This is a genomic window from Halorubrum sp. CGM5_25_10-8B (assembly GCF_005435095.1).
In the GTDB taxonomy this organism is placed as follows: Archaea; Halobacteriota; Halobacteria; order Halobacteriales; family Haloferacaceae; genus Halorubrum; species Halorubrum ezzemoulense.
This window is the reverse complement of record NZ_SGTY01000019.1, coordinates 1-49964: the sequence shown is the minus strand read 5'-3', so window position 1 is coordinate 49964 and position 49964 is coordinate 1. Positions and strand designations below refer to the sequence as shown.

Below are 49964 nucleotides of genomic sequence, written 5' to 3'. Positions count from 1 at the left end.
TTTTGGGAAATAGAACGACGAACATCCTCGTTTGCGAATAGTTTTAGCAATGTCGCACTCGAGACAGCTCAAAATTGGCTCGAAGCCGTTGCTGTCTACCACAATTCACGCCAAACTTAACGCGACCAATAGCCGGAACCACTATTTACATTGCTAATCAATATCTGGTATGGAGTACAACGATATCGGACGTGGACCCGAGGTCGCCGACGCCGTCAGGGAATTTATTGAGGAAACGGTGCTTCCTGTCGAGCGCGAGTGGCTTGGTAGGGGACCGGTCCCACCAGCTGAAATCGAAGCGTTGCGTGACGCCGCACGCGACAGTGAGATTTACGCTCCGCAAGTCGACGAAGCGTACGGCGGACTTGGTCTCGGATTCCGTGAGATGCTCCCTGTGTTCGAGGAGGCGGGGCGAAGCCTACTCGGCCCAACCGCGCTTCGGTGTGCGGCACCGGATGAAGGGAACATGCATACCCTCGAGATCGCGGCCACTGACGACCAGAAGGAGCGCTGGCTCCGTCCGCTTGCGGCTGGCGAGATTGACTCCGGGTTCGCGATGACCGAGCCGATGCAGGGCGGGGGATCGGATCCGAAGATGCTGGGAACAACTGCGGAGAAGGACGGCGATGAGTGGGTCATCAACGGGCACAAGTGGTGGACAACTGGTGGTCTTGAGGCCAACCTGTTGTTGACCTTCGCCCGTACTGACCAGGAGGCACATCCATACGCCGGCTGTTCGGTTATCTTGGTGCCCGCTGACACTGACGGCGTTGAAATCGTTCGGAATATCCCGCACCTTGGCGAAGACTTAGTCGGAACAACACACGCCGAAATCCGGTTTGACAACGTTCGAGTGCCGGTCGAGAATACGCTCGGCGAAGAGAATGAGGGATTCAAGCTCGTACAACAGCGGCTTGGTCCGGCTCGACTTACTCACTGTATGCGATACGGCGGGATGGCCGACCGTGCGCTCGACATTGCGACCGCCTATCTCTCTGAACGGGAAGGGTTCGGTGAACCGCTCTCGGAGAAACAGGGGCCACGGTTCCGAATCGCTGATCGCCGCACCGAGCTTCACGCCGCCCGGACGATGGTGCGCCACGCCGCCAGACGGATCGCTGATGGTCACGAAGCGCGCATCGAGGTGGCGATGGCTAAGACCTTCGCAGCGAACGTGGCCCAGGAGGCGATTGACGACGCCCTCCAATTCTGTGGCGGTAACGGGATCGCCTACGACCTGCCGATTGCCCGGTTCCACGAGAACGTCCGGCAGTTCCGGATCGTTGATGGGGCCGATGAGGTCCACCGGCGGTCAATCGCGCGTGATGCCTTTGAGGATCCACCCACTGAGGAGTTAGCGCCTGTCACCCGGTTCGGTGAATTCGACTGACTTGACAACGAGCGTTGGTCGTCATTCCTCCCCGTTGTCTTCTTGGAACACCTCGAACAACTCCGGGTCGGTCCCGAACTTGAGGACGTTCGTCACGACGGAATTACGAAGATTATTTATGAGTTCTCCGTACTCCTTGTAGAAATCGTGGATCCACTTTGACTCCTGTTCGCGATCTTCGAACATCATGATCGTCTTCCACTGGTAATCGCCATCCGAGAGGAAGTACATGAAGGTATGGCGGCTTGATCGGACGTGTTCGAGTGCTTCTCGCCAATTCTCTTCGAACCCTTCTGGGTTAAATTGGAACTCGAACAACGAAAAGAAGAGATTCTCCTCGTTTGGAACAAGTGCTTCGCGGAACACGCCGTCTTTCCGCATTCGCCGGATTGACTCGCTAACGGTCACATGGGAGACGTCAATGCCGTGCTTTTCTTCGAGGAGGTCTCGGAGGCTACGGGAGGTGAGTTGTGGGTCGCGCGCAAGCTCCCGTAGAATAAGCGTGTCCCGCTCGGAGAGATTCCAGTCGGGATCCGTCTGCTTCTCGGGCATTCTTCCGTATATGTGGAATCGTCATGCTAATCAGTATTTGGACTGCGCGCGGCTAGGTTCCGTCCCAGGACCGGTGCGTTCTCTAGGGATTGCTCCGTGCTGACGCCCTCTAGGAGTCCTTAGGAATCGAGCTCGGCCTTTGCGTCATCAATCTCAATCGAACGCCTGTCACACACAGCCGGGGAATACGGTATCACCGTTGAGATGCGGTCAGAAGCCGATACAATCCGGACCTGCCCGGCGTGTGGTGAACAGGACGACACCGACCGGGATAGTGACGTATTCCGGTGTCCGTGTAGTCACGAAGCCCACGCAGACCTGTGCGCGTCTCGCACGTTCCTCGAACAACAGGCTGACGAAATTGAAGCTGGGTCGATAGTTCGGCCCGTGCGTCTCAGGTGGGACGACCACAACTGGTCGGAGGTATCACACTCTCCCGAGAGGGCAAGTCGCAACGAGGAGCGCACAAACCGGAGCCCAGACGACGGGAAACTTGCCTCCGTGGGTTCGGCATAGCCAACATCCCCACCGGAGGAATCCCACGGCTTCAGCCGTGGGAGGAAGTCAATCGGCAAGGAAACGGCCCAGCAGCTATAGATTGACTGATAGATTTATATGGAATAATAATTTTTTAAATGTAGAACACAGATATCAAGGTATGTACGATCTTACGGGCTTTCAGCGTGACTTGTTGTACATAACCGCCGGGCTTGATGACCCACATGGGCTGGCAATTCAAGATGAGCTCGGGGACTACTACGAAGAAGAGATCCACCACGGCCGGCTCTACCCCAATCTTGACACCCTTGTTGAGAAAGGGCTTGTTGAGAAAAGCCAGCGGGACAAGCGCACCAATGAGTATTCACTCACCCGCCGCGGCGAAAGAGAAATCCAGGCGAGAGCCGACTGGGAGGCTGAGTACATCACTCACGACAGCTGAAACCTGCTACACTAGACTCACAGCGGTAGCAGCGCGGAAGCCCACCCGTTTACGGGTGGGAGGAAGCGCGTCAGCACTGTGGCTCAATCCACTGAAACCATATCTTCTTGATCGAGCAGGACGGGGCAATATTTCATAATACGAAACCGATTAGCGAATCACCCAGAATATGACGCATTTAGCCCGATGACCTCGGCGGCGTTCTGCACGAGTTCTGGGATCTCGGTCTTGAAACGGTCTCCCCGCATCCGTGTAGCAGGCCCTGAAATACTGATGCCGCCAAGCAATTCCCCGTCCTTATTCGTAACAGGGGTCGCGACGCACCGGATAGCCTCGGCGCGTTCCTCATTGTCGAAGGCAACGCCACGCTCTCGTATCCCTTCAAGTTCGTCTTTGAGTGTCGCCTGGTCTGTCACGGTGTTACTGGTTTCGGCAGGCAGTCCATGCTGGTCAATGATTTCGTCGACACGGGCAGATGGCATTTCCGAGAGGATGGACTTCCCAATAGCGCACGTATGGAGATATTGCTCGGTACCCGTTGATGTGTCTAGATTCACGGCGTCCTCACCCGCACTGACCTGAATATACACGCCTTTGCCGTTTTCTTCGATCATCAGGTTCGCTAGCTCGCCGGTCTTCTCGGCGAGCGAATTAACTTGGGGTTTCCCAACGCTGTAGATATCTCGTTGGCGGCGGGTGAATGCGCCAAGCTCGAACAATCGGATGCCAAGGTGGTACTGGTCACCGCGCTTGATGACTAACCCCTCTTCCCGAAGTGTAGTGAGGTGGTGGTGTACCGTACTCTTATTATAGGAGAGTTCTCCGGCGATTTCGGTGACACCGCCTCCACCTTGCTCTTGTAGGACTGTCAGGATGCGACTTGTCTTTTTAATCGCTTGCACCCCGTTCGTCACCGAATCTGTCATACGTGGCCATAACTGTAGAGCCGCTTAAGTTTGTTCCACATTACCAAACAAGGCCCTTTCCATTGACTGAGCGAATTCGAAGCAGACAATTAGACAATAGTTAAACATCGATTAAATATTAGCAGCAAATCAACTAATATGGAAAGAAAATGAATGATTGTATAGTATTAATCCATTTTCATTCTGTTTCTTAGTAAGAAATCCAGAAATAATTTCTATACTACCAAATATTTATGTTCTCTGAGTGGCCTTGTGACAATGGTACTCTCACACAAGGTGATATAAATGACACAACGAAGCATGAAAAATGACCTCTAACTCACACGACGTGGTCGTGCTCCGCCGCGGTACAGAGGGACTTTCCCCTGAAGAGTATGGCCAAGAGATCCGCAAACGCCTGCCCGACTACACAGTCACAGTGGCGTCGACGCCGAAAGAAGAGCGAGAAGTAATCAAAACTGCTCGCATTGCTACAGGGATAACAATTAGCGAACAGCTGTTGGAACACGCTGAGCAACTTGAGCTGTTTGTCGTCGCGTCGTCCGGGTACAATCACTTACCGATGGACCGACTCGCGGAGAGCGACATCCGCGTTGTCAACGCCTCAGGTATCCACGCGCCAGGCATCGCCGAGCAGGTTTTTGGGTACATGCTGGCCTTTGCCCGGAAGTTACCAGAGGGTTGGAAACGCCAGCAAAGATCTGAGTGGCGCCATTACCAAGCTGAGGAGCTCAACGGGAGCACTGTGACCGTGGTCGGTCTCGGATCGGTCGGACACCATGTTCTCGAACGAACAGCTGGTTTCGGTGTCGAGACCATTGGAATCCGGTACACCCCCGAAAAGGGTGGGCCTGCCGACGAGATCGTTGGTTTCGACGAGAACCAGATCCATGACGCACTGGCTCGGACCGACTACTTGGTCCTCTCGTCGCCATTGACTGATACAACCCGGAACTTCCTCGACGAGGCCGCGCTTGCGACGCTTCCACCCAGTGCGCGAGTGATTAACGTTGCCCGGGGTGGGTTGGTCGATACTGACGCACTGACCCACGCCTTACAGACCGGCAGTATTGCCGGTGCGGCTATTGACACGACTGACCCCGAGCCACTCCCCTCAGAGCATCCGCTCTGGGACATGGGGAACGTCCAGATAACGCCGCACATGGCCGGACACACCCCGAAGCACTGGCCCCGGCTTGCGGAGGTGTTGGCTGACAGTGTGAAGTTGCTTGATGCGGGGCGCGAGTGGAACAGTATGACAAATTTAGTGGAGACGCCGTAGACCCACAATGACACACGATAAGACGAACACGACCGACGAACCAACCCAGCGCGAGCTCGAATCAATCACCGACGAAGAACTGAGTGGTCCCCGTATAGACCGCCGGACTTCACTGAAGCTCCTCTCAGCGGCCGGGATGGCTGCGGTAGCAGGCTGTGCAAGTTCGGAGGTTGATCAGTCCCCCTCGGACAACGAAAGTGGAGATGGTGGCGACGATGATTCCATGGGGGACGATTCGTCGTCGACAGAGGCCGAAGTCAGCATGGGTGGTACACTCCAGGCTGGCTGGATGCTGCCGAACATGGACGAGTTGGATCCGCCGTACATCAACCACACCGACAACATGGCGGCGATGGTGAATATCTTCGACGCCCTCGTGAAAATCGGTCCGGAGGGGGGCATCGTCGGGAACCTTGCTACCGACTGGACGGTGGACGGGACGAACATGACGTTCCAACTCCGCGATGATGTTACATTCCATAACGGTGAGTCGTTCACCGCCGAGGACGTTCGCTACACTATCTCGCGGACGATTAACGAGGAACTTCCCGCAGCTAGCGCCATCTCGAAGCTTCAAGCACCAGACGACGGGGGCGTCGTCGTCAATGGCGACTACGAGGTTGAACTCAACTGGACTGAGCGGTACGCGCCGGCGATGGCGTACCTAACCCGTCGGGGACGCGCGGCAACTGTAGTTAACAAGACCGCGATTGAGGAGATGGGCGGAGACTACGGTCTTGAACCGGTCGGTACTGGGCCATTCAAGGTAACCGGCCACGTGATCCAAGAGTCGGTCACGCTCGAGGCATTCGATGAGTACCATGAGACCGACGCCAACGGGAACTCGTTACCGTACCTCGATGGTGTCGAGATTAGTCTTGTCCCCGAACCCTCGACAGCGACGAGTGCGATCCGGTCTGGAGACCTCGACTTCCTCCAGACGGTCCCACCCCAGAGCTACGAGCAGGTGGCTAGCAATGATGGCATTTCCGCGAACTCACAGCCACTTAACGCGTGGCGTGGGTTGGAGATGAACCAGACGAAAGAGCCCTTCTCATCGAAGAAGTTCCGCCAGGGAATTGCCAAACTCATCGACTCTGAGCGGTTCGTCAACGAAGCGCTGTTCGGACTCGGCCAACCGGCAGTGGGGCCGCTATCGCCAGATTACTGGCCTGAACGTGACGACAAGCCACAATTCCAAGCTTACGCGCCAGAAGAAGGGAAAGAACTCATTCGCGAATCTGGGTACGAAGGCGCTGAATTCAACGTGATGGGACGTCCGGGCGAACTCCGCTGGGCGAGAGTGCTATCGACGATGCTCAACGAGTCTGGTGTCGTTAACGCGAAAGTTAACCAGGTCACTGGTTCGCAATCGAGCGAACTCATCCTAAACCTAGAGTACGACACGTGGGTCGGTGGGGGCGGTGCCCAGATCGACCCCGACGGCTGTCTCTACAACTACTTCACTCCCGACGGTATCTGGAACTGGACAGGGTACGGTGATGAGGAGACGACAAATCTCCTCAACCAACAGCGCCAAGAGATGGACAAAGACGCGCGTGGAGAGCTAATCAAGGAGGTTGAAGACAAGATAATGAAAGATACGCCTCACGCCTTCCTCTTCCACGCGGCAGGTACTATTGCGATGCAGTCATCGGTGAAGGGCTTCGTGCAGGTCCCCGGTCTACGTGCTTTCCATTCGACGTGGCTCGACAGATAACATGCTACAGTACATCCTGAAACGAACCGCTCACGCCTTGTTCGTCATGTGGTCCGTAGTGACGGCCGTGTTCCTGGGGCTCCGGTTTCTCCCGGGGAGCCCAGCCCGCAATGCGCTGGGTATCCGCGCCTCTGACGCGTCCGTTACCAACCTCACGACGGAGTTAGGACTAAATCAGCCGCTTCACGTACAGTACGTGAATTGGTTATTAGACCTTCTGACCCTCGACTTGGGTCAGAGTATTACCACCGACCAACAGGTGTCAGTACTCATCGCCCGCGCAGCACCAAAGACGATCTCTATCGGCCTCCTCGCTATCGCTATCGGGCTGACGATCGCCATCCCTGCCGGGATAATCAGCGCGACACGCCAGCGGGAACCGATTGATTACGCCGCTACCATCACCTCGTTCCTCGGCATTACGATGCCGGCGTTCTTCGTCGGCATCCTCCTCGTGTTGGTCTTCGGCGTCTGGCTTGACTTACTGCCAGCATTCGGCTACGTCCAACCTTCTGAGAGCATTACGGGCTGGTTGAGTCATCTGATACTCCCGGCGGTAGCCGTGGGACTGCCGTACTCGGCTATTGTGATGCGTATCACACGCTCATCGCTGTTAGAGACGCTCAATGAACCATATATGCAGACTGCCCGAGCGAAGGGCGTCTCTTCGAACGTACGGCTGGTCAAACACGCGTTACAGAATGCGATGATTCCGGTCGTGACCGTTGCCGGGATTCAAGTGGCAATCATCCTCATCGGGAGCGTCACCGTCGAGATCGTCTTTGGGATCAACGGACTCGGCCGATTGCTGGTCGATTTCATGCTTTCCCAAGACTACCCGGTCGTACAGGCCACCATCGTGCTCGTCGCCGGTGTGATGGTGTTCATGAACCTTCTCGTCGACATTCTGTACGTCTTCATTGACCCGAGAATCCGTCTCGAAGGTGGAGCATGAGTGACGACGCTATCGTCTCAGAGTACGTCGACGAATCGGACTTACCGTACGAGATCGAGTCAGATTCGGTTGAGACACCCCGAACAACATGGGAGCGGATCTGGCACGGGTTGCGTTCAGACAAGCTCGCGTTGCTTGGCGCGCTCATCGTGCTTGGATTTGTTCTGGTGGCGGTGTTCGCACCGCTGGTTGCGCCGCTTGATCCCGACCAGACGTACGAATTCATGAAACCGCCACTGTCGAGTTCCGTCGGGAATTTCGATTCGGATCCGGCAACTGAAAGGGCGTTTCACCTGCTCGGGACGGACGCCTACGGCCACGACATCCTCTCACAGATCGTCTACGGCTCACGTGTCTCCCTTACCGTCGCGTTCGGGACCATCGCCATCGCCTTTACAGCAGGGACCACTATCGGCCTGCTAGCTGGATACTACAGGGGAATCGTCGACACACTGCTGATGCGGTACATCGACTTCCAGTGGGCGTTCCCTGAACTCATCCTCGCAGTTGGGCTCATCGCGTTCACCGGTGGGACCGGGCTCTGGAACGTCGTTATCGCGATAGGCATCGCGTTCATCGACGACTTTGCTCGGCTGGTTCGCGGCGAAGTGCTCTCTCTCAGGCAGGAAGAGTACGTAACGGCTGCCAAGTCCGTCGGTGAGACTGACCGCCGAATCATGTCCCGGGAGATTCTTCCCAACGCGGTTGCGCCGATAATCGTTCAGGCCACATTCATGATCCCACTCGCCATCCTCGCGGAAGCATCGTTGTCATTCCTCGGCCTCGGACTCAACCCCACAACACCGACGTGGGGCATCCTCATCTCCGCCGGGCGGAACTACCTCCAGCAGGCGTGGTGGATCAGCGTCATGCCAGGACTGGCCATCATGATCACCGTCCTCGGATTCAACATGTTCGGGGACGGCCTCCGCGACGTGTTTGACATCAGTGACACGGAGGTGGACCGCCGATGAGTCTCCTCGAAGTTCAAGGACTCAAGACGGCGTTTCATACCGCCGAGGGAACCGTCCAAGCGGTTGATGATGTCGACATACGAATCGACCCCGGCGAAATCGTCGGGCTCGTCGGAGAGAGTGGGAGCGGAAAGAGCGTTCTCGCACGGAGTATTATGGGGCTCGTCGAGAGCCCCGGTGAGGTAAGCGCTGAAGAGATTCGACTGAACGGTCAGTCGCTTCAAAAGATGTCCGACGAGGACCTCCGCGCTGTCCGTGGAAACTCGATCTCGATGATCTTCCAGGATCCGGTTAATAGCCTCAATCCCACTCTACAGGTCGGTGAACAGATTGCTGAAAACATCCGACTCCATCAAGACGTAAATGAATCCGTTACCCTCTCTGCAGAGGTCAAACGGAAGATACTGGGCGCGGCAAAAAACGCCGAATCGTGGCAGCGCGCCATCGAGATGCTTGAGTCAGTCGGCATCCCGGAGGCCGAGAGCCGAGCACAGTCCTATCCTCACGAGTTCTCGGGAGGAATGGCACAACGCGCAATGGTCGCGATGGCGCTTTCATGCCAGCCTGACCTCCTCATCGCCGACGAGCCAACGACTGGGCTTGACGTGACGATACAGGCACAGATACTCGACGAACTCGAGGCATTGTTGACCGAATTCGACACGTCGATTCTCCTCATCACTCACGACCTCGCTGTTGTTGCGGAGACGACGACGCGGGCAAACGTGATGTACGCTGGTGAAATTATTGAACGGGCGCCAACTGAAGAGTTGTTCGACAATCCGGCCCACCCGTATACTGAGGCACTCATCGCGAGCACGCCTCGACTCGAGAACCCTGATGACCGGATTGAGCCCATTCCCGGGAGTGTCCCAGACCTCATCGACATTCCGTACGCGTGTCACTTCTCACCGCGGTGCCCTGAAGCGACTGAGGAGTGTTTCGAGCTGGAGCCAGAACCGGTTGATATCGGCACTAATCATGAAGCCAGTTGTCTCAAGCGCGAGCCGGTGGGAGATCTATGACTGCGGCACCACCCAGCGAACCGTTATTAGAGGTGACTGGACTGAAGAAACACTACAGTCAATCAGACAGTTTCCTCGACCGTATTCTCGGTCGAAGTGGTTCGGTTCATGCTGTCGATGGCGTCGATCTTTCGATCGACTCTGGTGAAACACTCGCAGTCGTCGGCGAGTCAGGGTGTGGGAAAACAACCCTCGGCCATACGGTGCTCCGACTGGAGGAGCCGACTGCAGGGTCGATAACGTACGAGGGAACTGAACTCACCGATGCGTCGGACACCGAGATGCGGAGCTTCCGACGGGAGATGCAGATGATCTTCCAAGACCCGCAGGGGTCGCTTAACCCCCGGAAAACGGTCGGAGAAGTGCTACAGGCACCCCTCCGCGTCCACGATATTGGTGAACCGGAGGACCGACGCGAGAAAGTAAAGCAAATGCTCGATCGGGTCGGTCTTAAACCGAACCATGTGAACCGCCACCCACGGCAGTTCAGCGGTGGTCAACAGCAGCGCCTTGGGATCGCACGAGCGCTCATGGTTGAGCCAAAACTAATCGTTGCTGACGAGCCGACGAGCGCTCTGGACGTAAGCGTCCAAGCTCAGATTCTGAACTTACTCGCTGAGTTACAGGATGAAATGGATCTCGCACTCATGTTCATCACGCACGACCTGTCCGTCGTTCGGCATACTGCCGACCGGGTCGCCGTGATGTACTTGGGTGAAATCGTTGAATCAGGTCCGACGGAGCAAATATTCGACAACCCACGTCATCCTTATACACGGTCGCTGCTCTCCGCAGTGCCACGGATTGACCCAGAGGTGCGCACTGAACGGCAGCTACTCGACGGAGCCGTTCCCTCACCAATTGATCCGCCGAGCGGTTGTCGATTCCACACCCGCTGTCCCGCCATCATCCCACCTGAAGACTGGCAGGGTTCACAGTCGCTGTTCCGGACGGCGTTTGACTTCCGCAAGCGGATTTTGAGCGGTGATATCGATATCTCCGCGATTGAGACACGGCTTGACGCCAAGGGTGAAAAGGCAACGGCGGCGTCTGTTGCTGAACACCTTCTCAATCGAACATTCGGAGACCAGCTCGATGAGCTCTCTGCGGATCGACAGTCCGCGTTGCGTGACGCCGCCACGGAGTTAGCCCAAGGAAACGAGACAGCTACACGTCAGCAGGTAGAGGCGGCTCTGCCGTCACCCTGTGTGAGTAGTTCTCCTTCAGCGTATTCAGCAGGTCCAGACCACGAGGCCTCCTGTTTGCGAGAAGATGAGGCGTACAATAGCCAACCATGAGCGGTAGTTACCTAACAGAGACACGACAATGACATTCCAAATTGACGACCTGCGACAGCTCATCGATGCCCGCGGGCCATCGGGTGATGAACACTCTGTTGCGGCGGTGTTCAGGACGCTCATCGAGTCGCATGTCGATGACGTGTCGACCGATGACTTCGGTAATCTTGTCGCGACCAGCGAGGGGGCCAGAGACGCTCCCGAGATTCTGCTCGCGGCACACACCGACGAATTGGCGTTCCTGATTGACGAGATCACCGACGACGGGTTCCTTCGGTTCAGTTGGCTCGGCGCCCATTATCCCGGAAACTTCGCCGGACAGCGCGTCGAAGTTGGTCCAGAGCGGGTTCCGGGGGTCATTGGCCCGAAATCGCGTCACCGGATGGATGACGAGGAAGCCAGGTCACTTCCTGAGGACTGGTATATCGACCTTGGTGCTGACTCCGAGGAGGCAGTCGAGCAGCTCGACGTTCGAGTTGGCGACTACGCGACGTGGGACCGTGGGCTCGTTAGTCTAGCGGGCGGACGGTTCTCAGGCCGTGCCATTGATGATCGGCTCGGACTGGCCATCCTTGCTGCCGTCGCTAGGACCACTGATACTGACGCGACAGTTCACTACGCCGCTGTCGCTCAGGAGGAGCCAGGACTTCGGGGAGCGGAGACAACTGGGTACCAAGTAGACCCCGACATCGCACTCGCAGTCGACGTTTTCCCAGGTAACCACCCTGGTGATGATGACCGGTTCGAAGTACCGCTTGGCGGTGGGCCAGCGGTCGAGTTGGCTGAAGGCGTCGGACAGATGCTCAACGGAGTTCTCGTCAACCGTCAGGTCCGGGAGTGGATCCGCCGTGCTGGGAGTGAAGCAGATGTTGAGCCCACGAACTGCGTGTTTCGAAACGGATTCACCGACGCACGTGCGCTCCAGACTATCCGTGGAGGTCGACACGCAGGGACCGTCTCGGTGCCGTGCCGCTACACGCACTCGCCTGTCGAAACGTTCCAAAAATCGGATGCTGTCGAGACGGTCTCTCTGCTCTCGGCTGCGCTCACGACACCGTTTCCTTCGCGAGAGGAATCGCGCTGAAACCGACACAACACGACACAACGAGACCACGACACAATCATGACAGACGACAACACGACTCACGATACGATCACGGTTGCGATGCTCGGTGCTGGTGCATGGGCAGATCACGCGCACATCCCCGGGTGGCAGCGAGACCCACGAAGCGAGATCACGGTGATGTGTGACGTCGAACTCGACAAGGCGGAAGCGTACGCAGAGAAGTTCGACATTCCTCAGGCGACCGATGACTGGGAAGAGGCAGTAACCCATCCCGAGGTCGATGTCGTTGACGTGGCCACGCCCTCGTCGACGCACTTCGAACTCGCGATGGCCGCGCTTGAAGCTGACAAGCACGTCTTATGCGAGAAACCGGTTGCTCACGACTGGGAAGATACTCAGCGGGCGGCCGAACTTGCGGAGCAGAAAGATCTGAAAACGAAAGTTGGCTTCACATTCCGGTACAGTCCGGGAATTCAGTATGCGAAATACCTCATGGATGAGGAAGGGTTCGTTGGTGAGCCGTTCATTTTCAACGGCTACGAACAGAATTCACAGTTCCTCGACCCTGACGAACCGCTCCGACAGGAGGATCCTGATGCTGACCAGTCGGAGATACAAGTCGCTTCTATTGAGGGGTACGGTGCGCCGATAATCGATATTGGCCATTGGTGGGCTGGCGCTCACTATGACCGTGTCGTCGGGCGAATGATGAATTTCGTCCCCGAGAGGCGGGTCCGAGAGGCAGATACGGACGAGCGGATTCCGATGAACATCGACGACGGTGATACGTTCATCGGCGAGTACGAGAACGGAACACTCGGCACAATCCAGACGAGTTTCGTTACCGTCGGCAACTACCCTGGTGTCGAGGCTCGCATCTACGGCAGTGAAGGTGCCATCATTTGTCGACTTGTAGAAGAAGACGGGAAAGCTGAGACGATTCACACTGCTACAAAAGACGACGTGGAATTCGAGCAACGCGAAATCCCAGACCGCTTCTACCCTGAGGGTGGCTCCAACGAGGAGTCTTGGCGGACGTTATTTTACGCAAACCTGATCAAGGACTTCATCGACGAAATAACGGGTGTCTCCGACCGAAATCAGGGGAACTTTCGCGACGGTGTGATGGTACAGCAGTCGATCAACGCGTTCGAAGAGTCACACCGAAACGACGAGTGGACGGGGGTCCCTGACGCATGAACACCGCAGCAGATCTCGAGACGTTCGAAGAGTGGCTGGACGCGTTTTTTGCGTCTTACTACAAGCGTCGTCCGGTCAACGCGACGTTCATCGGTGTCCACGACTACGACGACGAACTACCCGATTTCTCGACTGAGGGCGTCGCGAGCGCCGTCGACGAGATCGATCGATTACGTGCTGAACTAGACCGGTTTCCAACTGAGGACCTCACCGAGCGCCAGCAGCTCGACCGAAAGCTCGCAGCCGGCGCTCTCGACATCCAACGCTGGGAGTACGAGGGAACGCACTTCCACCAGTCGAACCCCTGTATATACACTGGTGAAGCAGTTTTCGGGGTTGCTTCACTGTTCCTTACGAAGTTCGCACCGTTATCCGAACGCGTCGACAGTGCCATCTCGCGCATGGAAGCAATTCCGGGCTTTCTGTCGGAGGCACAGGAGACGCTCGGTCCCGTCCCCGAGCACTGGCTGTGGCGAGCGAACGACGAGGTGTCGGCCGCACTGGCACTGTTTGGCGACGGCCTCGGGACGTTAGCGGAGACAAAGAACATTGACGATCCAGCGTTCGCGGCTGCCGCGTCAGAGGCATATGATGCGTTCAAGCGGTTCGGGACGTTCCTTGATTCCGTTGAGACGACTACTGCCCACGCCGCGGGCGAGGAAGCGCTCTCTCTTGTGCTCGAACGTGGTCATTTCCGCGAGGAATCACCCGATGAGATTCTCGCGCTGGGTGAGAAGCACCTCGCCCGGTCGAACGAGGAACTTGAGGCCGGACTCGATGATTTTCCTGAAGATAACGTTGATGAGGCGCTGGCTGCGCTGGCCGACGACCATCCAAGCGCGGAGGAGTACTACGAACGACACACGGAGTGCTGGGAAAAGTGTCGAGACATCTCGGACGGGCGATTCATCGATTGGCCAGAGTATCCGTTAGAGTACGTTCCACGACCAGAGTGGGTCCGCGAGGCTGCGCAGGATCTCTACTTCTTGTTTTACCGTGCTCCCGCACCACATGATGATGTCGAGCCAGTTGAATACTTGCTCGAACCGGTCGAACCGACGATGGATGAGGAGCGCCGGGAACGCCGGCTCCGGCGGTGGAACACTAGTCAAATAAAACTCAATCACGTTGCTCACCACGGCGGGCTCGGGCACCACGTCCAGAACCATCGGGCATACAACGTTGCTGACTCCCGTATCGGCCAGATGGCCGCAGTCGACACACCCTATCGGATCGCACTCTGTTGCGGTGGGACGATGGCCGAGGGGTGGTCACCGTACGCCAGCGAACTCTTGCGAGAGACGGATTTCCTCACTGACCGAGAGGCGTACTCGCTTCACGCAACTCGTCGTCGAATGGCAGCCCGCGCTGTTGTAGATGTGAAGCTCCACCGTGATGAGTTCACTGCCGACGAAGCGATAGCGTACTACCAAGATGTCGCTGGCATGGACGAGGGGGGCGCTCGATACGAAGTTGTGAAAAACAGCATGTTCCCTGGAATGGCGGCCATGTATCTGCTCGGACTGCTTGACGTGTGGGAGATTCGTCGGGAACTCGAGGCCGAACTGGGTGCGGCGTTCAACCTCCAAGAGTTCCACGAGTCACTGCTCAGTTCGGGCTCTGTCCCACTCACACTGAAACAAGCACAACTACGAGAGAGCTATGTCAATTAAACTGTCTGACCGGACGTTAGCGTACGCTGAAGAGCTCACCGATGCCGTCCTCGGGCTGGACGCCCTCTATCGTGAGGAGTCTGGCGACGAAGTGGGGCTTGCGGTGTTGAATCTCTCCCCTACACCACGGACGCCTGAATCGTTCAGCGACTACGAAGACGTGGTGGAAGCGTTTTCGACATTACGAGACCGTGCTGGAGACCTACCTGAACGGGACCGACGGACGTACTATCAGCAGTTCTGCGACTCGATGTGTGCTTTTGCCGAGTGGCGACAAGACGGGCTGCCACTCTCGGAACAGATCGAACGGTTCCTCCACGTTCCAGCCGATCCGCCGTCGACAGCAGAACTCAACGAACTCCGTGCGGAACTTTCTTCCGTACTTGATAGACTTGGCTACGAGGGTGACGCTCAGTCCCAGTGTCGTGCGTGGAAGGATGCCACCACCGTACCAGCTGCGGAGGCGCCGGAGGTTCTCGAATCGGAGATGGACCGTATGCGAGACCTGACGCTTGCGGGGCTCGACACTGCTCCTGAGAACGTTGACCAGATTGGTGCCGCAGGCGTAAGCGGTGCCTCGTTTAACGCTAAGTGTGATTTTGCCAACGGCGAGGTCGTCATAAACACCGATCCACAGCTCACTCGGCCGTGGCTCCGGAAGTTGGCTGTACACGAGGGGTATCCGGGACATGTGCTACAGTTCTCTCTCCGACGCCAGTGGTACGAGGACAGTCGTGCGCCTGCAGATGGGCTCCTCTCAGTCGTCAATTGCGCAAGTTCAACGACGTTCGAAGGTATTGCTGACAGTGGATTAGCGCTCCTCGATACCCAACCGGAAGCGGACCACGCAGCTAGCCTTGTCGGCCGGTATCAGATGGGTATCGCAACCGCTGCGGCGTGGCGCTACCATGCGGAGGATTGGCCGGAGCAAGACGTTCACGAGTGGCTGTCCGAACAGGCCATATACGGTGACGAGGAGTGGGTGAAGAGCCGTGTTGGATTCCTTACGGCCCCCGAGCGGGCAACCTTGATGTGGTCATACTGGCACGGCGAGCCAGCTGTCACGTCAGCCATCGAGTCGGTAGACCCGTCAGCGTTCGACACGTTTGTTGAGTTCCTGTATGGGCGGATGCATTCCACGGAGTCAATTACACAGTTCGATCCAAACGGTTCCACGTAGCGACTGTCGGCTGCTTTTGAGAGCTATGGACATCCTAACTTGGGTACGTGACCGAAGTGAAGGCGAAGAGCATGTCTACGCGCCGAACGTCGACTGTACCCTGCGGGCACGATACTGATTCCTCCGCGTTCACGCGGGGGAGGAGGTCAATTCTCTTAGTCGCAGATCACAACCGGGAGTTCCTGTCATACTCGTTATGAGTGTCATTTAAGAAGAAAGATGTTGGTCTGTATAATAATTAGGTATTCTCAAAATGGACGCTCAACAGCAAGCGATTAGTGCCGTGTTCTTAGCGGTGGTGATTACGACAGGTGCCTTTGTTCCGTTTGTTCAACCTGCTACCGCTCAAAACGAGTCGCCAGCGCCAACGCTTGACGATGTTGAGATCCCAGATGAAGTAACCGTCGGTGAGTCATTCGAGGTAGTTGTCGATGCCTCAAATGACGGGGGCCGAGCAGGAGCGTACTCAACAATTACAGTGTCGTCTCCAGATCTAGACGACTCTGGAGATGGGTCACAAGTCACAGTTACTGACGATTTTGATCACTCCTACAGTACTGTGTCTGATGCGGGAGATGAGATATACGATAAAAATGGAGATAGTATAACCGCAGAATATGCGCTTGCTGAAGCAGGAACCACAGAAGGTGACTTCTGGGACGGTGGCGAATCCAGATCCTTTGCTACAGAGATCACACCAGAGGAATCTGGGACACTCAAAATCAATGTCCGTGTTACATTGATTGATGACGATGATAGCTCAAAAAAGTATACGGCGCCCAGGTCGGGCCCTGTAGATCAGCAAGGATACACGGTCAGACAGTACGAGGTGGAAGTAAAAGAAGAGACAGAGATCTCAGCAGAGATTGAGGATGTCGACCCCCCATCAGGCGATTATACTGCTGGTGAGGATGTCACGGCCGAAACAACCATTCGGAATACTGGGAACGTTGAGCATGAGTTCTATGTGGGCTACAGCGTCCGTGGCCCTGATGATGAATGGCGAGACAACGATCGCTCCACACACGAATCGGTGTGGGTAGACCCTGGTGAAGAAGAGACTGTAGACGTTGAGTGGGAAGTTGAAGACGACGCACCCACTGGTGAGTATGATATCTGGACGTCTGTCTATCGCGATGCAGATGGCGATCAACTCGAAGACCGTCTTGACGAAAGACGAATGATGGATGTGTTTGAGGTTATTCCCGAAAACGACCCACCAACAATTCAAATAAACGAACCGGATGGTGAAGATACACTCTCGCCCGGTGAAGAGGTTAGATTTGAAGCTGAGGGGCAAGATCCAGACGGGAACCTGGATGGTGTCGAGTGGTACGTTGAGAGTGAATTCACAGGGGATTCCTCAGATCTTCAAGGAAGCACTGATGTAGCGACTTGGGAACGTACTTTTGATTCACCCGGAACCTACGAGGTTGAGGCTGTAGCTTTCGACGAAGAGGATTCCTACAGCGACCCCGTCTCATGGACGATTACGGTTGAAGAGCCCGAACGGATCGACGCCGAAATCACCGATATCGATGAACCAACTGGTGAGTTCACGGCATCAGAGACCGTCGAAGCGGACATATCTGTTGAAAACACTGGGAACACAGCGCACGAGTTCTACGTGGGGTACAGCGTCCGTGGCCCTGATGATGAATGGCGGGACAACGGCCGCTCCACACATGAGTCGGTGTGGGTGGAACCTGGAGAAGAGAAATCTGTTGGCGTCGAGTGGGATGTCGAAGAAGGTGCTCCGGTTGGAGAGTATGACATCTTAACATCAGTCTACCGCGATGTGGACGGCGACGAACTCGAGGGTCGCCTCGGCTATAGGCTGTCAACTAACGTATTCGATGTTGTCACCGAGAATAGCCCACCGACTATTGACGTTGACGAGCCAGAGCGCCGGCTTACAGTTCCATTCGATGAAACAGTTGAGTTCGAAATAGAGGCCGAAGATCCAGATAGAAATCTCGACGGTGTCGAGTGGTACGTCGAAGGCGAGTTTACTGGAGACACTTCGGAAGTGGCTGGCGGTGCCGACTCAGCCACGTGGACGCGGACGTTCGACTCCCCAGGCACCTATGAGATCGAAGCTCAGGTTTTCGACGAAGAGGATTCCTACAGCGAGACCGCTTCATGGACAATTACCGTCGAAGAACCAGAGAAGATTGACGCCCAGATTAGCGATGTCGACCCGCCAAGAGGGGAGTTCGTACAGTCAGAGACTGTCGAAGCAAGCGTCAGAGTCAGGAATACCGGGAATACAGCGCATGAATTCCACGTGGGATACAGTGTCCGTGGCCCTGACGGTAAATGGCGTGATAACGACCGCTCGACGCACGAATCAGTGTGGGTAGAACCTGATGAGGAAAAAACAGTAGACGTTGAGTGGGAAGTGGGGGAGGACGCACCAGCCGGAGAGTATGACATCTGGACGTCGGTCTACCGTAACGTAGAGGGTGATGAACTCGAAGGCAATCTTGACGATAAACGGTCCCCTGACGTATTTTCTGTCGTCTCCGAGAATGCTCCACCAACTATTGAGGTGGACGAGCCAGACCAGAGGACCACAGTTCCACTCGGAGAGACCGTCGAGTTCGAAATCGATGCCGAGGACACAGATAGGAACCTCGACGGTGTCGAGTGGTATATCGGGGATGAGTTCACAGGAGAGCTCTCAGAGTTATACGGCGGTGCCGACTCGGCCACGTGGACACGGACGTTTGATTCACCCGGCACCTATGAGGTCGAAGCCGAAGCTTTCGACGAGGAGCAGGCGTACAGCGGGACCGCCTCATGGACGGTAACCGTTGAAGAGCCGGAAGAGATTGATGCCCAAATTGAAGACGTTGATGTTCCGAATGGGGAGTTCAAGGCTCCAGAAACCACCGAAGCAAGCGTCACAATCCGGAATACTGGCAACACGGAACACGAATTCTACGTGGGATACAGTGTCCGCGGTCCTGACGGTGAGTGGCGAGATAACGACCGCTCGACGCACGAGCCAGTATGGGTTGAACCCGGTGAGGAAGAAACAGTAGACGTTGAGTGGGAAGTGGAAGAGGACGCACCAGCCGGTGAGTATGATATCTGGACGTCGGTCTACCGCGACGTGGACGGTGACGAATTAGCGGATAAGCTCGATGAAGAGCGCGAACCGGATGCCTTCGGCGTTGCCGAGACCAATACAAAACCCATTCTGACTCCGATCGCCCCCAACCGTGAGACGACGGTGACCGCCGGCGACACCGTCGAATTTGTTGCTACAGCCACTGACGACAACGGCAACTTGGCGGGAGTCGACTGGTACCTCGAAACCGACCTAACGGAGTCCACCGATGCTTTCGGCGAGGAAGACGAGAGTAGGTGGACACACACTTTCGACTCGGCCGGGACATACAAGATTGAGGTCCAAGCGCACGACGAAGAAGACGCCTACAGCGAGCCTCTCTCTTGGACCGTTACGGTCGAAGAGCGGGAGCGGGTCGACGCCCGCATCGAGGACATTTCGACGGGTTCGAGCGGTTACACCCGCGGAGACACCGTCGAGACGGTCGTCAACGTCAACAACACCGGGAATACAGAAGATACTTTCCTTATTAATCACTCAGTCGTAGGCCCACGTGGTGACAGATACGGCGAAGAAAGCGAGCGTGAGGTCTCACTTACACCCGGCGAAGACCGCAGCGTGACGCTACGCTGGACCGTTAACGAGAATGCCCCGGCCGGGGCCTACGATACGCGGGTCAGCATTCGAACGGACTCAGACTCCGTTGAGTCGGACACACCGCTTGACTCCGAAGCAGACCGGAGCTCGTTCGCTGTCGAGCCGAACAGTACACTCCGCGGTACCATTGAACTAGCCGATGGAGGCCCCGTTGCGGGCGCCCTGGTTCGTATCGATTCACAGCAGGTACGTACCAACGATAACGGCGAGTTCCAACTTGAGAACTTACCTGCTGGGGAGCACGAAGTAACTGTAACCGCTGATGCGGGGTCGACAACAAGAGAACTGAGATTAGACGCTGGTGAGACGCGCGAGCTCGACATTGAGATTGGCGCAGCCGCGGAGATTGCCAATACTGTCGGGCCAAGCACTATCGAGACAGAGGAGTCGTTCTCACTGGGTATCCGTGTTCGGAATACCGGAGCGAGCGAACAAACGTTCTCAGTCGCTGTACCAAACTCACTTGCCATCGGGACGGAGGGCCCGGCTGAACAGGAGATTACGCTTTCGGAGGGTGAATCCGCCCTTGTTCGGTTCGATACAACCCTGTATGCGGCGTTCTCCGGTGACGGGATCCCGATCACGGTATCCACGGATGGTGCCGTCGTCGCGACCGGGAGACATTCGATCTCCGTTCAACGAACCGGGGTTAAGCTCACGTTTGTCGACGCCTCTGGCGATCTCCTCACCGACACACGAGTTATCGTCGAGGGTGCCCCAACACAGTACACCGACGAGTCGGGAACAATTCAGCTGACCGGCCTTGATCCCGGTGAATATTCTGTTGAGGTCGGACCGGCAACAAATCCATACGATCCCGTCACAGTCACCGTGACTGACGGCGAAATCCGAGAGCGGCGGATTCAGATGTCAACCGGTAGTACACTTGCTGTAACCGTTCTGGGCGAGCAACCGATTGAATCTGCGAGAGTGACACTGTACAGCCCGGACGGCACGGCTCAAACCAAACGGACGAACGCTAATGGAGAAACCTCATTCAGGGATCTCGCAAGCGGACGGTACTCGGTGTACGTCTCCGGCGACGCGGTTAGCGATGATGTGATTCGTGACATCTCGGTTAGCGGCAAACAACAGATCGACATCGACGCTGAGGCAGCAGCTAAATCGGAACCAGTTGCGCTATCTGGTCAACTGACAACGAAGCAGGGCGACTCTATTCAGGACGCGACAATTCGCGTGTCCGGCCGGAGCGATGCCGCCGAGTTCACGACTGACTCTGCTGGACAGTTCCGCACCAACGCCGAATACCTCCCGGATGAGACCTACACTATCCGGGTGTCGATAGACGGCGCTGTTTGGGAGTATCGGAAAATCACTCCTGAAGAGGACGGACGGGAGTTTGATCTCACCGTCCCTGACGTGGCGGTGGCTACCCGCGAAGCTGACGAGGCGGGCGAAGACTGGTTGGACTCAACGACCGCTGGAGAGGCCCTCGGCTCGTTTGTCGGATTCGCGACCGAATCAGCCAAGCAGTCGATCTTCAGGGGCATTACACCTGACAAATACTCATTTGGCGAGATCTCTTCGGAGAGAATTGAATCGGTAGATGTCTCTGAGGCGTGTGCTGACACCCACGTCACCGCGACCACGGAGTGTCTTGCGAGTTCGAACCAACTCCGTCATGAGCGATCTATTGGGAGCTACGGCTCAATGATGGGCGCAGCAAGCGCCTTCCAGAATACCGTCGAAAGCATCAGGAGCCTGCCGCAATCAATCTACGTTCTATGGCAGGCGGCTTCAAACCCGGTTGATACCGTCGTTGGTGCCTTTGAGTCGTTCGTCTATCTGACGACCCATCCGGAAGTACTCGAACAGATTGTCGAACGCCTCCCACAGCGAGTCATCGAACAACAAAAAGCGGACAATCCCTTCCCCGAGGGGAGCGTCGACCACAACCAGTTCGCCGACGCGTGGTACTCGGGGTACGTAACGTTCGTCGCGGCTGAGATGGTAGTTGCTCGTGGAGCAGGCAAGGCCGCACAGGCTTCAACGTATGCCAGCAAGGTAAGCTCGAAACTCGACTCAGGTCGAGCATACCTCAAGACTGTCGGCGGTCGCGACCAGCTTGGAGCGTACATGCGAAACCGTCGGAACCTCCCTGACCCCACGGACGCTCCCGGCTACAGCGCGGTTATCCGACGTACTGGTGATGACGGCGACGAGTTCCGTGAGAAACTCTCTGACGATGAACTCGCGCTGTTCCTCAAACTGGAACAGACTGATGGTATTCCCAGGGAGCGGCTCAAGCAGTTCGTCGAGGACTCCGGCCAGAATGGCGCATTCCTCGTGAAAAACAGCATCGACAAAGGTGACTCAGACATGCTCCGCTGGATGTTCACCGTCGACCAGGATCGTGAGTACGCCGATATCTGGGATGAGTGGCGAGCGGACGTGGCTCAAAAGTACGCTGTCTCACAAGAGAACGATGAGCTCAGCGATAGTTTCGTCCGTGGCGCGACCCACGAGGACCTCAGGCGGTACGTCGGTGCCGTTCATAAGGAGGCGACAAGCGACAAGGTCGTCGGCTACCGAGACCACATGCAAAAGATCATTGAGCAGACTGCGACGCGTAATAACCGCGACGGCTACTCGACCGAACTCTCGTCTCGAACCCGTGAGGCCGAAAGTGTGGCAACGTACGCCCGTCGCAACGACGTGACTCAGGTCGTTGTCGAGCCCGAAATTGAGGGGACAGACAAAGATATCGACCTGTTCGTGCGACGCGCTGGGGACCGCCCCGACTACGTCGAAGTGAAAGAGTGGACACCTCGATTCGACGACAGCCGTGGCGCGAATATGCGTGATCTGCTCTTCGGTGAGCGGAATGCAAATGCCAAGTTCGCTGAAGCCGAGGATATAGATGGGACTGCGGTCGTCGAGGTGGTGGTCTCTGAGGATCACGACCGCGACGAACTCCAAGAGATCATTGAGAAGCAGATCCGCACACACCGTGCGGACGATGGTGAAATCCACTTTGACGCGATTCGTGTTCGTGATATGTCCGGGACGACACAGACGGGCCGGATTACCGCGGGCGATATCACCTGGGGTGCTGTCGTCGGTGCCGCAGCGACGAGCGACAACGACGGTGAGGACAGTGAGGAACAGGACCGAATCGTCGTTCCCGACCAGCCGGACGTATCGGTGCCGCTCTCGACAACTGCTAGCGCCCCATGATCTCGGCTTTAGTTTGACGTCGTTGTGACCCCCGTTCTCTGGGGAGAAAATTGTCAATCGGGTGTTGCCGTGACCATACGAACGAACAGGTCGTGTGTTTGATCACGGAAGTATTCGGCTTGGTCGGAGGTGACGACATAGTATTGAACTGGACCAGAACGACGGGCAAAGAGAGTGTTTAACGCTCCTTCGGCGTTCTCAAACACCGCTACCGACGCTGAGACCCCTGAGAGGACATTCTGGTCTTCAACGCTCCCACCGCTATCTCGAATCGACGTTAGAAGTTCATCAGCCGCGCTCTTCGCGATATCTGATGACTCGTACACGGTGACGGACGAGAATACGACCGATGCTCGATCGCTGTCGTTTGTTTCTAAGCGAAACGAACGTTCGTGCTGGCGGACGATACCAGCCTCGCGGAGCGTATCGAGTTCGTCTCCGTCGGACGAGGATTGTGCCTGTTGAGTCTCTCCCGTGAGATTGTACCCCTCTCCGAGTTCGGGAACTGATAATAAAACGTCTGATGTCGGGTAATCTGTTTCGGCGACTGATGCCGACTGATCGTTAGTATCCTCCTCTTGGGTGGAACTCGTTGATTCATTTGACTCTGTTGTCGAGCTAGTGTTGTCTTCTCCCTGCTCGTCGGGAGTTGTGGACTCGCCCGACTCTGTCGGCGGTGTACTTGACGAGTCACCATATCCCGGCAGTAGCCCTCCACACCCAGCTAAAGCAGTAGTAAGACCAGCGACTATACCCCGCCGAGATCTTCGGGACATCTTGTGTTCACATACCACTATCAACTTAGCTAATAATTCTTTTTCGTATAATTTTGCCGGGGCAGGACTGTCTTTACCCGCTGAATTGGCGTCTGCTTGGAGGGCAGTTGTCATGAGCGGAGACAGAGGCCCGTGTTTAGCCGCCATCGCCCGGGCCGCACTGCATCCCCCAGAAAAGGACGCTCGCTTCGCGATTGTTTGACGCCGAAGCTCGCTGGCAGCCGCTAGCCGGCGACGCTCGTAGCGTGCCCAGAACTGTCCGCGCCGTTCCTCGCAGTCACATCGCTGTCTGCGATCGGCCGTGAAACCGCTTCCTGATCCTTTAATCGGAGATGTTTGTGATGCCAGACGACGGCCGTTGTTGGATTCGTCGCATCGCTGACCGCATTTGGCGTCGGGATGTCCGCTATCACTGGAGTAGACAGTTGTGCGCCCGCAGCGCTCACCGCTGAATCCGACTGTCCCGGCTCGCCAGCGGACTCGTCCGGCATTCGTATCCTGAATAAGGCTGAGCCGCGTTTCAATCCGTCGTCAGTCATGAGAGCGACCGCACTGAGAACCGGCGCGACTCTCGATCTACCCGACCTACGACCAAAGTCAAACAAACCGGTTCGCTGGTTGTAATCTCACACAGCGGCCGAGAATGCCCGCCGCTTAGGCCAGAGAGACTGTCACACGTATTCTCGGACTTGGTCAGCAAACTTTGTTGACCGCTCCATGTTTCGCATGACTATCTTGAGTGAGCCGCCCCCTCCACCGCTTGCCACCTTCACGTTTCCGAGACCGACGATCGCCTCTGTTACTGATTTGCGCTCCTCAACACCACGAACCTTATCCAGCGGTAGTTCTTGTCGAATGAGAGAAATAAGACGGTACTCACGGATTATCCGTCGGTTCGTCAAATAGTAGGTAGTGAGACTGTTTGACCAGTACACCTGAAGTCCGTTAGAGAAGAAATAGAGCCCGACGAGCAATGTCCCTGTTGGATACACGTACGGAACTTGTGAAAAGAACATGAGATAGACGGTTACCGCGAGTAGCGGAAGTCCAAGGCAGATCCTTACCAAAGCAACCCGCTGCGTGGGATGCCGTTTATCAACGAGACGTTCATTCTCTCGCATCGTCGGTGACTCTGGAGCAGCTACGAAGTGGATATAGAGTCCCATGATGATAATGAAGCCTCCGAACACAGCAAACGGGAGACCGAGGAGTGAGGGAATCTCAAGTTCTACAAAGTAGGTGTACGCGCCGGTACCAATAAATGGCAAGCCGAGGAGTGTACTCCAAACTGCTGGTTTCCCTCGAGCCATCTTACTGACCCCCCAGCATTGAGTGAAGGACACCCGCTACAGAGAGGGCAAACCCAGTAACTGTCAGTACGTAGGGATCGCTCAAAGCGCCGAGTTGTCCCTCTTCACCGTTTGTGAGGAAGCCACGGTTGACTGTGTCCTCTGATGTAGATTGCGGCTCTTGCCCCGAGGTCTGCTCCGCGTCCCCATTACTCTGATTTGTGGACGTTGTAGTTTCTTCTGAAGTCTCAGTCTGTTCTGAAGTCTCGGTCTGTTCTGAAGCCTCGGTCTCTGTCTCGGTTTCGTTGGCCGTCTCCGTGGACGCACTGGGCGCGAGCTCCCCGTTGGACAGTGCGTATACGCTGTGATCCCAATTACCGACGACAACTGCGCCATCTACGACAGCGGGCGATGAACTAATAAAATCCCCACGCGGGTATCGCCAGAGATCCTGACCGGTTTCGGCGTCTATTGCCCGAAGATCTCCTTGTGTAATGAACACTACTCCATCGGCCACTGCGGGTGACGCTCGAACGCTTTCTTCGTCCTCGGAGATGTTGGCAGTCCATTCAACAGAACCACTCGATTTGTCGAACGCATAGAAGTCGGACTGACCCTCGCCTCCTATGAAGACACGACTGCTCGACACCGCTGGTGACGTGATGATATCTTGATCTAGTTCAGTCGTCCAGTTAGGAGCCCCATCCGAGCGGGAGAGCGAAAAGAAGTCCCCATTTTCCGTACCTACGTAGACCGCCTCATCAGTGACAGCTGGTGGAGCCATGACTGCGCTCCCGAGATCAGTTGTCCACACTACCGACCCATCACTCCCACTAAGAGCGTACATCGTCCCCTCGCTACTTCCGACATAAACTGTTCCGTCAGTGACCCCAAGCCCGGATTCAAAAAAGAACTCCTCGTCGAAGCGCCACTTCTCTTCGCCCGAGTCGGCCTCAACCGCGTTAACCCCGTCGTCGATGAAATATACCTGCCCGTCTGATGCCGCAACCGGTGAGGTAACCCCACTGCTTGTGGAGATGCTCCAGTTTTCATTGCCAGTCACGGCGTCAAGCGAGTAGAGCTTCCCATTTTTTGACCCAACATACACTGACCCGCCGGCAACGCACGGCGTCGGAATATCATCGGCGATGTCGCCTATCGGCTCATCAAGACTGGTACGCCACCTTCGATCCCCTGTGGCTAAGCTGATAGCAAAGGCTTCTCCTTGCGCTGATGTGAAATAAACAACGTTGTCCACGACAGCGGGCCCAGACGGAAAGCCCGGAAGTCCATCAACTCTCCAGTGAGAACTCACATTCTCTTTCGGCACACGGGCGTTGGGATTATGCGCCGTGTTCCCCAGGTCTCCACCGAATGAGTGCCAATTTGCTATGGAGTCGTTATCTGCCGTCGCGACCGTCGGATACACGCCTGAGGCAAAAAGAAGTGCTCCGCTCGTCTTTAACGCAGTTCTGCGACTTAGTCCTATCATAACTGTCTATTAAAGTCGATTATAAAAAAAGTAACGCGAATTGACTCCTCATGTGGAAGCAGACCTGTGTAGTTGCTGTCTGTCGATTCTAAACGCTCGAAAGCTGAACACGGAGGGGGATGCGTGTCATAATACTATGGTTTCTTCGTGGCTTACTATTTTTCCAAGCAATACACGTCCCCGATCCTGTTGAAATTCTTACGCGGAGACTCCTTCTGACCGAGTATGGTCTACAAGGGCCGAGATTGCTACTGGCCCTCCCATCGAAATCCCAACCACGGCAAATTGACAGTTGTCTGAACCCCGCGCTAGAGTAATAGGAACCCCAAACAGAGTATCCCACCAGTACGGGAGAATGTACGCCGAATACCGTCGCTAACCGCATGGCTGGGTTGGAGGGCCATACAGTCAACTAATCGGTGTCCTAATAAATAGAACACCCAGAAATTTGCCATGATTGAGCAGCTCTGCGGGATCGTCGCGTTTGTCGTGGTGGCCGTAGACGCTCGGAAAGTCATCTTAAACCGACAGATCTTGTATAACATTTCGGGACCGTTTCAGGCCCAGAAACGCATACGATTCTATATTTGATTGTAGTGATGGATGTCGGCCGTTGTATGTGGCCTTCCGACTGGTCCCCGCGTTCCCGTGCCGAAGAGAACCCGCTGTGCGTTGGATCGCCAACCGCTCCCCTGCGCCGTGATCCCCTCCCTGCTCCGATCGGTTACCACCATGACCGAACGTAGACTCGCGGACATCGTTTCGACACGCCGAGGACTGCTGGGTGCGGTTGGTGTCGGTGTGGGCAGCGTTCTTGCCGGGTGCGGATCCGTCCGCCAAATGGAACGAGAACAGACCCGTGATACTCGGACGGTCGATCCGTCCAGAGTCGCGGCCCTCAGCGTGACTGAGGCTACGGGCGATATCGCCTTCATCGGTGAGCCTCGTGACGATATCAAAATCGTTTCGCAGAAACACGCCACCGGCGGCGTCTCCCTCAACGAGCTCGACACCAGTGTACATATCGTCGAGAATCGGTTGGAGATCACAACTGACGAACCGCAGTTACTCGGTCTAGGCGGTGGCCGCGTCGCCCTAGAGCTCCGAGTGCCACCCAGCGTCGCGGTTCATCGGCTTCACACCAATCATGGGGACGTGACGAGCGTCAGAGTCACCGACGGGGCGACACTGGAGGCTCCCGAGGGTGACGTGTCCGTCAATCGCGCGCGCGGTGAGGTCGCCGCTCGGTCAACGAAAGGAGACATCACTGTCGATGGGACCGAAGGCGGCCTCTCCGCAACGACTTTGGAGGGAACGATTCAGGTGCGTGACCCAATGCGCGTAGCAGCGTTGGAGACACAGACCGGAGATATCACCGCCGATGTCCCCGCTGTGGCCGACGACGCTCTCGTTGAGTCGTCTGCCGGCGATCTGTTGCTCCGGCTCAGTGAGGAGCTCAGCGCGACCCTCTCTGCTCACACTAGCACTGGTGAGTTCTCTGTGCCGAAGCAAGCCCCACAGTTCCGCGTTCACCGACGAACGGAGACACAGCTACACGCTACCGTCGAACGAGGTACCAGCCGACTGACCGCGAGAACGGACGACGGTGATATCACAATCCGCGCCTGAGCGCTCCCACGGGTGATGAGGGGATCCCACCTCGCCTCCGCCCCGCCCCCCGGTCGGTGACACGTAGCCAGTGGAAGGTCATCTCTTCGGGATGGGGAGAAACCAAGCAGACCGTCGCCCGGCGTGTACACCCACTAGAAACTGTCTTAGAAGCCGGGTTATTAAATGCTGTAGTGAGTACTAACACCACGTGACGGCCGACATGTATGTTGACAGGCCGCGGGTGCTGCTCGTCGACGATGAGAAGGAGGTCGCCGACGCGTACGCCCTCCGGCTGGACGCAGTGGCTGATGTCACAGTCACTTACAGCGGTCCCGAGGCGTTGTCTGCGGTCGACGAGTCTGACCCGCCGGATGTAATTCTCCTTGACCGGCACATGCCGGATCGATCTGGTGACGACATCCTCCGTGAGCTACGAGAGCACGACATTCACACCCGGGTTATCATGGTGACCGCCATCGACCCGGGATTAGAACTTCTCGAACTTCCGTTCGACGACTACCTCTGTAAACCAGTCGACCGTGAAGATATCAGAGCCGCCGTCGACCAGCAGTGTCAGGTCCTCGCATACGAACTCCTCGGTCAGTACTTCGGAGTCGAATCGAAGCGAGCGGTTATCGCAGCTGAGTTGCCACAGGACCGTCTCGAGGACCACGATCAGTTTTCGTCGCTTGACGAGCAGGCCGACAGTTTGCGGGACCGCATCTGTCGGCTACTTCCCGACGCAGACGAGTTGTTAGATCAGTTCACCGGTATTGAGCGCGAAGGGTACTGATCTCCGGCAAGAGCCGCGACCCGGGCTGATCGTTGACCCGACTCGTCTCCCAACTACACCAGTCAAGGAGGCCTCTGGTGGCTCCCCCGTCAATTAAAAGATAATTTCAAACCGCGCACCGCCGTCATCCGCTGCTGTGAGCGTCAGATTCCAGCCGTGTGCTTCGACGATTCGGTCGACGATCGCTAGGCCAAGGCCGGTCCCACCACTCCGCGTTGAATATCCGGGAGTGAAGACGACGTCACGCTTCGCGGGCGGGATTCCCGGGCCGTCGTCTGCGACATAAAACCCCCCTTCCAGTGGGTGAACAACTACAGTCGCGCTCTCGCCTGTCTGCTCGCCTCGGGCGCCCGGATGGCCGTTTGCTGGTGACTCTGTGGTTTGTTCGCTACCCGTTTCATCGGTTGAGACACCGTGTTCAACGCTATTTCGGAACACGTTTTCAAACAACCGTTGGAGCCGATCGGAGTCCGCGGTAACCGTCGGCAGCGACTCCGAAACCGTCAGTTCGACCTGTTCGGTATCGATCGACTCCCACGCGTCTCTCGCAGCGGTCTCGATTGCGACCTCCTCTGTGGGTTGAACGACAGCCTCGTCGCGCGTCAGCGTTAGGACATCACGGATAATCTGTTCCATCCGATCGTGTGCGTCTGCGACCGACTCGAAGTGTTCGGGATCGCCGGTCTCCTCTGCTGCCCGGAGGTGGGCCTTCGCGACGTCGAGTGGGTTCCGAAGGTCGTGGCTGATAACGCTGCTCACTTGATCAACACCCGGTGAATAGCCTTCGTCGGGACACTCGCGGAGGTCTGAAAACACCAGGTACCCGGTGTCGTCATCCGACGGGATTACGCGAGCGAAGAACGGGCCTCGGTTGCCGTATCCGTCCAGCCGGATGCCGATCCGATCGCCGCGGACGAGATGCGAGACTGGCTCCCGGTCACCGGTCGTATCGCAGCTGTTGAACCGGTCGAATATCGTCGACACGCGTCCGCCCACCAGCTCCTGTTCGAACTGCCGCTCGAAGGCGTCATTTGCGGCGGTCACGCGAGCATCGTCACCGTCGACGGTGTATGCGAGCGCAGGGTCTGGAAACTCACGTAACGGAATCGCCGTGTGACGACCATCACTCATCGGTTGCTCACATCTCTATTTGGCATTGTTACCGCGCCCGTTTCTCCGTGCGAGTACGCATGGTAACTGGTTGGACCACCACCCGATACAACACCTATCATCACTTTGGCCCGGCTACCTGTTTAACATTATTTCTTGCTTCTAGGCCAGAAACACTCTTTTTTATGTTAGCTCTTATAATCAATTGACCCTCTTTCTGTTGGGAGCCAGCTATGCGCTCTGAGCAGCGCGTTTCAGTATCTGTGGCGTGACAAGGAAGTCAGCGACGGCAACCCCCAACATCGCTAATCTAAGTGTCTGATCTTCAATAACGAGGAACGCGATAGCTACAATAATAGCGGCCGTCATAGCGGGCATCCCCCAACGGACGACCGGACTGCGGAATACATTCGCTGATTGCGACATACCAGACCATCAGTATGCGATTATATATTGATACTGGCGTGTTTCTGAATTAGAATCATACCCGGTAGAATGATTGTATTTCTCAGCCAATCGCTACTCAACTGGTATGATCTCGCACGAAAATGAGGTGATGATTCTGTTTGGGGTAGCTACAGTTATCCTTCTCGTGTCAATGAGTAGCTTCACCGACTTGCCCACATGGATAACTATCGCTGTTGTGATTGTCGTTGGTGTGCTTATTCCACAGCTTATTAGTCGAAAAGAGGAGTGATCAGATGCTGCTCTGACCTCTTCTCACGGCTAAAGTCGTGGGGTTCACCCACAGTGGAATTAAATTCACGTGTAAGGAAAATTCGCAGGGTCTCGTCATATTGGACAATTCGATGTTTCGGGTCGCGAGACATGCCCCCACACTTATTTTGACTCGTCGAGTTATGATTGTCCGTGCGAGACGCGTTACCGGTAGCGCCCTTCACCCCCGACTTGCTGTCCAGTATCGCTGTACCGTTTTGTGACCCCGTCGTTGGTATCAGGACACCCTCCACCGACGACACGTCTGTCGGTGCGCATTCGAGTAACGATGCCGCCACTCGCTTGCTCGTTCGACCGATATCGCGCGTTACGCCCGACTCACACGTCACCCGCCAACGCGGGTCTGTACGCGATTTCGAACGTTTCGGGTCATGCCATCCATGCGTCTGATCGGGGATCGCAGAATACTCTTCGGGTCAGCTTGCGTCGAGGCCGTCGCCGCAGTGCTCGTCCTCCTGTACGGACACCTCTCGCTGCTAGCCGTCGCCGTCTTGTACTGGATTGATCTCCTCCTTCTGACCCTCCGGACAACGGTACAACAGCTGCTCTCGCAGCCCGAACCGGATCGTCAGTCGACTCTTTTTCAACGTCCGTTCCGGCTTCTATCCCACAAGCGTGGATCAATCGCCGTTACTGACCGCCTTCCGGGAATTCACCTTCGAAACATTCCGGTGGTCTGGGGAGCCGTGTTCATACTTGTTTTTTCAGCGAGCACAACGGCGTACGTCGCCGCCGTCGACATCCCCAGAGAGCTGTGGCGCTCGCCGGCTACACTGCTCTTATTAGGTGGGGGTCTCGTCGCGGCAGCGACGAAATCGTGGCTGGTGCTGCGGGCATATGTGGCCTCAGAGGGCCACGAGATCACCTCTGCCTCGGCGGTCGTCCCCCGGAAGCGAGTACTGATATTCGCTGTCTACGGTGGGCTGTTATGGCTCGTCTCTCGGTGGACGCTTACGACCCTCTCCGGCGAGGGATTGGAGATAACACGTGCTGGGATGACGGTTTCCGCGTCCGTGCTAATCGTGTCTCGGCTCGCCTACGGTTGGTACGCGGCGCGTGCTCGCCCCGAGGGCTGGCAGTCGGACTCGACGTCCGACCGCAACGATGAAACGATATCTCAAGGGTGGTCGGACTCCGAACCGGAAAAGAACGTACCCGTTCCGTCTCAGTCGTCGATCCCGGATGGAGAACCTCGCGAGACGATGGCGCCGGTTCGCTCCTCTATCCTCGCCGCAGGAGTGGTGAACGCGATGACGACTGGTGGTGTCGTCGATAACCGCTTCGGCCACTGGAGACAGCTCACGATACGGGTGGGTATAGCGGGGTTGATGGTTGTCGCCGTTTTTGCCCTGTTGGACGGTGCTATTGTCGTGTCCGCGAGCTTGGCTGCGATTTTCTTCGGTCTCGTTGGAAGCCTCTCGACAATAAGCGCGGTACATTTGCTGTTGGCGCTCGGCGGCGTCGAATACGAATTTTACGAGTCCAAAGTGGTGGCGTACGACCGATACCTCGGACGACCACAGTGGTCGGCGTCATACGACGGTGTCCGGGACGTCTCGGTCGAGCGTGGGCTGTTCGGAAGTCCGCTCTGGCTGGACGCTGGAACGGTGTTTTTCGATCGGACTTACAACTCTAAGGACGGCGACTCCGCCCAGGAACCGAGGTCATCGATCGCATTCGTTCCGGATGCCGAGCGTGCCGGTGAACTGCTCAGCTCCCATTCGTGACGAGCCGTAACGACTTCACCGGCTTTGTTGAGACCCTATTCTTCAGATAGATGTTTATCTAAAACAGCCGGTCGATGAGAACCGTAAAGGTAACAAGACGGACATCGTATCCAAACTACAATTAGTCACGTGTCATTATACCACCTATGGAAGATCTGTACATCTACACTGGCTCATTCGTCGTAATTGGAGCTTCAATAGGGGGGCCAGCGGTAGGTTCGCTCATCGCTGGCGATCGTAGTATCCCGATACTGCTCATGGCGATCGGTGGAGCTGGAATGCTTGCCACTGCCGGCTACGATTTGCTTCGAACTGACCCAGAGGAGTTCACTGCCTCTGCTATCGTCCTTCTCGTGTTGGCTGGTTCCGCCTGTCTGTCCTTTCTCGGAACAATACTCTCTGCGATGGGCAGTTTCTGAGTGGCCTGTACTGACCGCAACTAGTCAGAGAATATTACTCGTAGCTGAGCAGCGATCCCGGCAGTTCGACGGTGACGGTCGTCCCCCTGTCGATATCGAACGAGACCTCTCCGCCGAGCCGGTCGACGCCCCACCAGACGAGCCAGAGCCCGAGGCCTTTGCCGTGCTGTAGTGGCTGTTCTTCAGCGTCTTCGAACACTTCTACCTCGTGGTTGCTGATCCCGGCGCCGCTGTCAGCGACATCGATCCACCATTGATCTACTCCCTCGGTATCGCTGGTCTCCTTCACCCGTACGCTGACATGCGGCTCCGGAGCGGACCCCCCGTGTTCGACTGCGTTCGACACCAGCTCACGAATGACTGGTATCAGAATCTCCCCGTTAGCGCGTGTCTCTGCCGGTAGTGTGTCTATCACGACGGGGACGGACGAGACGCCACCAGCACACTCGTGGCCATCGTTGACGACCTCTGCGTGCTGGACCTCCTCGATGGCGTGACGGATGAGTTCCTCGACGGACCGATTACCCGTGCGCTTGTCGGCCTGTAACACTGACTCTATCTCGCGGGCAGTACCTCCAAGATCACGCAACGCCGACAGTTCCTCCTCGACCGTCGTCGCTATCTTGTCCGCCGTGTCGGGAGTGGGACTGTCGGTCAACTGTCGAAGGTGCGCGGTTGCCACGTCAGCCCTGTTTCGTATGTTGTGCCGAAGCACGCGACTCAGAACCTCCGCACGACGTGCATTTTGTCGGCTGTCTGTTATATCGCGGAAGATCAGGGTGTGCCCAAGTGTGCGGTCGTCGCTGTCGGTAATCCGGCTCGATGAGGCTTCTAGCACGCGATCGCTGCCTGGCAGCCGACACGTTGTCTGTCCCCCCGCGAGTAACCTCTTGATGTCGAATGTATCCGGCAGTATGGTGGCAAGGTCCTGACCGACTACTGTATTAAACTCCCGCTCAAACAGATCTGCTGTAGCAGCATTCCAGTCAAGGATAGAATGTCCATCCGTGACTGTGATGGCCGCGTCTGGCATTTCGGCGACGATGTCTTGTCGAGCGACGGCCAAGGCCGCTGGTATCTCCTCAAACAGCCCGAATCGGGTGACTGCCAGCCACGCTGTACACGTCGACAGGATCACAAACGGGACGGGAATGGCTGCTCTCGCTAGCGGAGTCTCAGCCAAGGCGATGAAGAACCTCTCTGCGAACCATACCGGCGGCACAATCACCGCTAGACCTAGTGTCAATCGCGTTGAGACGTGCTGATATCGGTGTAGCGTTCGCCACAACTGTCCAAGGCTGAGCAGCACGATTGATCCAGTTACAAAGAAGGAGATTGATATAGCGAACTGTAGGAGAGGAAGTAGCATCTCGCTGAACCCAGCTGGGAGGTTATCAAGTATTAGTGAGACTAGTGTAGAGGACATGGTTCCACCAGTGTACAGTAGTCCGAATGGAACAAGCACGAACAACAATAGCCGCTCGCGGCGGTCCGTTTGAGTCGTATACGCGAGAATAAACAGAGCATACAACACTGGAACTACCGTTTGAAGCACCCACTCTGCGATCCTGGGCCCTTGGAGTCCGAACGCGATGATCGACGGCGTTGACTCCACCGCCGACGACATGCCGTCTCCGTTGGACGCCCCCAATTCGTAGACACTAATAATATCGTTGACGCCGCCAGCGGCTGTCCACACTCCCAGCCCAACTATACAAGCAACAAAACTCCGTGTGCCCACCCCCGAATACTGTCGGCTGGTGTGAGCTGCGATGAGTAGCAGCACTATTCCCAAAGTAACATTTACACCCCCGACCGTGGCGAGCATGGTACGATCAATTCATACGTTTGATGAAATTATTTTGTCGAAACCTTATCCGGTTAGCACACGGCGTGCTATCCGCTTATACTCTACCAAGTAGCGGCGAAACAAAAGCATACGCACAGATACAGAGCGTGAGAACAAACATCGGAAATCCTAGTCCGTCTCCACCGGCGATGACAAGCCCTGCTGTGAGAACTGCGGTTGCCACAGCGAGGAGTGCTGTACGAACTGAACGGAGATATGACCGAAGTGCGGCTTGTTCGTTCGTCATACAAATCGTCTGTTCGAAATTGATGTCACTGTTCTCCGACCCTCTGGAGTGACGCTTCTGAAATCTCCCCCCGCGTTGCGCGAACCCACAAAACAACCGCCGTGACGAGTACGGCCGTCGGGAGAAGTAAGACGACGATGAGGTCGGCACTGAGATCGAACGGTCGGGTGAGCCGAAACGCCGCTGGATATCCGCTTTCCGGTTGCCCGAACACGACCGTCGTCCAGAGATTGGTCGAGAAGTGGATGCCGACTGGGAGCGCGAGGCTGTCGGTGAGGACGTACGCGAGGCCGAAATACAGCCCCCCAACCACCGCCTGTGTCACGGCGACCGACGCTGAGAGTCCCGCCGCGCCAGCGTTCAAGTGAAGCGCTCCGAACACGAGAGCCGATACGACGACCGCGCTCCCCGTGGCAGCCGGCCTTGAGACCCTGCGAGACGTAAACCCGACAACGAGCTCACGGATCAGTACGCCTCGGAAGAGAAAGTCCTCCCACAACCCGACGATAACGAACGCAGCGGCCGTCGCTCCGATCGCGAGTCCGACGGTCACGGGGTCGTTGAAGACTCCCATTGACCACGAACCAACGATCCTCCCGCTCCCGGTAGCGAGAATCGCGGCCGTCGAAACGGCCTGAAACAGCACGCCGATTACGGCACCGCCGGCGAAGTCACCGAGCCACCGTCGACCCAGAGAGAGTCCGTACGCGGCGGGACTGGTTCCGAACAGATAGTATAAGACGAGTATCACCGCTGCTACCCCACAGAGCGTGGGAAGTTGATTTGGGAGGTTGGTCAACACGTCCGGCGTTGAGAATTGCGCGAGTACCAGCCCCACAGCAGCAAGTGTAGCGATGAACGTTACCGCTGTCACAACTACGCGCACCGCCGCCCCGCTGATCGAGACCTCAGACCCGATACGACTGACTGGCCGCAAGCGTGTACTCATCTGGGCAGACCAAGCGTTTCCTTCGGTCCTAGCAGCTCAGACTGATCGACGCCTCGATGTCGCCACCGTCGAGCGACACGGAGAGGTGCTGTGCGGAGGCGCTGAACTGCTCTCGGTGATGGCCGTCGGATGCGACGTAACACTCGCTCGTGACCAATCCGGCGTCCTGAAGCTCGTTGAGACGCCGGTAAGCCGTCGGCCGAGAAACATCAGCGGCCTGCGCGACGGCGCGCCCGCCGCGAGGCTGTTCGGAAACCGCCTCGAACACTCGCCGGGTGTATTCGTCGCCGAAGAGGTTGAGTAGCTCTTCCGTCGATAGCTCGTCGGTCGGTTCCTCAGTCTGCTCGCCGCGCGACTTGTGTCGCACTGCCATGTGATGACGATGTAACGGAACACCCTTGGTGGAATATGCTCAGCATTCAGAGTCTCCGCAGCGAGGATATCTAACTATCCAGACTCGCCTTCGTGTGAGAGCAATCGGGCGCATGTCGATCGGGCGTGACACGGCGAATTGCGACCGCTATCCGCTACTATCCTCGTGTTCGTTGTAGAATGCGTCCAACAGCTTGCGCTGGCTCGCCCGGAGATGGTGGAGCAGCGTCGATCCGGTAATGCCGAGCGACGTCGCAACCTCCTCGGCCGTACTTCCACGCGGGGACGTGAAGTAGTCCGCGAGATAGGCCGTTCGCAAGACGGTCGCCTGTCGGTCAGTAAGCCGTTCATTGAGTTCGTTTCGAAATTCTCGCGTGGTCGTCGGCGAGCGGGTTTTGTCCTGTCGTGCGAGAACGGGTGCCGGTCCGTCATCACCGAGCACGTTTGCCAGCCGACGCACGTTCGCGTCGGGAGACAGTTCAACGATCAGCTGGCTGTCATCGCCGTTAAACACCGCCGTCTGTATCGTCGCACCACGGTTGATTGCCGCAACGAGCGGGACTTCCTCACTCAGCGTCACCTGAATCCGGCCGCGCTCAGTGTCCGACTGACGGACCACACGACCGGCCTGAGCACTCGGAACCGCTTCGACGGTCTCAACGACGGTGTCCGGATCGGCACCCGTGACTGATAAGAAACACGTGAGACCAGTATCACTCGGCATTACGGTCCCCTCAAGCGCGAGTTCCGCGTCGCAGGTATCGCTCACACGCACCAGCGGGGAGTTCTCTGTGAGTCCGAACGTAACCTCGGTGAGGGTGTCGGAAAACAACAGCTTCCGATTCTGTGTCGCGTTGATCGCGTACCCGGCCAGTTCGCCGAGCGTCTCAAAGCTGGCCTGTACGTGATCGCTGAATGCGGTTTCGGTTCCCGCGTAGACACCGACGACGCCGTACACGCTGGAGCCGTAGACCAACGGCAGCGCGAACACCGATTGGACTCCGTCCGCGAACCCAGCGGCACGAACCGCGTCCGGGACTGACGGATTCTCGCTTAACGACTCTACCAACTCGGGGCGCTGTTGTTCGACTGCTCGCCGTTCGGGGGTAGCCTGTCCCTGCTTCACCGCCTCACGGAGAGCCGGGAACAGCTCTCCTTGCTCACCCCCAACACCGGTGATGACCAGCTCGTCACTGTCGACAGCGCACTCACCAGTCCATACGAACCGATACTGGTCCGATGTCCCCAGTTGGTCCCGGATTGTCTCCATGATCGCGTCTTGAGACGTAGCTCCGACCAACCCCTCAAGCACGTCGGCGATCAGAGTATCGACCATCTCGGCCCGCTCAGACTCCGAACGAAGTCGTTCGATCGTTTGCTTGTTGGTGCGTTTTTCAGTGATGTCGGTAATGTAGACAGTTGCCGCATCGTCATCAGGAACAACTGACACTGACAGCCAGCGGTCGACTTCTGGATAGTACTCTTCGAATGCTACATCAGATACCGATGTCCGTTCAAACGCCTTTGTGAGCGACCCTTCGACCGACTGGGGAAACACCTCAGCAATCGGCTCACCGTCAGGCGTGTCGGTTGTGAGGATATCGGCCGCCTGATCATTCCACGCGCGCACCATCCCGTCTCGGACGGTGATAACTCCTATCGGTGCTTCTGCGAGACGATGTTCCAACTCCATTCACGTAGGGGCCTCCTCGTTCTATCGATGTTTTCCCGTCAGCCAGTATATACGTGTCGTCCGGTTGAACCGCAGTTTACAAGCTTATATCCCGGTCACTAATATCGGTGTTGTTCTGTCGCCGTTTCAGAGTCAGCAACTCACGAAGTGGATTATACGTACAGTTGTAGAATACAGCGTATGCCCTCGAACACCCGGGGCCGTCGAATTCCTCAGGTCTGGCACGTTGTGATTCTCGGAACCATAGCTTCACTACCCGCAACTGCTGTAATAAATTGGCTTCCGAACTCTGAAGCGACCGCCGGTGGCGGAGCGATAATACTTGGGCCAATGATCGCTGGCGCGATCGCAGCTAAGCGGTCGGTAGAACCGGACGCTGTTGGGCTCCGTGCTGGCTTTCTAGGCGGTATAGTTGCGGTATCTGGATTTATGCTTACAGAAGCCACGAGCGTAGCATGGTCACTCAACACGACAGTGTTCTTCCTTATCGCCGTCGTGATGCTTCTGTGTCTCTCGCCGGTGTTCGGTCTGATTTTCGGTCGGATTGGTGGCTGGGCAGCAAGCAGTGTCGGTGGTTTCGGAGTCGACCAACCATCGTGATCAACTGATTTGCGTTGTTCGCCTGCTTTGCTTCTGGCGTTGTTGGTAAAAAGGGACTTCTCCCTCAAATACAGCTAAATAGCGGTAAACACGAGCCAATGACCCGCGTGCGCCATGATTGGCACAGTCAAATTTTTGCTCCGCTCGTAGGCACTGGCCGCAAGGACACCAAAAATGCTCGTGAGCAACATTGACACAATCCCACCCGACAAGAACAGATGCATCACACCAAACAAGAGGCCGCCGATAACCACCCGACCGGGCGATCCGATCGCCGGTTCCAGCGCATCGTGGACGACCCCCCTGTACAGGATCTCTTCCATAGGTGCCATAACTCCGAACATGATCACCAGCCCCGGCACAATGATCTCGGGGTGCTGTAAGAGTACCTGCCACGTCGCCGTGCCATCATGCGCGCCGTGGCTCAGCCCAAGTATTGGCAACAGCGGAGTCACTACTCGCACCGCCATCTCGTACCCGATCGGTATGAGTCCAATCCACGCAATTCCTTCAACTGAGGGCGTCTGAATTCGGTCCAGCGGGTTGTAGTCGTCACGCCGCCAAATATAACAAGCGGCGATGAGGCCAAATCCCGGTTGGACAATATAATTCTGTAATAACTCTCCGAATGGCTCCCATTCTGTTCTGATGGTGCCAAATAGTGGATCAACGACAATAACTGACGCAAATGCGGCGATAACTCCTAGTGCTGTAAGCACCCCCGCACTGCCCACACTCAGAAATACCCCTTTCACTCCTGTATCTGGCCTAGCAACGTTGCTCCGAGTTCCCATATACGATCTCAAACGATGTTAGCTAATGATAGCAAAGGCCGAGTTTCTGGCCGCGAAAACCCGTTCCGCTTCGAAGACTAGTTCACTAGGAGTGGTGTGGAACTACCGATTGACATCCTTCTCCGTGTAAACGCAGAGGAACCCCGACCGGTAGGAACTTCAGGTTTACAGTTCGCTCACCCCGCTTCTTATCAGGTCAGATTCACCTACCGAATCGTACGTTTCTGCTCCTGAAACACCCTATTAGCCATTATTAACCCAACCATCGTATAGAAACACATGGCGCTGGAACATCATCAGCGATCGCCTCTCCGCAAAAAAGTGTTTTACTTGATAAGTTACGCGGGTCGCTGTGATTCCAATCGAGCTAACTACTGTGCCGCTGTCACCCGAAGATCATATGAGCTCGGTATGGACAGACCGTTTCTAACGGAGGAACAGTGCCGTGGGTCGGCTACCGTCGATGAACTCTGAGCAACCACTAGTTTTCAACGGAGATAGCCGCTGGGCAGTCGCGTTCGTGGCGTTGCTCTTCGTACACAACGAGATCCACGAGATCGCGCACACGGGGGTCGGTCGTCTCATCTGTGGTGCGTGGGGCCCACGAAATTTCAACAGTTGGCAGCTCGCTTGTTCGAAAACGCCCGAGATTGTTTTAGCACCGCTCGCAGGACTCCTCTGGAGCTACGGGTTGATGTGGATCGGGTATCGGTTACTGAATCCGGCAGAGTCACCGGCCAAACGGTCCGCAGGATTTTGCCTTGTTTTCGCGACAATGCCCTTCGGTCGGCTGTATACTGTGGCGCAGTCCGGGGGTGACGAAATGGTCATCCTGCGTGGAGCCTTCCCGACTGTTGATCCAACTGTGCGCCTCGCTATCGGCCTCAGCATCGTTCTGCTGCTTATCGGTCCCCCACTATACCGAGCCGCTAGTGTGCTCTCACAGCAACGGCGGTGGATCATTTTTACCGGGATGCTTCTCCTTCCGTTTGTTCTATTCTTAATTGTCGTACTGCGAATCGCAAACCCACTGCTCGCATCTGGGTTCTTGGCTAGTGAGGGGCTACTCGGCTCACCGCTCTTTGTGAACATCTGGACCGTGTTCTGGGCGATTGTCTTACTTCTATCTTGGCGACAACTGTCCACGACACTTGTAAAAAGAGGTGTACTGCTTTCCAAAGACCAATGATCCGCAAGACGCTTCATCAAACTAGTATCGGATTGTATATTCTGTGGATAATAGCGACAACGCTGCTCATTCTCGGCCGATACACGCCGTTTCCATCGTATAAAATCGTCCACTCAGCGGTTGTAACCGGCGCAGTAGTACTTACTGTCGTAGGTACGGGGCAACTTCTTCGGAAAGGCTATCGAAAGGGCGTCTCGGGGTAGATACGCGCTCTGTATGTAGCACAGCCTCGACAAACTATCAGCGACCAAGGGGTTCAATAAATTAGCCGTCTACCGGCCCAAACAACCGGTAGCACGACCATAGCGTTATTGTTCTATAAACTTCAACTCACAGAGAAAATGGCCGAGGGCTTCACGCAACGACACCCGACAATTGGCGTGGTGGGGCCAGCGTCGGTCGAAACGACCCTCCAAGACGCGCAGGATTCGCTTGACGTGGCTGTTTCAATAGTGCCTGCCGGACGTGACGCTCCCGGCTCAGTTGAGGAGTTCGATTGTGTGGTTGCCGCGGTAACACCTGAGTCGGGCAGCGCCGACCGGACAGACGCTGACACAGCCGCGTCACTGACCGGGGTCAGCAACTGGGTGGTCCAGAACGCCACCCGTGACTCCGCCCCACCGGTGGTGTACGTCGCCCCTACAGAGGCATCAATCGCTGAGGCGCTTGAGGCCGGTGTAACGGAGTATCTCCCGTGGGAACTGCTCGCACAATCTCCGACGACCGTGCTCAAGCGAGCGGTTATCGCGACAGAGGTACAGCCGACTCCCGACTATCGGACCATCTACGACAACGTCTCTGAGCCACTCACACTTCATGACCCCGAGACGGGAGAGTTGATTCATGCGAATCAGCGGCTCTGTGAGTTGCTGAAGTATGATCGAGCGGAACTCATTTCTATGCAGGTCGGCGATTACACTGCGAGTATCGACGGGTACGATCAGGCCGCTGCCATGGAGGTTATCACCTCCGCGACGGAGAGCGGAACGGTCGGTCCAATCGAATGGCCGCTTGAGACGGCTGACGGCGAACACGTCTGGGTCGAAGCGACGCTGACGACAGTCACGATAGACGATCAGGAACTGGTGTTGGCGACCGCCACGGACGTGACCGACCGTCGACGCCAGCGTCGTCAGTTCCGCGAGATATCGACTCATATCGATGAGGTCGTCTATCTGGCACGTGCGGACCTCTCGGAGGTTCTCTTTATCAACGAGGCCTACGCGGATTTGTTCGACCAACCGGTCGAACGCCTGTATGACGACCCGATGGCCGTTCTCGACGCCGTTCATCCGGAGGACCGCGAGGCGTACCGCTCGGATCTTATCGCTATGAGCGAACACATCCGCGAGGAGGAGTCGGGTCCGTACACATTCAGTCACAGACTCCGCGTTGGCGGTGAGACACGTTGGGTTGAGGTACGCGGCTATCCGAGCCGCGGTCCAGGCGGTGCCGTCGATCGGATCGTCGGAGTCATTCGGGACGTTACCGATACGCGACGCCGCGAGCGCGAGTATGAGCAGATATTTAACGGCGTGACCACTGCGATCGCAGTTCACGACCCTGACACGGGTGAAATGGTCGACGTGAACGACAGTTACGTCGAACTGTTCGGATACGACTACGACACGATTCTTCAACAAGGAATCAATGACCTCAGTGTTCCCGAGGAGGGGTACACCGATGAGCGCGCGAGACGGCTTATCACCGACGTCGGCGAAACCGAGGAAGATGAAACAGTCGAGTGGCGAATTGAGACCGCTGAGGGCGACAACCGTCTCGTCGAAGCGAACCTCACAGTCGCGACCGTAGGTGGTCAGCGACGTGTCCTCTCGCTGATGCGTGATATTACAGAACAGAAACGCCGCGAGCGGGAGTACGAGCAGATATTCAACGGAGTCAACGACGCTATCGCCATCTTCGACCCAGAGACGCTCTCCTTCGTCAGTGTGAACGACTCGTATCACGAGCTCGTGGGGTGCGACGATCTTGAGCGTATTCGCGACCTCGGTATCGAGGGTCTCAGCGAAACTGAGGACGGGTACACAGCGGAACGCGGTAAAGAACTGATTCAGACTGTGGCCCGTTCGGGTGAACCGAAGACCATCGAGTGGAAACTCGCCCCGCCGGACGAAGAGCAGTCATGGATCGAGGTCACGTTGGCGACGGCCGAGATCGGTGGTGAACAGCGAGTTCTGTCGATCCAGCGTGATATCACGGAGCGGAAGCGCCGCGAACGAGAGTTCGAACAGATCTTCAACGGTGTGACGGACGTAATCGGAGTCTACGACCCGCAGACTGCGGAGCTACTCGATGTCAACGACACCATGTGTGAGCTCCTCGGATATGACCGTGACACAATCATCGATATGGACCCGGAAGAGGTGACGGCGACGGCACTCGGATTCGATGCGGACACAATCGGGGAGGTTGTCCGCGACGTGGCCAAATCCGGTGACCCGGCGAGAGACATCGAGTGGGCGTTGCGGACCGCCAGCGGCGATGTTGTATGGCTTGAAGTCAATGCGACCTTGACAGAGATAGGCGGCGAGCAGCGTGTGGTCACTATCGCTCGGGATGTCACCGGACGGCGCGACCGCGAGGAGCGGGTACAGGTGTTGAACCGTGTACTGAGACACAATGTACGGAATGATATGGACGCTGTCTTGGGATACACGGCTACAATTGAGGAGGCGGCAGAAGACGAGGTCGTCCGAGAATACGCCGAAAGCGTTCACGACATTGCGAACGGCCTCCTGGAACTGAGCGGTAAGGCGCGTGCCGCCAGTCAGATGCTCCAAGACAACGACGACCCAGAAAACCGCAGAGTCGGTACGGTACTGGAGTCTGCCGTCGCCGACCTCCGTGAGTCTCACGACGAAGCGACGATTCAATTGTCTTCCGCGGAGGCTCCCGCACCGGCTGATACGGCTGTCTTTCGGCTAGTTTTGAGCGAGCTCGTCGAGAACGCCGTCGAACACGGTGGGGACTCCCCGGAAGTCGAAATTAAGACGACGCCGTCTACGGCCAACGATGAGACGCGAATCACGGTGCGTGACGACGGACCCGGGATCCCCGACCGCGTACTTACTCCGTTCCGAGCTGATGGTGAGTCGCCGTTCCAGCACAATCACGGAATTGGCCTCTGGCTTGTCAACTGGGGTGTTCGGCAGCTCGGTGGCGGAATCGAGTTCGAGCGGCCCGCCGATGGCGGCACTGCCGTTCACCTTTCTTTGCCAAACGTACTGCGTTGACGGCTGTGATTGAGGTAGCAGGTCTGGCTCTGAACAGGCTCGTTCGGTCCCGTTGAAATCCTCAGTAAGTGATATGTTCTGCTTCGATTACGGTCAATACAAGTGGTATACTACTTGGACCGCAACCAGCCTAACAGGTCGTTAGTCAGCAGGCTCCTCCTGCTCCGGTATATACTCTCTGAGTTGACCGGGGACCGCAGGAAGAGTTCCATCCCGTGTCAAGGTCCGTGACCCGGTATACAGCGCAATGATCGACGCACAGAGCAGATAGAAGACGGCGTCCCCCGACAGGATGTCAAACACGGCAGGCACGTCTCCAGCAGCGTCCCCGATGCGGGGCATATTATGCGAAGCATGGGCGATCATCACGACTGGCAACGCTCCCTCAGTGTTGTTGTACAGCCATCCGAGAATGACCGACATCGCTATCACATTCAGCATATACTCCCAGAATACGGTAAAATCGCCGGTGCCAGTGAGTATCATCGGGACGTGCCAGAGGCCCCAGACGACGCCAATCACTACACTCGCGCGGAGCGCACTAAATCGCTGCTGGAGACGGGGCTGTAGGAAGCCACGCCAACCCAACTCCTCTAACGCACCAGCTAGAAACAGTGTGATGCCGAAAGTGAAGATGTAACTGCCGATCGGAGCGTACGGAACTGCTACGTCGCCACCGAGAAGCACCGCAACTATCGTCTCGGCTTCGGTCCCGAGCATCATGATGGCGATACCGATGAGATACCAGTGAATGCCAACTCGCAGGTTGCGAAGTTGTCCAAGCCAGTCTCGAACGCTTTCATCGAGTAACCAGACCGTCACTCCCGCAGTAATCATCGGAGCCCATGCATAGAGCATCACTCCCAGTGTCGGAATAGTGGATCCGAACGTCCCGTAGAGCCCCGCGAAGACGAGTCCGGAATAGAGTGTAAGCACAGCTAGGAAAGTTCCAATTGGCCGGTGAGATGCCTTTCGTCTGAGGTTGTCAACGCAATTCATTTTCTCTTACTACTATTAAATCTCGTAGTCCAACACATACTGCTGGACGCCCAAACGACGGGCAGCGAACATTGCTGAACTGGCGGTTGATGTGCGATTTTCATGGGTGAGTGACATTGTTGGTGAAAAATAAATACCGAGTGGGCGTTTCAGCTTCTGAAACGCAATATACTCGAAGTCCTAACGGGGGGTGCCCACAGCGCATATACGATGAGCAACTCTCATCGACTAGCTGTTTCTGGCGAGAATATATTTGAAGAATAGCATTTCAACAGAGCCGCTCGTTCACAGATTACACCCGACACGCGGTGGACCCCCAACTTGAGAACGCGCCGGTTTGAGGTGTTATGGCGCTGGTATTTACACCGAAATAGGCGACGTGTTCAGCGATCATCTTCAATCGAGATTCGAGCCATTGGGTCACCTCGTTCGACTCGCGATCTACATACAGCAGAACGGTACACTTCTGTTCTTGGACGGAATCACAGCGGTGTCGCAAAAGCACTCTATCGATCGATTTCACCGCTAGAAACACTCCGAACAGATTTAATTTATAATAATGTCAACGGTGATACGCTCTCCAATGATGAATCAACACACGCCCTCGTCATTCGGCTCCGTCACGCGACGTCGAGCCCTCGCAATCGGTGCTAGCGCCGCCATAGCGTCCACTGCCGGCTGCTCGACTGTGCTTAATGCGATCGGTAACCAAGTCTTCGAAGAGGTCAACCTCCTCAACCAGTTGAATCAGGAGGTCAGCGGGTCGATCGAAGTCGTGGATCCCGAGGGCGAGACGGTCCTCGATACTTCGTTCGACGTTCCTTCGACCGAGTCAGACGGTGAGAGTAATATCGTCGCCTATGCCGACGTATGGACCACCACCGGCGAGTATCAAGTTGACTTGGAGCTCGCGGATACCGTGATAGCAGGGACTTCACAGCTGAATCAGCGATTTTCGATCACTAATACTGAAGAAGAAATCGTCGCAATCTCCATTGGCTCAAGCGACGAAAGTGAACCGATCGCGCTTCGAGTTGGAGAGTCGTTCTCGGACCTCGGTCAGACAAACGAGACCGGCTAGCCGGGGCTAAGGGTTTTGCGAGTATTCGCTCGACAGCGGGTACCTAGCTCGCGTCAACTACAAATAACACAAAGCGCCCGGCTGTGTGTACCAACACTGTTACCGGGAGTCCGAGTGCGGCCGCTAGCACGGCAACTGAGAGTATTGTCGGAATGTTACCCACTGAAACCGCTAGTCCGAGCATTGCGAGGAGTCCGCCGATGAACGTTCCCGCCGCGACCGTCTCCATCGTTCGGATGCTATCATACGCTAGCGTCCGCGTACTGCGGTCCCCGACGAACGGGATACCCCGACGATCTACCTCTAAGTATGCGTAACTGAGTAGTACGACTGCCAAACCGAGTAGTAAGGCAGTACAGAGGAGAACGATGGCGGTTCCGCCAGCGAGTATCGACCCTTCTCCGCCGATCGCTGCTAATGATCCGAAGGCCAAAAGCGGGACAGCAAGTGCTGCGAGCGCTATCACCACTACGGAAATCCCGGCCCAGACGTAGAGCCCGTTCCGTGAAAGCCACGTGTACGCCCGATCTGAGTAAGCGTCGGGATGGGACGTGGCCCGCTCAATCTCCGGGTTGCGTCCACCCGTTGAGGTATCGTCTGTCATACCGGTGGATTGGTTGTCTCCCGTATACCTCCTGTTCCGTGTCTCAGACGGAGAAACACGGCCAAAATTCACGTCCCTATGTTATCTCCGTGAAACTTCCAACGGTCCTGCTGCCGCGGTCACTGTATCTGTTCCGTATCGCTCGCGCCGTAGCGACGAATGCGACAGTTTTCATCGAGATCGAACTCGACCGAGCCGTCAGCGAGACCGACTTCGACCCGTGCGGCGGCCGACACTGCTTCATCAGTACGCACGCTACTGACCTCCGTAAGACTGTGCGGCCCAATCTGGGCATCTCGCGGGCGCAGTCCGTGCGTCGCGTACAATGCCTCGACGGCGTGATGCCCGAGAATTGTCTGTGCGATCGGGATCGGATACGACAGCCAGCAGGTATCACATGCTGCGGTGGCATACGGTACGTCTTGGTGGAGATACGTCTCTGGAACGGAGTCGCGGGGAAGCGACAACCCCGCTGCTCCCCAACAGTGTGGGCAAACCCCGTTACGCAAGAGCCGGACATCACACGCGTGGTTTCGGAGCGTGGCGTCGATAACTGCGTCTAGTGGCCGGTTTTCAGTAGCTCGCGGCGGCGTCGGGTACGCCACAGCGGCGCCGTGGTCCGGACAGCCGATATACAGGTGGTGTTCTTGATACGCGGCGACGAGATTCCGGTCGCAGTGGGGACACTCGTACTCCGTCTCCTGCTCTTGGATTTCGTACTGTTTATCGCCATTTTGCGTCGTATAGCTCCCCGCCCGAATTGCAGCGACGATTTCCAAGGCGGCTATCCGGGGACGGTACCGCCCGTCCACCTTCTGAATGAAGCCGTCTTGAAGCTCAGACAGGTGGTAACTGAACCGGCTTGTGTCCTCGACGCCCACTTGCTCTCGCAACTCGGAGAACGTTGGCCACCCTGACGACCACGCCTCGTCGTAGCGATCTGCGAGAGTTAGCAGGATCCGGACCCGAGTCTCATCGGTCAACGCCGCGTACGCCGACTCACTCGCCTCACGCTCACCCGTCATTGGTGTATCACAGTGTTGTTGTTTTCGTTCGGGTATTTGATTTGTTACTGAACCAACTTAATAGTCGTCCAGATAACACTTACCACTCAGCCACCCGTTCCGTATCTATGGTCGATTTGCCCTCCACGCTAGAAGCGACCGTTCCGAATCACCTTGATGATGAGACCGGTGTCGCCAGTGCGGTGGCGTTTCTCGCTCTCACGATACCGATAACTATTGTGTTGAATTTGGCTGCCTCACTTGCTGCTGTCTCAGCCGTCGGTTCCGATGCCGGAGCGACGCTCATATTTCTCGCTGGAAGCATCGCGACTGAACTCTCATTCTTGCTCGTTGGCATCGGGTACGTTTCATTTCGCTCGTCGTTTCAGGTTCCGATTCACGTTCCAGACCGAGACACCGTCCCTGCTCTCGTCGGTGGACTGGGGATGGGTTTCGCAACCGCGTTCCTCTCGCTTGTAAGCACTGATACGGTTCTTCCGAGTGTCGAACTCTCTCCTGGATTTATGGAGTACACAAACCTCGCGGCACCGGCGGGTGTCGGCCTCGTCATCGCGGCACTCCTGTCACTTGCGTTGATCGGTCCTGTCGAGGAGTTCTTTTTCAGGGGTGTCATCCAGCAGCGGCTCCGTGCGTCGTTCTCGGCTAGAACCGCGATCGGTGCGGCCGCCCTCGTGTTTGCGCTGTTTCACGTCTACCCGGTCCTTCTCCTGTCGCCGCCGATGGCCGCAGTTGCTCACATGACGCTTTATTACTCTTTGATGGGAGGGATATTCGGGTGGGTGTTCGAACGGACGGGTACTTTCGTCGCGCCCGCCCTCGTTCATGGTATTTTTAATGCCGTGGTCTTTGTTGTGCCCCTACTCACCTGAGATCCGATGAATTCGCGCTTTGAGGCTTGAAACACTGCTCTGGGATTAACATTCGAAAGGGTACACCGTTGAGGTAGCCGCCGGTTGGAGGCGGTATTCAGCGTTTTCGAGGTGGAGCCTCCACCCTCAAGGACCGAGGCGCGTATGCGCCGAGGGAGTAGGGTGGGGCAGTTTACTAGACATCGATGGCATTAGATTCGCATTTTTCAGTAACCGGGTGTTTCAGACAGGCGATGACGTGTAATCGGTTATAAAAAGAATGTGTTCTACTCCCTACGTCAGTACCCTGGCCCCGGGGAGCGAAGTCAGGGTTGTAATGAGCTCTCAGACGCCGCCGACGCTGACCGAAGACGCGGACGAAGCCGTCGTCGAGCACATCGACATGCTCCACAACCGGATTCAGTTCCTCACCGAGGAGTTGAAGGACGCCGAGCAGACGATTCTCGAGCTACAGGACGACTCCCCGAGCGCGGACGATGACGTGGTGACAGTCAACATGTCCGACGACGCGTTCGAGTCGCGGCTTCTCCGGTACGGGCTGTTCCTCTCGCAGCGGTTCGATGAGAACCAGGACGAGGTGGAGATGCTGTTCGAGGACATCGCCGAGCGGTTCGACGAGTACGTCGAGTCGAGTAACGATGTACACAACGCGTCGCTCGCTATGCTGGCCGCCCTGCTCAAGCACGAAGAGATGACCCGGTAGCGGTCGTTTTGACTGCTCTGGTTTATTTCGCCGGCCCGGATCCACCCGTTCTGTTTTTCATTTTGTTGGTATCTGTTTCGTTCACGACGTCGCTTGGAATGGCTATATAAATCGGAGATTCAGCGCTCGCTACGTGAACGTGACCATCCGGGCACCCATACGACCAGTTACAATGTCCGTTGACAACTCAGCTGACGGGACGCCCCCCGTCGGGAACGACTTCCAGGCCGATCTCCAGCGGGTCGGCCAGACCGTTGGCACCGCCCTACAGAACCTCGACGACGATGCGGACCAGACCCGTGCGGCCCGCGCCATCACCGACCACTTCGAGGAGAACGGGATCCCCCCCGAGGAGGCGATCGTTGGCGCGTGGTTCTTCATCCTGAGCTTCACCGAGTAAGGGTCCTCTGCTCGGGCCTCCTGTCGAGGTATCGCAGTAGATTAACCGCGAGCGCTGTCTGGACGAATGATCGTGACAAACTCATTTTTGCTTCGCATAGGAACGGTTCCGTCCACGTAAAGTAGGTCAGGGATCTCCCCACGGTCGCGTTAAGTTAGAGGATGAGGCGGACGAGTTCTGAGTGTCTATGACAGATTTCGACCGCCTCAGCGAACGTACCGCGTGGATCGACTTGTCGTTTGTGGAGCGAGATCGAACTCCGCGCTGGG

38 protein-coding genes and 2 pseudogenes are annotated in these 49964 nt (G+C 56.5%); 26 read left to right on the top strand and 14 right to left on the bottom strand.

The features are described from left to right. Together EXE51_RS18010 and EXE51_RS14930 are read left to right on the top strand one after the other, a co-directional pair. A pseudogene (locus EXE51_RS18010) lies at positions 1–120 on the top strand (IS6 family transposase); the annotation flags it as partial. Between the two features lie 49 nt (positions 121–169). Then, positions 170–1390, top strand: a complete 1221-nt coding sequence (locus EXE51_RS14930) for an acyl-CoA dehydrogenase family protein (protein WP_094593071.1) — start codon at positions 170–172, stop codon at positions 1388–1390. 21 nt (positions 1391–1411) lie between these two features. Here the strand turns inward: EXE51_RS14930 and EXE51_RS14925 are convergent, their stop codons facing one another. Continuing rightward, a complete protein-coding gene (locus EXE51_RS14925) occupies positions 1412–1942 on the bottom strand; it encodes a winged helix-turn-helix domain-containing protein (RefSeq protein ID WP_094494242.1) in 531 nt (176 codons plus the stop codon). A 156-nt stretch (positions 1943–2098) separates the two neighbouring features. Between EXE51_RS14925 and EXE51_RS14920 the strand changes: the two are divergent. Both EXE51_RS14920 and EXE51_RS14915 read left to right on the top strand, forming a co-directional pair. Next, positions 2099–2458: pseudogene (locus tag EXE51_RS14920) on the top strand (zinc ribbon domain-containing protein); the annotation flags it as partial. Positions 2459–2600: 142 nt separating this feature from the next. Continuing rightward, positions 2601–2882 (top strand): helix-turn-helix transcriptional regulator, encoded by a 282-nt coding sequence (locus tag EXE51_RS14915; protein ID WP_049933141.1) that lies wholly within the window; start codon positions 2601–2603, stop codon positions 2880–2882. 158 nt (positions 2883–3040) lie between these two features. Here EXE51_RS14915 and EXE51_RS14910 read toward each other — a convergent pair whose 3' ends face one another. After that, positions 3041–3808, bottom strand: coding sequence for an IclR family transcriptional regulator (locus EXE51_RS14910; protein WP_137692957.1), 768 nt, complete (start codon positions 3806–3808; stop codon positions 3041–3043). A gap of 307 nt (positions 3809–4115) precedes the next feature. On the opposite strand from EXE51_RS14910, the gene EXE51_RS14905 reads away from it, so the two are divergent. The 11 genes from EXE51_RS14905 to EXE51_RS14855 all read left to right on the top strand — a co-directional run bounded on the left by EXE51_RS14905 (position 4116) and on the right by EXE51_RS14855 (position 23112). Then, the gene (locus EXE51_RS14905) at positions 4116–5090 is read left to right on the top strand and encodes a D-2-hydroxyacid dehydrogenase (protein ID WP_094494244.1); all 975 of its coding nucleotides are present in this window, start codon (positions 4116–4118) and stop codon (positions 5088–5090) included. 7 nt (positions 5091–5097) lie between these two features. After that, positions 5098–6810, top strand: a complete 1713-nt coding sequence (locus EXE51_RS14900) for an ABC transporter substrate-binding protein (RefSeq protein ID WP_094494245.1) — start codon at positions 5098–5100, stop codon at positions 6808–6810. Position 6811: 1 nt separating this feature from the next. Further along, positions 6812–7765 carry an ABC transporter permease gene (locus tag EXE51_RS14895; protein ID WP_094494246.1) on the top strand — a complete coding sequence of 318 codons (954 nt, stop codon included), beginning with the start codon at positions 6812–6814 and terminating at the stop codon, positions 7763–7765. Further along, complete coding sequence (locus EXE51_RS14890) at positions 7762–8739, top strand: ABC transporter permease (protein WP_094494247.1); 978 nt, start codon at positions 7762–7764, stop codon at positions 8737–8739. The genes EXE51_RS14895 and EXE51_RS14890 overlap by 4 nt, the downstream gene beginning before the upstream one ends. Next, positions 8736–9764: an ABC transporter ATP-binding protein gene (locus EXE51_RS14885; protein ID WP_137692956.1), complete on the top strand. Its 1029-nt coding sequence runs from the start codon at positions 8736–8738 to the stop codon at positions 9762–9764. The genes EXE51_RS14890 and EXE51_RS14885 overlap by 4 nt, the downstream gene beginning before the upstream one ends. Next, positions 9761–11062, top strand: coding sequence for an ABC transporter ATP-binding protein (locus EXE51_RS14880; protein WP_137692955.1), 1302 nt, complete (start codon positions 9761–9763; stop codon positions 11060–11062). The genes EXE51_RS14885 and EXE51_RS14880 overlap by 4 nt, the downstream gene beginning before the upstream one ends. Before the next feature lie 28 nt (positions 11063–11090). Beyond that, positions 11091–12146, top strand: a complete 1056-nt coding sequence (locus EXE51_RS14875; RefSeq protein ID WP_137692954.1) for a M42 family metallopeptidase — start codon at positions 11091–11093, stop codon at positions 12144–12146. Positions 12147–12185: 39 nt separating this feature from the next. Next, positions 12186–13328, top strand: a complete 1143-nt coding sequence (locus EXE51_RS14870) for a Gfo/Idh/MocA family protein (RefSeq protein WP_094494251.1) — start codon at positions 12186–12188, stop codon at positions 13326–13328. Further along, positions 13325–15001: a DUF885 family protein gene (locus EXE51_RS14865; protein ID WP_137692953.1), complete on the top strand. Its 1677-nt coding sequence runs from the start codon at positions 13325–13327 to the stop codon at positions 14999–15001. The genes EXE51_RS14870 and EXE51_RS14865 overlap by 4 nt, the downstream gene beginning before the upstream one ends. Further along, positions 14991–16181, top strand: coding sequence for a DUF885 domain-containing protein (locus EXE51_RS14860; protein ID WP_137692952.1), 1191 nt, complete (start codon positions 14991–14993; stop codon positions 16179–16181). Before EXE51_RS14865 ends, EXE51_RS14860 begins: the two co-directional genes overlap by 11 nt. Before the next feature lie 253 nt (positions 16182–16434). Beyond that, positions 16435–23112, top strand: a complete 6678-nt coding sequence (locus EXE51_RS14855) for a carboxypeptidase regulatory-like domain-containing protein (protein ID WP_137692951.1) — start codon at positions 16435–16437, stop codon at positions 23110–23112. A gap of 53 nt (positions 23113–23165) precedes the next feature. On the opposite strand, the gene EXE51_RS14850 is transcribed toward EXE51_RS14855, so the two are convergent. The 3 genes from EXE51_RS14850 to EXE51_RS14840 form a co-directional block, all read right to left on the bottom strand. Then, entirely contained in the window at positions 23166–24002 is an 837-nt protein-coding gene (locus EXE51_RS14850) for a hypothetical protein (RefSeq protein WP_137692950.1), read from the bottom strand. A 557-nt stretch (positions 24003–24559) separates the two neighbouring features. Continuing rightward, positions 24560–25198: a PH domain-containing protein gene (locus tag EXE51_RS14845; RefSeq protein WP_137692949.1), complete on the bottom strand. Its 639-nt coding sequence runs from the start codon at positions 25196–25198 to the stop codon at positions 24560–24562. Between the two features lies 1 nt (position 25199). Continuing rightward, on the bottom strand, positions 25200–26669 hold the full coding sequence (locus tag EXE51_RS14840) for a PQQ-binding-like beta-propeller repeat protein (RefSeq protein ID WP_137692948.1): 1470 nt from the start codon (positions 26667–26669) through the stop codon (positions 25200–25202). 840 nt (positions 26670–27509) lie between these two features. On the opposite strand from EXE51_RS14840, the gene EXE51_RS14835 reads away from it, so the two are divergent. After that, positions 27510–28298, top strand: a complete 789-nt coding sequence (locus tag EXE51_RS14835; protein ID WP_241990644.1) for a DUF4097 family beta strand repeat-containing protein — start codon at positions 27510–27512, stop codon at positions 28296–28298. A gap of 202 nt (positions 28299–28500) precedes the next feature. After that, positions 28501–29073 carry a response regulator gene (locus tag EXE51_RS14830; RefSeq protein WP_089309274.1) on the top strand — a complete coding sequence of 191 codons (573 nt, stop codon included), beginning with the start codon at positions 28501–28503 and terminating at the stop codon, positions 29071–29073. Between the two features lie 93 nt (positions 29074–29166). On the opposite strand, the gene EXE51_RS14825 is transcribed toward EXE51_RS14830, so the two are convergent. Then, a complete protein-coding gene (locus tag EXE51_RS14825) occupies positions 29167–30204 on the bottom strand; it encodes a HAMP domain-containing sensor histidine kinase (RefSeq protein ID WP_049933144.1) in 1038 nt (345 codons plus the stop codon). A 511-nt stretch (positions 30205–30715) separates the two neighbouring features. Here EXE51_RS14825 and EXE51_RS17565 point away from each other — a divergent pair. From EXE51_RS17565 to EXE51_RS14810, 3 genes are all read left to right on the top strand, one after another. Then, the gene (locus EXE51_RS17565; protein ID WP_158413900.1) at positions 30716–30880 is read left to right on the top strand and encodes a hypothetical protein; all 165 of its coding nucleotides are present in this window, start codon (positions 30716–30718) and stop codon (positions 30878–30880) included. A 421-nt stretch (positions 30881–31301) separates the two neighbouring features. Continuing rightward, on the top strand, positions 31302–32648 hold the full coding sequence (locus EXE51_RS14815; protein ID WP_137692946.1) for a hypothetical protein: 1347 nt from the start codon (positions 31302–31304) through the stop codon (positions 32646–32648). 146 nt (positions 32649–32794) lie between these two features. Continuing rightward, positions 32795–33067 (top strand): hypothetical protein, encoded by a 273-nt coding sequence (locus tag EXE51_RS14810; protein ID WP_089309258.1) that lies wholly within the window; start codon positions 32795–32797, stop codon positions 33065–33067. A gap of 34 nt (positions 33068–33101) precedes the next feature. On the opposite strand, the gene EXE51_RS14805 is transcribed toward EXE51_RS14810, so the two are convergent. The 4 genes from EXE51_RS14805 to EXE51_RS14790 form a co-directional block, all read right to left on the bottom strand. Beyond that, entirely contained in the window at positions 33102–34895 is a 1794-nt protein-coding gene (locus EXE51_RS14805) for an ATP-binding protein (RefSeq protein ID WP_137692945.1), read from the bottom strand. Positions 34896–35188: 293 nt separating this feature from the next. Continuing rightward, positions 35189–36112, bottom strand: a complete 924-nt coding sequence (locus tag EXE51_RS14800; RefSeq protein WP_080508648.1) for a CPBP family intramembrane glutamic endopeptidase — start codon at positions 36110–36112, stop codon at positions 35189–35191. 28 nt (positions 36113–36140) lie between these two features. Then, complete coding sequence (locus EXE51_RS14795) at positions 36141–36485, bottom strand: winged helix-turn-helix domain-containing protein (RefSeq protein ID WP_049933035.1); 345 nt, start codon at positions 36483–36485, stop codon at positions 36141–36143. 147 nt (positions 36486–36632) lie between these two features. Beyond that, positions 36633–38177: a bacterio-opsin activator domain-containing protein gene (locus EXE51_RS14790; RefSeq protein WP_049933034.1), complete on the bottom strand. Its 1545-nt coding sequence runs from the start codon at positions 38175–38177 to the stop codon at positions 36633–36635. A gap of 180 nt (positions 38178–38357) precedes the next feature. Between EXE51_RS14790 and EXE51_RS14785 the strand changes: the two genes are divergently transcribed. Continuing rightward, positions 38358–38777, top strand: coding sequence for a DUF5518 domain-containing protein (locus EXE51_RS14785; RefSeq protein WP_094579924.1), 420 nt, complete (start codon positions 38358–38360; stop codon positions 38775–38777). 74 nt (positions 38778–38851) lie between these two features. Here EXE51_RS14785 and EXE51_RS14780 read toward each other — a convergent pair whose 3' ends face one another. Beyond that, a complete protein-coding gene (locus tag EXE51_RS14780) occupies positions 38852–39511 on the bottom strand; it encodes a CPBP family intramembrane glutamic endopeptidase (RefSeq protein WP_241990642.1) in 660 nt (219 codons plus the stop codon). Positions 39512–41101: 1590 nt separating this feature from the next. Between EXE51_RS14780 and EXE51_RS14770 the strand changes: the two genes are divergently transcribed. Further along, the gene (locus tag EXE51_RS14770; RefSeq protein WP_137692944.1) at positions 41102–44014 is read left to right on the top strand and encodes a PAS domain S-box protein; all 2913 of its coding nucleotides are present in this window, start codon (positions 41102–41104) and stop codon (positions 44012–44014) included. A gap of 141 nt (positions 44015–44155) precedes the next feature. Here EXE51_RS14770 and EXE51_RS14765 read toward each other — a convergent pair whose 3' ends face one another. Then, a complete protein-coding gene (locus EXE51_RS14765) occupies positions 44156–44950 on the bottom strand; it encodes a CPBP family intramembrane glutamic endopeptidase (RefSeq protein ID WP_158413899.1) in 795 nt (264 codons plus the stop codon). A 646-nt stretch (positions 44951–45596) separates the two neighbouring features. Here EXE51_RS14765 and EXE51_RS14760 point away from each other — a divergent pair. Beyond that, positions 45597–46094, top strand: coding sequence for a hypothetical protein (locus tag EXE51_RS14760; protein ID WP_241990641.1), 498 nt, complete (start codon positions 45597–45599; stop codon positions 46092–46094). A gap of 43 nt (positions 46095–46137) precedes the next feature. On the opposite strand, the gene EXE51_RS14755 is transcribed toward EXE51_RS14760, so the two are convergent. Further along, positions 46138–46698: a hypothetical protein gene (locus EXE51_RS14755; protein WP_137692942.1), complete on the bottom strand. Its 561-nt coding sequence runs from the start codon at positions 46696–46698 to the stop codon at positions 46138–46140. Between the two features lie 119 nt (positions 46699–46817). Next, positions 46818–47723, bottom strand: a complete 906-nt coding sequence (locus EXE51_RS14750) for a winged helix-turn-helix domain-containing protein (protein WP_094494263.1) — start codon at positions 47721–47723, stop codon at positions 46818–46820. A 107-nt stretch (positions 47724–47830) separates the two neighbouring features. Here EXE51_RS14750 and EXE51_RS14745 point away from each other — a divergent pair, with 107 nt between their 5' ends. The 3 genes from EXE51_RS14745 (at position 47831) to EXE51_RS14735 (ending at position 49695) form a co-directional block, all read left to right on the top strand. Beyond that, entirely contained in the window at positions 47831–48592 is a 762-nt protein-coding gene (locus tag EXE51_RS14745; protein WP_094494264.1) for a CPBP family intramembrane glutamic endopeptidase, read from the top strand. A gap of 316 nt (positions 48593–48908) precedes the next feature. Then, positions 48909–49295, top strand: a complete 387-nt coding sequence (locus EXE51_RS14740) for a hypothetical protein (RefSeq protein ID WP_094494265.1) — start codon at positions 48909–48911, stop codon at positions 49293–49295. 172 nt (positions 49296–49467) lie between these two features. Continuing rightward, positions 49468–49695, top strand: coding sequence for a hypothetical protein (locus tag EXE51_RS14735; RefSeq protein ID WP_094494266.1), 228 nt, complete (start codon positions 49468–49470; stop codon positions 49693–49695). Positions 49696–49964: the final 269 nt, after the last annotated feature.

What these genes read in the sequence shown, in the direction of transcription:
- EXE51_RS14930 (WP_094593071.1), top strand. Translation starts at nt 170, where the DNA reads ATGGAGTACAACGATATCGGACGTGGACCCGAGGTCGCCGACGCCGTC.
- EXE51_RS14925 (WP_094494242.1), bottom strand. Translation starts at nt 1,942, where the DNA reads ATGCCCGAGAAGCAGACGGATCCCGACTGGAATCTCTCCGAGCGGGAC.
- EXE51_RS14915 (WP_049933141.1), top strand. Translation starts at nt 2,601, where the DNA reads ATGTACGATCTTACGGGCTTTCAGCGTGACTTGTTGTACATAACCGCC.
- EXE51_RS14910 (WP_137692957.1), bottom strand. Translation starts at nt 3,808, where the DNA reads ATGACAGATTCGGTGACGAACGGGGTGCAAGCGATTAAAAAGACAAGT.
- EXE51_RS14905 (WP_094494244.1), top strand. Translation starts at nt 4,116, where the DNA reads ATGACCTCTAACTCACACGACGTGGTCGTGCTCCGCCGCGGTACAGAG.
- EXE51_RS14900 (WP_094494245.1), top strand. Translation starts at nt 5,098, where the DNA reads ATGACACACGATAAGACGAACACGACCGACGAACCAACCCAGCGCGAG.
- EXE51_RS14895 (WP_094494246.1), top strand. Translation starts at nt 6,812, where the DNA reads ATGCTACAGTACATCCTGAAACGAACCGCTCACGCCTTGTTCGTCATG.
- EXE51_RS14890 (WP_094494247.1), top strand. Translation starts at nt 7,762, where the DNA reads ATGAGTGACGACGCTATCGTCTCAGAGTACGTCGACGAATCGGACTTA.
- EXE51_RS14885 (WP_137692956.1), top strand. Translation starts at nt 8,736, where the DNA reads ATGAGTCTCCTCGAAGTTCAAGGACTCAAGACGGCGTTTCATACCGCC.
- EXE51_RS14880 (WP_137692955.1), top strand. Translation starts at nt 9,761, where the DNA reads ATGACTGCGGCACCACCCAGCGAACCGTTATTAGAGGTGACTGGACTG.
- EXE51_RS14875 (WP_137692954.1), top strand. Translation starts at nt 11,091, where the DNA reads ATGACATTCCAAATTGACGACCTGCGACAGCTCATCGATGCCCGCGGG.
- EXE51_RS14870 (WP_094494251.1), top strand. Translation starts at nt 12,186, where the DNA reads ATGACAGACGACAACACGACTCACGATACGATCACGGTTGCGATGCTC.
- EXE51_RS14865 (WP_137692953.1), top strand. Translation starts at nt 13,325, where the DNA reads ATGAACACCGCAGCAGATCTCGAGACGTTCGAAGAGTGGCTGGACGCG.
- EXE51_RS14860 (WP_137692952.1), top strand. Translation starts at nt 14,991, where the DNA reads ATGTCAATTAAACTGTCTGACCGGACGTTAGCGTACGCTGAAGAGCTC.
- EXE51_RS14855 (WP_137692951.1), top strand. Translation starts at nt 16,435, where the DNA reads ATGGACGCTCAACAGCAAGCGATTAGTGCCGTGTTCTTAGCGGTGGTG.
- EXE51_RS14850 (WP_137692950.1), bottom strand. Translation starts at nt 24,002, where the DNA reads ATGACAACTGCCCTCCAAGCAGACGCCAATTCAGCGGGTAAAGACAGT.
- EXE51_RS14845 (WP_137692949.1), bottom strand. Translation starts at nt 25,198, where the DNA reads ATGGCTCGAGGGAAACCAGCAGTTTGGAGTACACTCCTCGGCTTGCCA.
- EXE51_RS14840 (WP_137692948.1), bottom strand. Translation starts at nt 26,669, where the DNA reads ATGATAGGACTAAGTCGCAGAACTGCGTTAAAGACGAGCGGAGCACTT.
- EXE51_RS14835 (WP_241990644.1), top strand. Translation starts at nt 27,510, where the DNA reads ATGGAACGAGAACAGACCCGTGATACTCGGACGGTCGATCCGTCCAGA.
- EXE51_RS14830 (WP_089309274.1), top strand. Translation starts at nt 28,501, where the DNA reads ATGTATGTTGACAGGCCGCGGGTGCTGCTCGTCGACGATGAGAAGGAG.
- EXE51_RS14825 (WP_049933144.1), bottom strand. Translation starts at nt 30,204, where the DNA reads ATGAGTGATGGTCGTCACACGGCGATTCCGTTACGTGAGTTTCCAGAC.
- EXE51_RS17565 (WP_158413900.1), top strand. Translation starts at nt 30,716, where the DNA reads ATGATCTCGCACGAAAATGAGGTGATGATTCTGTTTGGGGTAGCTACA.
- EXE51_RS14815 (WP_137692946.1), top strand. Translation starts at nt 31,302, where the DNA reads ATGCGTCTGATCGGGGATCGCAGAATACTCTTCGGGTCAGCTTGCGTC.
- EXE51_RS14810 (WP_089309258.1), top strand. Translation starts at nt 32,795, where the DNA reads ATGGAAGATCTGTACATCTACACTGGCTCATTCGTCGTAATTGGAGCT.
- EXE51_RS14805 (WP_137692945.1), bottom strand. Translation starts at nt 34,895, where the DNA reads ATGCTCGCCACGGTCGGGGGTGTAAATGTTACTTTGGGAATAGTGCTG.
- EXE51_RS14800 (WP_080508648.1), bottom strand. Translation starts at nt 36,112, where the DNA reads ATGAGTACACGCTTGCGGCCAGTCAGTCGTATCGGGTCTGAGGTCTCG.
- EXE51_RS14795 (WP_049933035.1), bottom strand. Translation starts at nt 36,485, where the DNA reads ATGGCAGTGCGACACAAGTCGCGCGGCGAGCAGACTGAGGAACCGACC.
- EXE51_RS14790 (WP_049933034.1), bottom strand. Translation starts at nt 38,177, where the DNA reads ATGGAGTTGGAACATCGTCTCGCAGAAGCACCGATAGGAGTTATCACC.
- EXE51_RS14785 (WP_094579924.1), top strand. Translation starts at nt 38,358, where the DNA reads ATGCCCTCGAACACCCGGGGCCGTCGAATTCCTCAGGTCTGGCACGTT.
- EXE51_RS14770 (WP_137692944.1), top strand. Translation starts at nt 41,102, where the DNA reads ATGGCCGAGGGCTTCACGCAACGACACCCGACAATTGGCGTGGTGGGG.
- EXE51_RS14760 (WP_241990641.1), top strand. Translation starts at nt 45,597, where the DNA reads ATGATGAATCAACACACGCCCTCGTCATTCGGCTCCGTCACGCGACGT.
- EXE51_RS14755 (WP_137692942.1), bottom strand. Translation starts at nt 46,698, where the DNA reads ATGACAGACGATACCTCAACGGGTGGACGCAACCCGGAGATTGAGCGG.
- EXE51_RS14750 (WP_094494263.1), bottom strand. Translation starts at nt 47,723, where the DNA reads ATGACGGGTGAGCGTGAGGCGAGTGAGTCGGCGTACGCGGCGTTGACC.
- EXE51_RS14745 (WP_094494264.1), top strand. Translation starts at nt 47,831, where the DNA reads ATGGTCGATTTGCCCTCCACGCTAGAAGCGACCGTTCCGAATCACCTT.
- EXE51_RS14740 (WP_094494265.1), top strand. Translation starts at nt 48,909, where the DNA reads ATGAGCTCTCAGACGCCGCCGACGCTGACCGAAGACGCGGACGAAGCC.
- EXE51_RS14735 (WP_094494266.1), top strand. Translation starts at nt 49,468, where the DNA reads ATGTCCGTTGACAACTCAGCTGACGGGACGCCCCCCGTCGGGAACGAC.